Below are 57,671 nucleotides of genomic sequence, written 5' to 3'. Positions count from 1 at the left end.
GTTAACGTGAGTACGCAGAACAGCAGCTGTGGCGAGGAGCAAGTACTGCCCATAAATTTTCTGTGCACCTGATTCGAATTCTGGAACGGTGGCAGACGAAATTCCATCGCGGTCGAGTCCTCGCACTAGCATTTCGGGTTCTCGCAAGGTCAGGGGCCGGTCGTGCGCAGGTCTCCCATGACGATGGAGTCGTCCAGCACGTTGGGCCAACAGGTCAACCGGCGCGAAGTCTGAAACTAGCAGGTCGAAGTCGACGTCAAGAGACTGCTCTAACACCTGTGTGCCAACCACAAGGCGCCGGAAAGGCCGTTGAGTTTGTGCGTCAGAAGGTTGCCTGCGCCCATTTTTACCGAGGTCGTTTACAAGTTGGCGTTCAAGGCTCGATCTTTCGGCGATGGTAAGTTGCGAATGAAGCAATACGACATCTTCGCCGTATTCCTTCCTGAGCGCAGAGAACGCTTGTTGTGCCCTAGAGACGGTGTTGCATACAACTCCCACAACCCCTCCGTCCCTTAGCCGGGTGGAAAGCGCGGACTGCAAATCCTCCAATGAGTCTTCAAGAGTCGTCAGGCGTACCTCTCTGGACTTCTTTTCAGCCTCGACGGGCATACGTTTTGTGCCAGCCTGTGAGGTGACGGAAACTGATGGGAAAGTGAACGTTTCAGTCGGTTGGGGCAGTTCAACCTTTCGTTTCACCCGCTTGCCCTGCGTGGGCTTTTTCTGCTCGACTCCCTCCGTATAAGCTTTCTCAAATTCAGACTGAACCGACGACGCGAGGGTCGCAGACAACAAGATGACGCTGGTTCCGTGAGCTGCGAGCCATGTGAGGGTTTTCTCCAGGTACGAGCGGGTGTAGTGGTCATACGAGTGAACCTCGTCAATGATGACGATTTTCCCCGCAAGTCCAAAATGCCTGAGCGCGACGTACCTGCTTTGGAGCGCCAGCATGAGGACTTGATCTACCGTCGAAACAGTAAATTCAGAAAGTAGCCCTTTACGCCCGCTGAACCATTGATGGGCAATCACTTCATCATGGTCGGTCCCGTCACTAATCGCACGTGTGCGATGGATGAGCGACTCAAACTCAGGACTCAAATGCGCGTTTGAGTGCATGAGGCGAAGAGAATGTGGTGACTCTTGATCCAGCGACTCCACCCAGTGAGTAATGCGGGGCAACATTGCATTTGAGGTCACTTGGCTAGGCAAAGCGAAGGCAGTTCCACCTGCGCCCGTATGCCCCGCTGAAATTTCGGCTGCGAGTAGCGCGGCCTCAGTCTTCCCTCGCCCCATTTCGTCGCAAATGATGAATAGAGTGGGCCCCGTTTGTTCCATAGCTGCTTCAACTGCGACCTGCTGACACTCACGCAGATGAGAGCCTTGGGGCCACCCAAACCGTCGTTCAAATGGTGGCACGGCGTCGCGTTTTGCTCTCCACGGAGGTGTAAGAGCAAGCTGTTCCAAAGCATCGCTTGCGCGTGACTGGTCGGATGTGTGGCGCCCACTTTCGGTAAGTTCGAACAGTTCTTGGTTCGACGCGATCCAGTCTGCAATGCTTACGAGCCCGGCCAAAAGCATCTGGTCGGTGATGTCTAGACCGCCTTGGTTCAGAACCTGTGCAAGCGCCGAAGTTGCCTGTGTGCGTTCGAGGATGTCCTCGACGAGTTCGCTCCATGCGTGTGCCCATACGGGGCCATGACGGTCAAGGTACTGGTTAACGGTAGTTAGACGTTCACCACCTAATGGGCCGTCATGCATGGGTAGTTCGCTGGGGCGGCCATGATGAGCGCCAGCCGCCGAGGTGAGAGTGCAGATCGCTGTGTACTCAGCCTCAGGGAATATGCGGGCGAGCTCTCGTCTGAGAATGGCGTCAGAGGCCAAACTGTGTGGCGGTTTAAAGGCAGGGTTCACAAAAGGGGTGAAACTGTCGTGTGACATAGCGCGCCGAGCTTGATTCGCCAACCACTCCAGTTCGGGGACGTCCGCAATTTGATCCGTAAACGTTTTTGTCGCTTTACCGGCATCATGCGTTCCCGTGAGAAATCCGATCAGGGACGTAAGTTGTTTTTGAGTGAGTCGGTTTTTCCGGCAAAGGCGCTCACGTACTGACTCCGGAATCCAAGAAGCAGAAAGGGTCATACCTACATCTGCGCTGTCACGCAAATGCTGTGGAACCGAAAGCCAAAGAGACTCGCGCAGGTGTGCGAATGACGGGTCAGCACTATTGAAGGTCTTAGCCCAAAGCAAAAGCGCTGGACTCGTAGGGGATAGTGCCACATCTGCCTCCGGTTGCTTCGTTTCCGGGATGTTTAGAATCATCGTACACCAAACATTGATATTGGACTTCGTCAAACACTAAAGAGTTAAAAAATAATTTAGTTCGAGGTTACCGCATGACTTGAACCGGAAACGAAATGCGAACGGGCGCCTTGAAAGTAGGCGCCCGTATCCCCACAGAGGTGGGGAGTAGATCGTCTTTGGTACTTCTTCAAAAACGAAAGATGGCTCATGCCACGTGCGCGGCAAAAGAAACGCGTGGTTCCATATATTCAGTAGCCATGCTTCCCCAGCGTCTCAAACGTTCTTTGCTCAACACAAGTAGAGTTACACCCGTGAATACTTCCATGACTCAGCCACGCTCCAATGACGGAAGCCATGGCAACGAGATCTCGGCGCAGACCATCCGCGAACAAGTCGACCGGGCCCTAACCGCGGCTGCGAACAACGACGGCGTCATCCCCATCGTCACCGCAGGTGACCCCGTTTTGCGCACCACCACCGCGCGCTTTGACGGCCAGATCGACGACGCGACCCTGCTGGAACTGCTCACCGCCATGCGCACCACCATGCTCGCAGCCCCCGGCGTGGGACTCGCTGCCCCACAAATCGGCATCAGCCTCAGACTCGCCGTGTGCGAAGACCCGGGCACCACCTCGGCCGAACATGCGACAGCCCGCGAACGCACACCCCTGCCATTCACCGCACTCATCAACCCCACCTACAAGCCCGCCACCGACCAACTCGTCGCCTTCTACGAAGGGTGCCTCTCCATCCCCGGCTACCAAGCCGTCGTGGCGCGCCCGCGCACCATCGCCCTGACCGCACACGACCACGAAGGCGCCACCATCACCAAGGACATCACCGGCTGGGCCGCGCGCATCATCGCACACGAAACCGACCACCTCGACGGCATCCTCTACCTGGACAAAGCCGAAATGCGCTCCCTGGCCACCGACGAACAAGTCGCGCGCTGGTGGAACCAACCCACCACACAACAGGCAGCTGCCGCTCTGGGCTTCGAACTGCCCGCCCCACCGGCCCTGTAAACCACCAGCCCGCCAGCCCTCCACGCCGCCCCACAAACTCAAGGACACTCCATGACCACATACATTCCCGACGACGTTCCGCCGTCGCGCGCACTTGACCGCGTCCTCGACATCGCCAACGCGGGGCTGTCCGCGGTCCGCTCACATCACGTGCCCGCCAAATACCAGCCCGCGCTGCGGCTAGGCACGTCACTGGCTACAGGGCTCGTGGCAGCCGGTTACGTGCTCAACACCCGGGACATCTGCCGCACCTCCGCTGGCACCATCGCAGGTCTTGGCGCAGCCACGGCCGCCCTCACCTACGCCACCTGGGGGCTCTCCGACCGCGTTGACAAGGCTGTGGACCGGCGCCTGCGCGCGTGGGGTATCCCCGCTCCCGAGGTGGCAACCGGCCTGGCAGCGTTCATCGCCTTGCGAGCGTTTTCGGCGTGGGATGAACGGCAAGAAAGCGACTTCGAATGGATGGCGGTCGCTGGCGAGGGCTACGAACGTGACTTGCCCAGTGACCTCCGCGACTTTCTCACCGGTTTTGCGCACCCTGAACTCAACCTCACTCCGGGTGCGGCCCAGGCGCTTGCCACTCAGGTCCAGGTCTTGCGTGCGACCATCTATGTCCCGTCGGACCAGGACTTTTCAAACTTCCTCGACGACTGTTACCTTGAACTCACACTTCCAGCAGATGCAGACGTCAGCTTGATTACCCCGCGAACACACACTTACCCCGTTTACGCCCGCGCTACTTTCAACGGTGTTGAACACCGCCTGAACCTTGAGGTGCGCGAAGGCTACGCATCCGAGTTGCAGCTTGCTGAATTTGACGAAGAGTCGCCTACGCTGTCCGAGTGGATTACCGCATACCGCGCCGGCGCAGTTGAGTTCATCAGCGAGTTCGAAGAGGAGACCGCCCAGTGACCCACGATCATTACCGCACCATCACCTTGGCGAACGGGTGTTTCTGGTGCTTCGACGCCGTGGTGCGCCGCGCACGTGGCGTCATCGACGCGGTGTCCGGGTACACCGGTGGCCACGTGGACAACCCCACCTACCGCCAAGTCTGCGCTGGTACCACCGGTCACGCTGAAGCCGTCGCTGTCACCTACGACCCAGACATCATTCCCGAACACGTCATCCTTGGCATGTTCTTCACCACCCACGACCCCACCAGCCTCAACCGCCAAGGCCACGACGTGGGCACCCAGTACCGGTCCGCCATGTTCTACCAGGACCGGGACCAAAAGGAACGCTTCCAGCACGCCATCGACCAGGCCCAGCAGTTCTACGACCGCCCAATCGTGACCACACTCGAACCACTGAGCACGTTCTTCCCCGCAGACTACATGCACCAGGACTTCTATAGTCGTAACCCCAGCAACGGGTACTGCTCATTCGTCATCGACCCCAAACTGGCGCAGGCACGCCAACAGTGGGCAGACTGGATCCAATGACACAAAAGCAACCCAAAACCGCCATCCCAGCCGACATCTGGGTCATGGTCATCGCCGCGTTCATCGTGGCTATTGGTTACGGAATCATCGCGCCGGTCTTGCCGCAGTTCGCAAGCTCGTTCAACGTTGGCGAAACCGCCGCCGCGGTTGTTGTCAGCGCGTTCGCATTCTTCCGCTTAGTGTCCGCCCCAGCAGGCGGCTCCCTAGTAAACCGCCTGGGCGAACGCCCCATCTACGTCACCGGCCTGCTCATCGTGGCCGCATCAACCTACGCCGTAGCGTTCGCCCAGACCTACTGGCAACTCCTCATCTTCCGTGGCCTAGGTGGCTTGGGCTCCACCATGTTCACGGTGTCGGCCATGGCTATCATCGTGAAACTCGCCCCACCTCACGCCCGCGCCCGAGCCACCGGCCTCTACGCCACCTCATTCCTTATCGGCAACATCGCCGGGCCCATCGTGGGTGGTCTGCTTGCCGGATTTGGGCTCAAGGTTCCCTTCATCATTTATGGCACCGGACTGGTGATTGCCGCCGCCGTCGTCCACGTGAAGCTGGCAAGCTCCACCCGGGTTGCCCGCGCCGAGGTGCGCGCCACCGTATCCCCAGGCGACACCTCCCAGCGTGACACCTCCAGTGCCACCCTGGCGCCCATGCGCGTGCGTGAAGCGTGGCAGGTGCCGGCCTACCGTGCCGCCCTCCTTGGTGCCACAGTGTCCGGGTGGTCGGCCATGGGGATCCGCGTCGCGATCTACCCGCTGTTCGCCCTGAGCGTTCTCAAGGTGGGCCCCGAAGCCGCCGGGCTGGCTCTCACATTCTTCGCACTGGGCAACGCAATCGCCATCAACGCCTCGTCCCGATTCGCCGACACCTACGGCCGCGTCCCATTTGTATCCGCCGGTTTCGCTGTCATGGGAATTGCCACCCTGCTCTTAGGAGTCTGGCCCAACCTGCCCATGTTCCTTGCCTTGTCTACCGTTGCCGGTATGGGCGCAGGACTCATTATGCCCGCGCAGCAAGCCGCAATTGCCGATGTCGTCGGCAGTGAGCGCCCCTCTGGAAAAGTGCTTTCACGTTTCCAAATGGCCATGGACTTCGGCTCGATCGTGGGCCCAATCGCCACCGCTGCACTCGCCCAGAACGTGTCCTACGCGGTGGCATTCGCCGTTGCCGGCGCGTTCTGTCTACTGGCAAGTGTGGTGTGGCTGTGTACGCCCGAACCCATGAACAAGCCGTCCCGCAACAAGCGGTAGCGCAGAAATGCAGACAACCTGATGTGAAGTGTGGGGAAAACCGCACCATGTGACGCCCGCCCCAAACATAGGATTGAGCTGAAGCCCAGATCTGAAAGAGGAACTTGTGAAACATCTTGTGAGACTGAGCTTGCGAAACCGCTCGCTCATTGCGCTTGTCACTGTCGTCGCCATCATCTTTGGAACCATCGCCACGTTCAGTCTCAAGAAGGAACTTTTCCCTTCCTTTAACGTGCCGCAGGCGCTTGTGCTCAGTCAGTACCCTGGCGCCGCCCCCGAGGCGGTCGAACGGGAAGTGACGGACCCTCTGGAGTCCGCTCTGGCTGGCGTGCAGTCGGTGGACGAGGTGTCCTCGTCATCGTCCACGGGAAACAGCCAGATCACGGTCGAAACGAAGTACGGTACCTCCTCGGACGACGTCGTTCGCGAGCTCCAGCGTGCCGTTTCGCAAGTCGAAAGCGAACTTCCCGACGGCGTGACCCCCACCGTGGTCGCCGGGTCAGTTGATGACTTCCCAGTCCTCGTCATGTCCGTGTCCGGTGACGACGTTGAAAAGCTGTCGAAGGACCTCGAGGACATCGCTGTCCCAGAGATCAAGAAGATTGACGGTGTTCGCGACGCCTCCGTTTCGGGCCAAAAGCAAAAACAAGTTGAGATCCGCGTCAAGTCAAAACAGATGAAAGACAAGGGCGTTCAGCTGGATGAACTCGCCCAGATCCTCAAAACCAATGGTGTTCCGGTTTCTGCCGGTGAGCTCAAGGCATCGAACGGCGCCGCGCCCGTTGAAGTGGGAAAGCGTCTCACCAGCGTTGAAGACATTAAGAACCTCTACGTCACGGGTGAAATGAACGGCAAGCCAAAGCCCATCAAGGTCCGCGATGTCGCCGACATTGAACTCAAGGACGAACCCACCACGTCGATCTCTCGATCAAACGGTAAAGACGCTCTGACGCTTCAAGTGCTCAAGAAACCGGACGCCAACACGGTAGACGTGGCTGAAGGCGTTCAAGACGCTTTGCCTGAGCTGGAAACGAAGATCGGCAACAATGTCGAGTTCACCACGGTCTTCGACCAGTCGCCGTTCATCAACCAGTCCATCGAAGACCTGGTGCGCGAAGGTGGCCTGGGCCTGATCTTCGCCGTCCTGGTCATCCTGGTGTTCCTGCTGTCATTCCGCGCAACCGCAATTACAGCGATCTCCATTCCGCTGTCCTTGCTGGTCACCATGATCGCGATCTGGCGCACCGGCTACTCGCTGAACATGCTCACGCTGGCAGCACTGACCATGTCGATCGGTCGTGTTGTGGATGACTCGATCGTGGTCATTGAATCTATCCGCCGTCGCCAAACCTTGGGTGGTACAAAGTTCGCGAACATCTACGCCGCCGTATCCGAGGTCGCCGGCGCCATCACCTCGTCCACCCTGACCACGGTCGCGGTGTTCATTCCGCTCGCGTTCATCACAGGACAGACAGGTGAGCTGTTCCGCCCATTCGCCCTCACCACCTCGATCGCGCTCTTGTCCTCGCTGCTGGTGTCGCTCACCATCGTTCCGGTGCTGGCGTACTGGTTCCTGCGTGCGCGTGAATCTCGCGTCAAGCTCACCCGCTCGGACAAGAAGGAAATCCGTTCCCTGCGCAAGGAAAACCTCAAGCAGTGGAAGCAGGAACGCAAAGAAGGCCGCAAGCGTGCGCGCGCCGGGGGAACCGGGCCGCGCAGGGCCACCTCGGAGATGCCAATGGTTGGCAAGACCGCTGCCTCAGTGCTGGGTGAAGATGAAGGTTCCGCCGCCGAGGTCGACGAACTTGCCGGCCTCAAGTCACCTGTGACTCGCCTCCAGAAGACCTACACACCCATAGTGGGTTGGGCTACCCGTCACCCTGTTATCACGATTGTGGTCAGTGTGGTCCTGCTCGTTGGAACCTTAGCCATGACTCCGCTGCTCAAGACCGAATTCTTGGGTGACACCGGTGAAGACACCGTTCAAGCTCAGCAGACCTTTGAGCCCGGCGTTGGTCTAGAGGAAGCCGGCAAACAGGCAGAAAGAGTCGAAGAAGTGCTTTCGAAGACGCCTGGTGTGGAGTCCTACCAGTTCTCCATCGGTGACGCAGGTCTGTCGTTCGGTAGTGACGGAGGCGGACTTTCTGGAGACTACTTCATCAACCTCGAAACGGGGGCAAACACCTCGGAGGTATCTGCCGACATCCAAAAGCGCTTCGACGAACTTGACGGTGTAGGCGAACTCGAAGTCAGGTCCTCCGACGCAGGACCCGGTGGGGACTCGATCAACCTGACACTCACCTCGAACGACTCGAAAGCTCTGGAAGACGGTGTCAAGAAACTGACGGAAGAGCTTAAGGACGTCGACGGCGTGCAAACCGTCACCAACGACCTGCAAGCCGTGCAGCCGATTGTTCAGGTCACTGTCGATGCGAAGAAGGCTCAAGAAAAGGGCCTAACCGAAGCTCAAGTAGGCGAATTCGTACAGCGCGCAGTGGAAGGTCAGGACATCGGTGACCTCATCATCGACTCGTCAACACGAAGCGTGAAACTGATCGACGGATCCGCCGACACCGTCAAGAAGTTGGAAGACCTCAAGATTCCATACACGGAGCAGACGGTTCAGGCTTCTCCAGTTCCGGGAATGCCTGGAACGCCAACGACGGAAAACAAGAAGATCAAACTGTCCAAGATCGCAAAGGTCGAAGAAGTTAAAACTGCTCCAGTGATTCGCCACTCTGGTGGACTGCGATCCGCACAAGTAAGCGTCACACCTTCGGGCGATAACCTGGGTCAGGTTGTTCAAAACGTCAACCAAAAAGTCGACGAAACCGAACTGCCTAGTGGCGTCACGCAGGACACGTCTGGAGTGGGTGCCGAACAGGCCGATGCGTTCAAACAGATGGGTCTGGCCATGCTGGCCGCGATCCTGATCGTGTTCGTGATCCTGGTCGCCACGTTTAAGAGTCTGATCCAGCCACTCATCCTTCTGGTGTCGATCCCATTTGCCGCCACCGGATCAATTGGACTCCTGCTGCTGACAGACACCCCACTGGGACTGGCCTCGTTGATTGGTCTGCTCATGCTGATCGGTGTAGTAGTCACTAACGCGATCGTGCTGATCGACCTCATCAACCACTTCCGTGCCCACGGTGTGGACCTGCGTACCGCGGTTATCAACGGTGCTCGATTGAGGTACCGACCCATCATCATGACCGCAGCCGCAACGATCTTCGCGCTGATTCCGATGGCACTTGGTCTCACCGGCGGTGGAGGCGTGTTCATCTCCAAGCCACTGGCCATTGTGGTGATCGGTGGACTTGTGAGCTCAACCCTGCTGACTCTGATCCTGGTGCCCGTGCTGTACCAGCTGATCGAAGGCTTCAAGGAACGTCGACGCGAAAAGAAGATCATCAAGGAAATGGCCCGGTCCAGCGTGATCGACAAGGCCGAAGCACGTAGTGAAAGCTGACCGTTCCCGCTGGGGAACTGAACTCGCGCTGATCGCGGCTGTCTCACTGGGACAGTCCGCGATCTACGCGATTGTGCGGTTAGTCGACATCACCACCCGAGGTCCCATCTCTGACGCACAGGCCAAACTCAACACTTCGGAGTCCACCCGCCCGTTCTTTGACCTGGTGTACCAGCTACTAGGAATCGGGTTTGCGGTGGTGCCGGTGGTCTTTGCGTTGTGGCTCATGAACCGCGACCGGGACACCGCCCCATCCACCCCGTCACTGCGGGCGCGCATGGGGTGGCCCGGCAGTTCACGCGACTGGCTGGCTCAAACCCTGTGGGGTGCGGGCCTGTTTGTGGTGATCGGGGTGGGCACTCTGGGTGTCTACTTCCTGGGCCGCACCCTGGGGATCACAGCAGAGATCAAGCCCAGCAACTTAGGCGCGTACTGGTGGACCGTTCCCGTGCTCATCCTGCACGCCATCAAGAACGGGGTATTAGAAGAGGTCCTGCTTCTGGGCTACGCAACCGACCGTCTACAGAAAATGCGTGTGGGCCCTTGGGTGGCAATTATTAGCCTGGCACTGTTCCGAGGTTCCTATCACCTGTACCAGGGGATCGGACCCTTTGTGGGCAACGTGCTAATGGGCCTGCTTTTTGGATACCTGTTCTTCTTTGGCCCACGATCCACCCGCGGAACCGTGATGCCTTATGTGTGGGCGCACACGTTCATCGACGCGGTGGGCTTCATCGCACCTGGAATTCTGCAGGCTGTAGACGCGTAAAACGCCTCGCTTTAAACGGCGCTGGCCTTAAACAACAACCTCGCCCTGCGGTGTGGTGAACGTGACCGAAATGAGTCCAGGCGCAGCATTGGGAGCCGTCCAGTCGATCCCAATTTCTGGAATTGGCTTAGGGTCGTCGGTACCCAACCAGTCACGCACCCTGTCGCGGTTGCCCGCAATCTGCAAGGACTTGATCGCAACGTCGCTACTGGGTGCCTTCCAGTGCGCCGGGTGGTCAGCTGTAGGGGACAGCCAGTGAATGAAGTACGGCAACTGAGGGTCTGCCATGAGCCCCTTGACGCCGATCTGCTTCCACTCGAGTTCCGGCCCGCCCACGGCCTGACGGTTACCGTCAACAGCCTTGCGACCCAACCGATCTTCCACGCTTGCCAAGTCGTCGGTGCGGACACACCAACCCATCCAGCCACCACCCAGTTCAGACCGTGCTCGCACAGCCTGCCCGTACGGGGTTGCTAGAGCCGCTGGGTGCTCAAGAGCTTCCACCACTTCAACGTAGTGCCCACCTGTGAGCGGGAAAATGAGATTACGAGTTCCGAACCGTGGATGCACTCCACCGTCGTAAAAGGACAATCCAAGTTTCTCAGCCAAACGTTCTGCCGTTGCCTGATATCCGTCTGACTGTGCCGCAAACGAAAGATGATCCAAGTGCATGTGTGTACTGTGACACACGGCATTTGGATCATCTTGTTAGGTCACCCTAACTATGAGACTGTCTGCTGGCGCTCCGCGTGAGTGAAGCGCGAACCTTTAGCTTAGTGACCTTCGGACTTGAAGCGTTCGATCGATTCGTTCACGATGCGCTCGGCCTCTTCACGGCCAGCCCATTCGGATCCCTTGACGTACTTGCCTGGCTCCAGGTCCTTGTAGTGAACGAAGAAGTGCTCAATCGCGTCGAGCTGGAACTTCGAAATGTCCTTCACGTCAGTGATGTCTTCGAAGCGTGGGTCGTCGGCGAGAACAGCCAAAACCTTGTCGTCGCCACCAGCTTCGTCAACCATCTTGAAAACGCCAATGGGGCGAGCGTCGAGCTGGCAACCAGGGAACACCGATTCGTGGAGCAGAACCAGAACGTCAAGTGGGTCACCGTCTTCACCCAAGGTGTCTTCGAAGTACCCGTAGTCCGTGGGGTAAGCCATCGAGGTAAACAGGTAACGGTCCAGCTTGACCCGTCCGGTTTCGTGGTCCACTTCGTACTTGTTGCGCGAACCGGCAGGAATTTCGATTGTGGCCAAAAGCTCCATGAATGCTCCATTTCTGGCTAGTAGGCATGCGCGAAAACGCGCCTGAGAGGTACCTCCCTTAGCATAGAGAATAATAAGCGGAGTGTACTGGTGAAAGCACCACCCCTCACCCACAATCCCAAATGGAAGAGTATGTCCAGTCGAAAAGCCCGTCGTCACCAAGCGCGCAAGCGCAGAGCAGGTCTGATGTTCACAAGCGCCGGAGTGGTCGTCGCGCTCGCCGGTTACCTAGCCCTTGACGTGGCGGACATCGCTCCCGGTTTCCTCACCACCAAACCACCCATCGAAGTGCAAGCGCTTCCGCAACCCGGACCCGAATCGCACAGCTCGGTGGACATGCCGGCGCTTGCCGACGACGCGCCCGTACCGCATGACCTGCGTCAGCGGCTCGACCCCATCTTTGGCTCTGCAAAGGACCCCTCAAAGTTCTCCGCTGAAGTCCGTGACGCCAAAACGGGCGACACGCTCTATGACAAGGACGCCAACCGGGCCAGGACCCCTGCCTCGGTCACAAAAGTCCTCACCGCCACCGCAGCCCTGGATGCGCTGGGGCCCTCCACGCGGTTCACAACGGAAGCCCTCCTCGATGGCGACACCCTGTTCCTCAAGGGCGGGGGAGACGTCCTTCTTGGAGCCGGCGAATCCGACCCTAACTCCATCATCGGACACGCGGGGTTGGGCACTTTGGCGGAAAGCACCTCGGCGTTCTTAAAGGACCGAGGTCGCACCTCCGTGACGTTGCGCGCGGACGTCTCCCGGTATGAGGGCCCGGACTTCCGCAAGAAATGGGACCGCGCAGACATTGGCAACGGCTATATTTCTCCCGTCAAACCACTCATGGTGGACGCCGGGTTGGTGAAGCGCGCGCGGTTTTCTTCGCGCGAACAGGACCCTGTGAACCGTGCCGTCAAGGACTTTGAGAAGGCCCTCAAGGACCGCGGGATCGACGTGAAGGTGGAAAAGCCCCAAGCAGCGCCGGAGTCGGCGGAAAAGGCTGCCCAGGTGGAATCGGCCCCGGTCAGCAGCGTGATTCGGTACATGCTGTTGCACTCCGACAACGTGGTTGCCGAAAACTTGGGCATCGAAGTGGCCGTCAAGCGTGGAGACAAGCCAGGGCTTGAGGCCTCCCCGCAAGCTGTGCTCAACCAGCTCAAGGACATGAAACTCGACACCGCGTCGATCACCCTGGGTGACACGTCGGGGCTCAACTACGACAACCGAATTTCGCCCAACGAACTCACCCAGATCATCACCAGCGTTGCCCAGCGTGAAGACCTGGCCGAACTCCTCCCCAACATGCCAGTTGGGGGTCTGTCCGGAACGCTCATCAAGCGGTACAACGACCCAGAAACCGAGCCAGCGGCAGGAGTCGTCAGCGCCAAGACTGGAACGCTGGCCACCGTCACCAGCCTGTCAGGTGTGGTCACCACCAAAGACGGTCGCCTCCTCACCTTCACCATCATGGCCGACGGCCTTGAACGCGGCAGCTCCAACGAGGCGCGCAAAGTTGTAGACCGGGCTGTGACCGCACTAGCCGAATGCGGGTGTACCGGATGAACGAAAAACCTTTTCATGTGCCCACAATCGTGCGCACCGGACGTGAACTCACAGCCCCGGGCCCCATTCCAGACGCCCACACCGCACGCACTCTGGTGCAGGATCTACGCGAAGCGGCGGACACCTCGGTCGATTTGGTCCTACGCACGGTGAACCTGCCACGGGAGTGGGAGGACAGCGTCCGCAACACCGTCACCGGCGACACCGTTCTAGTGGTCGACCGCGTGGGGTGGCTCACCGCTAACGCGCAGACATTCGCCGAGCTGGGCGCCAGCCTGATGACCCCACCCAAACCGTCAATGTTTCGCATCAACCCGGTCGTGCGCGTCGGCTCCGCGCAACTGGGCACAGTGCTCGCCGTTCTTGCCGGGCGCGTGTTGGGTCAGTTCGACCCGCTGGGCTCCCACCGGCGACTCATGCTGGTGGCACCAAACGTACTGGAAGCCGAAAAGCGCCTCGAAGTCGACCCCCGCGACTTCCGCCTGTGGGTCACCTTGCACGAAACAACCCACCGCGTGCAGTTCGCCATGGCCCCGTGGCTGCGCGACTACATGATCGAGCGGGTGAGCGTCCTGGTGCGTAAGTCCACACAGGATGAAAATTGGATCGAAGCACTCAAAGGCGGATCCCTGCTCGACGCCATCACCACCCCCGATAAACGCCAAGCAGTCAACGAAATCACCGCCGTCATGAGCGTGCTCGAAGGCCACGCGGACGTCGTCATGGACTCGTGCGGGCCCTCCGTGATCCCCACCGTCGCCAGAATCCGCCGCGCATTCGACCGCAAACGCGCCACCAGCGTCAATGGGCTCAACCGCCTGCTGGGTTTCCAAAACAAACTGGAGCAATACACCACGGGTGCTGCGTTCATCCGCGGAGTCGTGAAACACCGCGGGCACGCCGGCCTGCACCCACTGTGGCAAAGCCCGGAAAACCTGCCCACCCAGGCTGAACTCGACAACCCTGAACTGTGGCTGGAGCGTATCCGTGCCTAGACGACCCAGGCTGGACCCCGCCTCGGCGAAAATCCGCAAGGCCGTCAAAGACGCACTGGAACCCGGTCACACCTACCTCATCGCGGTATCCGGGGGAGCGGACTCCATGAGCCTGGCCGCCGCGTGCGCGTTCCTGACCCGCAAGGACTACCAGTTTGTTGCGGTCACCGTCGACCACGGGCTACAGGAAGGAAGCGCCGAGGTCGCAACCCGCACGCAGCGCGCGCTCACTGACCTGGGACTCACCGCGACTGTCGAAACAGCGGAGGTGACGGCAACCTCGGACGGCCTGGAAGCCGACGCACGCACGGCCCGATACGCGGCCCTCGACCGGGCAGCCAAAGCGCACGTCACCTCGGGGATCTTGCTGGCCCACACACAAAACGACCAGGCCGAAACCGTGCTCCTGGGACTTTTGCGGGGCTCCGGCGCGCGGTCCTTGGCCGGCATGCGGCCCCGCACCGGCCCGTACATCCGTCCCCTGCTTGGCATTACCCGGGCCGAAACCGAAGCCGCCACCACCGCCCAAAACATCCCCGTGTGGAACGACCCCATGAACTCAGACCCCAGCTTCACACGCGTGAAAGTGCGCACCCAGTTGATGCCCGCGCTCGCCGAGGTCGCAGGCCCTGGCGTGTACGCCAACCTGGCGCGCACTGCCCACCTTCTGGCTATGGACTCCGACGAACTCGAATCCCAAACGGATGCCCAAGCGCACATCCGCGGCGACACACTTGTGAGCACCGCAGCTAAGTTGCCCGCCGCGTTGCGCACGCGCGTGATCCGTGACTGGCTGTGGCAATTCTCACCCAACAACGAAGCGGGCTTCCATCACGTCACCGCCATCGATGACCTTCTGACGGGAGCGCGGGCTGGGGCGGTGTCGTGCCCTCCCGCCGCCGAGGTGGTCCGCACTCGCGCCGGCGACGTGCAGTTCCGCAGGCGTGACGGGCGAGCACCCATTTACAGGTAAGCTAAAACGAGCAGCGAAAACAAGAAAGGACGCAACGTGGATCAGCGCGACCTGGGCGATGACATCGAAGAGATCCTGGTAACCGAAACACAGATCAAACACCGACTCACTGAACTCGCAGCCGACATCGACCGGGACTACGAAGGCAAAGACCTTCTGGTAGTGGGAGTCCTCAAGGGCGCTGTCATGGTGATGGCCGATCTGGCGCGCGCTTTGCACTCGCCTGTGCGCATGGACTGGATGGCTGTATCTTCCTACGGCTCCGGCACCAAGTCCTCCGGTGTTGTCCGCATTCTTAAGGACCTAGACACTGACCTGAAGGATCAGCACGTTCTGATCGTTGAAGACATTATTGACTCTGGTCTGACTCTTTCGTGGCTTCTTGCTAACTTGAAGTCCCGTGGTGCAGCGTCAGTCGAAATCTGCACCATGTTGCGCAAACCTGAAGCACTCAAGGTTGACATTGATGTGCGTTATGTAGGCTTTGACGTTCCTAACAAATTTGTTGTGGGATACGGGCTAGACTACGCCGAGAAGTATCGCAACGTGCCATTCGTCGCAACACTCGCGCCACACGTCTACAGTTAATAGACCTACACAACAGACCCACAAGTACGTACAGAGAGAATTAATGACCGACAAGAACAACGATCTGAAGCGTCGGGACCCTAGAGGATCCGACGACAAGGATTCCAATAAGTTCGGCGTGAAGAAGCTGACGCGCGGACCCATCGTTTGGATCGTGCTGGCTATTGTCATCGTTTCTATTGGAATGCTGTGGTTGTCCGGTGGTGGCTACCAGCGCATCGACACCAAACAGGGACTCGAACTGCTCAACGGCAAGACCGTGGAGCAGATCAAGGTCGTTGACGGTGATCAGCGCGTCGACATGGTGCTGACTGAAGACTACAAAGTCGACGACCGCAACTACGGTAAACGGGTTCAGTTCTTCTACGTAGAGCCTCGTGGCGATCAGGTCATCAAGGCGATCAACGACGCGGACATCAAGAAGGGCTACACCGACGAGGTTCCTAAGCGGTCGTTCCTCACCTCTCTGCTGCTCAACGTCATTCCGTTCGTCATCATCCTGGCCATCTTCTGGTTCCTGCTTTCGCAGATGTCCGGAGGTGCCAAGGGGATCATGAACTTTGGTAAGTCCAAGGCCAAGCTGGTCAACAAAGAACACCCCGATGTCACGTTTAAAGATGTCGCCGGTGTAGACGAAGCATTGGAAGAGCTCCAAGAAATTAAGGAGTTCTTGGCTGAACCCAAGAAGTTCACGGACTTGGGAGCCAAAATCCCTAAGGGTGTCATGCTCTACGGCCCTCCCGGAACCGGTAAAACACTTCTGGCCCGCGCCGTAGCCGGAGAAGCGGGCGTACCGTTCTTCTCCATTTCTGGTTCTGACTTTGTGGAAATGTACGTGGGTGTGGGTGCCTCACGTGTTCGCGACCTGTTTGAGCAGGCAAAGAACAACTCACCCGCCATCATCTTCATCGACGAAATCGACGCAGTGGGTCGTCAGCGCGGTGCCGGAATGGGTGGCGGTAACGACGAACGCGAACAGACACTCAACCAGTTGCTGGTGGAAATGGACGGTTTCGACGCCACCACCAACGTGATCCTCATTGCGGCAACCAACCGTCCGGATGTCCTGGACCCTGCTCTGCTGCGTCCTGGACGTTTTGATCGCCAGGTCAATGTGGAAGTACCCGATATGAAGGGTCGCCAACACATCCTGGGAGTCCACGCGCGCAACAAACCGCTCGCGCCTGAAGTGGATCTGGCTCAAATCGCTAAGCGCACCCCCGGTTTCTCCGGTGCTGACTTGGCGAACGTCCTCAACGAAGCTGCCCTGCTCACGGCACGTTCGGGTCGCACGCAGATCGACAACCGTATTCTGGACGAAGCGATTGACCGTGTCATCGCCGGGCCGCAGAAGCGCACCCGTTTGATGAACGACAAGGAACGTCTGGTCACCGCCTACCACGAGGGTGGTCACGCGCTTGTGGCCGCGGCCATGAATCACACCGACCCAGTCACAAAGGTCACCATCCTTCCACGTGGCCGCGCACTCGGATACACCATGGTTCTTCCAAGCGAAGACAAGTACTCCACCACGCGCAACGAACTTTTGGACCAGCTCGCGTATGCGATGGGTGGGCGCGTGGCAGAAGAAATCGTGTTCCACGACCCCACCACGGGTGCCAGCAACGACATTGAAAAAGCCACCAGCACGGCCAAGAAGATGGTCACGCAGTACGGCATGACGCAAAGCGTTGGAATGGTCAAGATCGGTGACGTGTCCTCTGAGCCGTTCGCCGGACGCGGACCAGGAGCAGAAGCCCACGCATCCGACGAAACCTACCGCCAGATCGACTTGGAGATTCGCGCGCTCGTCGACGCGGCACACGCCGACGCCTACCGCGCGCTGAATGAAAACCGCGACATTCTGGACCGTCTGGCCCACGAACTCCTCGAAAAGGAAACCCTGGACCAGGCGCAGTTGGCAGAAATTTTTGCCGAGGTGAAGAAGGCCCCCAAGCGTGATGTGTGGCTGGCGGATCCGTCGCGTCCGGTTTCCAACATTCCTCCTATCGAGGTTCCGGAACGTGTGCGCCCTGAGAACCCCGAGGTGTGGGAGGCACCCCTCGACGCTCCTGAAACCAAACCAGGGGAGTCTGGGCAACCAGGGGAATCAGAGCAACCGCCCATTGACCCGCACCCAATCCCAGGTAACCAGCCACCTCAGGCAGGCCCGGGCACACCGGAGCCGGGCGCACCTCAGCCACCGGTGGACTCGCCCCAGGAACCACCTCGGCCACCTCAGGCTGGCCCTGGCAACCAGCCCGGCGACCAGCAACCACCGTGGACTGACCGCTAATGGTGGACCAGCCGCGCATTGAGGCAGCGGTCCGCGAAATCCTGCACGCGATTGGCGAAGACCCGGGCCGCGACGGACTGCAGGAAACACCCGGGCGGGTAGCCCGCGCGTATGCGGAACTGTTTGCCGGAATCGGGCAAGACCCAGCAGAAGTGCTGTCGACTACGTTCGAAATCGGGCACGACGAAATGGTGTTGGTGCGCAACATCGAAATGTTCTCCACATGTGAACACCACTTGTTGCCGTTCCACGGGATCGCCCATGTGGGTTACATCCCCAACACCTCGGGGCGTGTGACTGGGCTTTCAAAACTGGCACGTCTGGTCGAGCTGTACGCGCGCAGGCCACAAGTCCAAGAACGGCTCACCGGCCAGATCGCCGACGCGCTCATGGAACACCTTGAACCCCGGGGTGCGATCGTGGTGATCGAAGCTGAACACCTGTGCATGTCCATGCGCGGGGTCGACAAAGCCGGTGCGTCCACAATTACGTCAGCGGTGCGCGGAAGCTTACGCAAACCCACATCGCGCGCCGAAGCAATGAGTTTGATCCGAGGCACAACATGAAAATTATGGGGATTTTGAACGTCACCCCAGACTCGTTCTCCGACGGCGGACGCTACTTTGACACCACGAGTGCGCTCGACCACGCACACCAGATGGTGCAAGACGGCGCGCACATCATCGATGTGGGAGGCGAATCGACGCGCCCGGGTTCTGCCCGGGTGGGCGAAGAAGAGGAACAGCGTCGCGTGCTTCCCGTGGTTACAGAGCTTGCCAAACAGGGGATCGCGGTCAGCGTGGACACCATGAACGCCTCCACTATGCGAGCTTGCCTCGAAGTGGGCGCGCGCTATATCAACGACGTGTCCGCGGGCCAGATGGACCCAGATATGTTGCGCCTGGCGGCCGAAACGCACAGTGAAATCATCCTCATGCACTGGCGTGGCCTGCTGTCCGACGCCGGTGCTGTGTTCCATTACGACGACGTTGTAGAAGAAGTTCGTGCTGAACTGATCCAACGCGTCGACGCTGCCGTGGATGCGGGCGTGAACCCCGGCCGCATCATCGTGGACCCGGGGCTGGGCTTTTCGAAAAACGCGCAACACAACTGGACGCTCATGTCTCACCTCGACCGGTTGGTCAGCATTGGCCCCCGGTTGCTGGTGGCAGGGTCGCGCAAGCGTTTCCTGTCCTCGCATCTGGAGGAAACCGCCGCCGAGGTGGACGAACGCAATCTGGATACTGCCACCTCGGCGTTGACCGCCCTTGCCTGCCACGCACGAGCGTGGGGCGTGCGCGTCCACGATGTGCGCACCTCGGCGGTGGTCGCAAGCGTCACCGAACGGGCCCTTCATGGGTGACGACCGGATCACTCTGACTGGGTTAAAAGCGCGCGGTTTCCACGGTGTTTTCGACTTTGAAAAGCGCGAAGGTCAGGACTTCGTTGTCGATGTGGTGCTCCACGCCGACCACGCGCAAGCGGGGGAATCGGACCGGTTAGAGGACACCATCAACTACGCGGACGTCGCGCAGATCGTGGCCGACCGCATCACGGGTGAGCCCTTTGACTTGATCGAAGCATTGGCATGGGCCATCGCTGGTGACGTGTTACGTATGGCGGATTCGGTGGAGGTCACGGTTCACAAACCGCAGGCTCCCATCGACCAGGACTTCCAGGATGTTTCGGTCACCGTGCGCAGGTCCGGCGAAGGGCGTCGGCAGCGCGAGCGTTTGCAACATGAGCGGTTGGTACGTGGCGGGCAGGCCGTGATCGGTGTGGGCGCTAACATGGGGAAGCCTGCTGAGACCGTTCAGAGTGCCATGGACGCGCTTGATCTGCACCCTCACATTACGGTGCTTCAACGCTCCTCGCTGTATAGGTCCGCACCCGTTGGTGGTGTGGAACAAGACGACTTCATCAACGCGGTGATGACGGTTGAGACCACACTTTCTGCGTATGAACTGTTAGGTGTGTGCCAAGGTGTTGAACTGGCACACGGCCGCACGCGTGACGTGCGTTGGGGGCCACGCACATTGGACCTGGACCTCATCCGGTTCACCCCGCATGCGAGCCTGGAACAGGGTGCAGGCCCAAGCGATGCGGGCGCCCAACTGACGCTTACAGACCCGGTGCTCACCCTGCCTCACCCGGAATCGGGCAATCGGGCGTTTGTGCTCACACCCTGGCATGAAATCGACCCCAGCGCGACAATAGAAGTAGACGGCACGACGCTGACGGTTCGTGAACGACTGGAAGAACTTGGCGACCAAGGGGTTGAACGAGCATGAGCCAGACCAAACCCAAAACGCTTGCGATTGCAGGTTTACTTGGGCTGGCACTTGCCTACTTGTTCAACTTCATGTGGGAATCCTACGGGCAGATGCTCCCGGGGATCCCGTGGCTGGCAATCGTGGGAATGATGATCCTTTCGGTTGTTCTTCTGATTGTTGGCCTCCCCATCAAAAAGTGGAACGAAGGCGACCGTTCACGCGTCCTCGACCCGCTTAAAGCCGCTCGCGTGGCCATTATGGCCAAAGCGGCAGCACTTGCGGGAGCCAGCCTCACCGGGTGGTACGCGGGAAGCGCGGTGTATCTGCTCACAACCGGCGGTGGTGCGCGTAGTTCTGCCGGGGCCGGAATGCTTCTGGCGGTGGCATCCGCAGCGGTTTTGATGATTGTGGGCCTTGTCGTAGAGTCATTCTGCCAACTCCCACCCGATGACCCAGAAGGAACTGAACCGGTATGAATGACCAGATCGTTCAAGTAGACAGCAAACTATTTTTTGTGTGGCTTGTGAATGGTTTGTGGTTCGTTGTCGTTGCTGTTGTGGCGTGTGTGATGGCAGCAGTTTTTCTGCCCTGGTGGGCTCCAGTCGCAGTTGGTGTTCTTGCTGTTGTCGGAATTGTCTGGTGGGTTATCGTTGCTCACCGTCAGGTGAAGAACTTGGGGTATGCAATCCGGGCAAATGACCTGCTCATCCAGCGGGGGATCATGTTCCGCAGCACCACGGTCGTGCCCTTTGGGCGCATGCAGTTTGTCGACGTTTCTTCCGGGCCGGTGAGCCGTTTCTTTGGGCTGGCAACAGTGGAACTGCACACCGCCTCGGCGTCCTCAGACGCGACCATCCCCGGGCTTCCCGCTGAAGACGCCGACCACCTGCGCGAACTTCTGGCGCAGCGCGGTGAAACTCACCTGGCTGGATTGTGAGGCCATCGGTGTCACAGGAAAACCTAGACGCACAGAGCGCCCCTGCTACAGAGGGAGACGCGCAGCCAGACCACCTCGACTGGCACCGAGTTCACCCCGCCACCCCGTTCCTCGACGTGGGACTGGGGCTGATCGCGCTCGTTGTGGCGTTCGTGTCCTTTTCGTTCAACCAAGTTCAAGACCTGATTGAACTGGTGGTCTTTGCGGTTGAACACGGAACGATCGACTTTATTGTCAAGAACCTCGCCTGGTTGCTGGTGGTTGTTCTGGTGTTTGCAGGGATCATTGCGCTCAACTGGTGGTCGTGGCGGGTTCGCGCATACGCGATTGACCACAACGCGGTGTATTCGCGTTGGGGAATCCTCAACAAGCAGCTGCGTAAAGCGCGGCTGGACCGAGTGCAGTCGATCGACATCCGACAACGGTTCATGCCACGCATCTTCGGCATGGCCGAACTCACCTTCGACGTTGCCGGTGGTGAAGGCTCGGAAGTTACCATCAAATTCCTCACGAAACGACAGGCCGAAGACCTGCGTGAAGACATGCTCGCGCAAGTCCGTGCCGCGAAAAGTGAGAAGCGTGCGCCTGTGGAATCACCGGCCGAGGTCGCCCCGACTGACCGGGCCCCTGAAGGTAACCCCGCACATAGTACGGACACCGAGGCCCCGGGAACGACCTCGGCGGACCACGAGAAAGCCCACCGCCACGGCGCACCTGCCGGAAGCCGCATCACTGCAAGTTTGAACAGTGGCATTACCGCGGTTGCGCAAGACTTAACGGAGACCGTGGACTCTGTACTCATGCCGTACCGCATCAAATCCAATGTGAGCGCCGACGGTCGGTTGCTCATGGTGCCGGCGCACCGCGTGATTCTTTCGCGCCTGGTTTCTACGACGACGCTTGCGTTGGTCCTCTGCACGTTGGCGGTCCTCGTGGCCATTGCAGTGATTGCGCTGCTTCCCAACACGTCGTTCAGCTTTGGTGGTCTAGCCGGTCTCGCCGGTCTTGTCGCAGCGTTTGCCTCAGTGGTGAAAAAAGCTTTTGCCGAATCCAACTTCGCTGTGTCGATTACCGGTGACGGTCTGGCGATCACGTCCGGACTGCTGGATACGCGCCGAAGCGTGATCCCGCTTGACCGTATCCAGGCGGTGGAGTTAAGCCAGAGTCTGCTGTGGCGACCATTCGGGTGGTGGCGTGCCACGTTCAACCTGGCCGGAACGTCTGAGGGCGACAAAGGCTCTGTTCTTTTGCCTGTGGGAACGCTCGATGAAGTAATGGTGCTTCTGGGATTGGTGCTTCCTGACCCCGGAGTTCCTGAGGACATTCACGGTGGTGACTTGATCCGTGAAGCGGCGTTGAAGAAGTCTAAAGGTGAGCCGGTGGGCCCTGCCGCGCGCATGTTCACGCACCAGCCTGCGTCGTCCAAATGGCTGGACCCGATTTCGTGGAAATCCAACGTGTTCGCTTTCACCGACACCATGCTTGTAGTGCGTAGGGGAGTGCTGGAGCGCACGGTTCAACTGGTGCCGCACGCCCGTGTGCAGTCGCTGGCGTTAGAGGAAGGGCCTCTCCAGTCTGCGCTGGGGCTCAAGTCGATCAGTATTCACTCCACCAGTGGCCCGGTTCATCCGCACATTTATCACTTCGATGGCTCCAACGGGCACGCTTTGCTGAATGACTACGCGGAACGTACCGTGCGCGCCCGTCGCGTGCTTGACGGAGTCGAAGCCTAGGAGGCCATATGGACCAGACACGCTTAGGCGTAGGCATCGTTGGAACCGGTCGCGTGGGTGCTGTGATGGGGCGCGCGTTACTCGAAGCAGGACACGCGATTGTGGGATGTACCGCCAGCTCTGAGGCGAGCCGGGACCGTGCTTCTGCCATGCTCCCCGACGTCCCCATTCTGGATGTCGAAACTGTGGTGGAGCGCAGCGAATTAGTGCTGTTCACCGTTCCAGACGACATCCTCCCTGAACTGGTATCGGGGCTGGCTAAGTTGGGGAAGTTCAACTCTGGTCAGATTGTGGCCCACTGCGCGGGCCGGTATGGGACCGAGGTGTTAGAACCTTCTGGCGCCATTCCCCTTGCGTTGCACCCGTCTTTGTCGTTTACCGGGACCAGTATTGACTTACCGCGTCTTCGCCAGGCCACGATCGCGGTAACGGCACCCAAGCCGGTTTTGCCGATTGGGCAAGCGCTCGTGGTGGAGATTGGGGCCGAGCCAGTGATTGTGGCTCCTGCGGACAGGTCGTTGTACCACGCGGCTATTTCACACGCGGCCAATCACACGGTCGTGATCCTCAGCCAGGCGTTAGAGCTGTTGACGAGTGTGGGGTTGGAGAACCCGGCTCAGGTTCTGCACTCGCTCGTCGACGCGAGTGTGAACAACACTCTGCAGTCCGGCCCTAGCGCGCTCACCGGCCCGGTCTCTCGTGGAGACATCGGAACAGTGGAAGCGCACCTGGGCGCCTTGTCCGAGTTCAGCCTTGCCCAAGAAGGCGTGGCTACCCGTGACACGTATGTGGCCATGGCGCGCGCAACTGTTGCTCGTGCTCTCACCAACGGCACGATCTCTGACGCACAAGCCACCGCTTTGCTGGATCTGTTGCAGTCCTCTAGCGCAGATCCCAAATAGGAGCTGAACATATAAACGCGGTAGCCTAAGACCATGCCTACCGATCACGAAGAACACCTCGACCCTGAACAGTTGCGCATCCGCAAAGAAAAGCGTCAGCGCATGCTCGATGCGGGTGGTGAAGCGTACCCCGTTTCTGTTGCACGCACCCACACCCTGGAAGAAATCCGCCAGGCGTATCCGCATCTGGAAGCCGGAGAAGAAACTGACGACCGGGCTGGAGTCGTTGGTCGTGTCGTGTTCTTCCGCAACACCGGAAAGCTCTGCTTTGTGACCCTGCAGTCAGGTGACGGCACCCGCTTGCAAGGAATGCTGTCACTTGCCGAGGTGGGTCAAGAGGCGCTGGACGCCTGGAAAGCCGACGTCGACTTGGGTGACCACGTTTTCCTGGAAGGGCGCGTGATTTGCTCTAAGCGCGGCGAACTGTCGATTTTTGCCTCCCGTTGGGAGATGGCAGCCAAAGCGATTCGTCCGTTGCCACCGCAGCACACTGAGTTGGGTGACGAAGGGCGCATGCGCCAGCGGTACCTGGACCTGATCATGCGTGACGATGCGCGCAAGACGGTTCACATTCGTTCGGACGTGATGAAGTCACTGCGCAAAACATTCGACGAACGCGGGTTCCTCGAAATTGAAACCCCTATGTTGCAGACAATTCCATCTGGAGCGGCGGCACGTCCGTTCTCAACGCATATGAATGCGTACGACATGGAACTGTATTTGCGTATTGCGCCTGAGCTTTTCCTCAAGCGTGCTGTTGTTGGCGGATTGGAAAAGGTTTTCGAAATTAACCGCAACTTCCGAAACGAAGGTGCTGACTCTACACACTCTCCGGAATTCGCAATGCTTGAAGCGTATGAAGCATATGGCGATTATTCGACAATCGGGGAATTAACCAAAAAGCTTGTTCAGAATGCTGCTTTAGAAGCGACTGGTTCTCTTCAAGTGACTCTGGCCGACGGAACCGAATACGACTTCGGTGGCGAGTGGGCTGCCGTCAGCATGTACGAAACACTTTCCGAAGAGTGCGGGGAAACTGTTACGCCAGAAACCACCGTCGACGAACTGCTGGCAATTGCTAAGAAGTGTGACATCGACGTGGAGGGTGTCTTCCGAGGGCACGGAAAACTCGTGGAAGAAATGTGGGAGCACTTCTACCAAGACAAGCTGTGGGAGCCTACGTTTGTCACAGACTTCCCCGTCGACACTTCGCCCTTGGTGCGTGAACACCGCGATAAGCCGGGCGTTGTTGAAAAGTGGGACCTCTACGTGCGTGGATTCGAGCTGGCCACGGGATATTCAGAGCTCGTGGACCCAGTCATCCAGCGGGAACGTTTTGAAACGCAGATGCGTAATGCCGCAAAGGGTGACGACGAAGCGATGCCTTTGGATGAAGATTTCCTCACGGCAATGGAATTCGGAATGCCTCCTACTGGCGGGATGGGTATGGGAATCGACCGACTCCTCATGGCTCTTACCGGTTTGGGAATTCGTGAAACAATTCTTTTCCCGCTTGTGAAGCCAATTGAAAATTAGTAATTCCTGAAAATAGAGACGGAAGTCTAAGCGCTAGGATAGACAGTGGAATACATTAAAGTATTGCTTCCTTCGATCGTTGTCGGATTGATTTTTTGGTACGTAATTCGAGCCATTATTCGATCGGACAGCATCGAGCGCAAACAAATGGATAAGTATTACGCTCAGCTAGCTGAATCCGAAGGAGCTTCACCGGCACGTTCAGGCTCCCACAGGGATCAGACTGACCAATCGGAAGGTGACTCACATGGCGCGCACGATGAAGGTCGTTCTCACTGACGACATTGACGGAACCCCCGCAGACGAAACCATCAAGTTCTCAATTGACGGCACTGACTATGAAATTGAACTGAACAGCGACAATGCTGCGAAGTTCAGGGAAGTGCTTGAACCATATATCTCTAAGGCGCGACGCGTAAGCGGCTCCCGCACGTCCAAGAAGAAGGCGACAAGTAGCCGTTTCGACCCAGTGAAGGTCAGGGACTGGGCCCGCGACAACGGGTTCGAGGTCTCGGAACGGGGCCGTCTGTCCAGCGAAGTGATCGAGGCATACGAGAAGTCGCTGACCAACTAGGTCACTGAGGATCCACAAAATTTCGCCATCAGCCGAACTGTTTCGGCTGATGGCGAAACTGCAAATAAAACACTGGCCCGCATGGTTACAGTCTTAGAAATCCAGAAACAGGAGGGCAAATGTTTGAACGGTTTACAGATCGTGCCCGTCGAGTCATCGTGCTGGCACAGGAAGAAGCTAAGCTTCTTAAGCACAACTACATCGGAACCGAACACATTCTTTTGGGGCTCATTCATGAAGGTGAAGGAATTGCTGCCAAAGCACTCGAAGGAATGGACATTTCCCTCGAGGGTGTACGCGAACAGGTAGTCGACATTATTGGTGAGGGTCAGCAGGCTCCTACCGGTCACATTCCTTTCACACCGCGTGCAAAAAAGGTGCTAGAGCTCAGCCTGCGTGAAGCCCTGCAGCTGGGTCACACCTACATCGGTACCGAACACATTCTTTTGGGGCTCATTCGCGAAGGCGAGGGCGTTGCCGCCCAGGTGCTTGTGAAACTGGGCGCCGACCTCGGCCGGGTGCGACAAGAGGTCATCAAACTCATTTCCGGTTACCAGGGCAAGGAACCTGCTTCTACTGGTGCGCGGGAAGAAGGAACGCCGTCTGGTTCGCTGGTGCTCGATCAGTTTGGGCGCAACCTCACCGCGGCAGCCCGGGAAGGCAAACTGGACCCGGTTATTGGTCGTGAAGAGCAGATGGAACGCGTCATGCAGGTGCTGTCGCGTAGGACCAAGAACAACCCCGTTCTCATCGGTGAACCCGGTGTAGGTAAGACGGCTGTCGTCGAAGGTCTTGCGCAGGCGATCGTGGCCGGTGACGTTCCTGAAACGCTCAATGACAAGCAGCTCTACACTTTGGACTTGGGGTCGCTCGTTGCAGGCTCCCGCTACCGCGGTGACTTTGAAGAGCGCCTCAAGAAGGTCCTCAAGGAAATCCGCACGCGCGGAGACATCGTCCTGTTCATCGACGAAATCCACACCCTGGTGGGTGCAGGTGCGGCCGAAGGCGCGATTGACGCCGCCTCGATCCTCAAGCCAATGTTGGCCCGTGGTGAACTCCAAACAATTGGTGCCACCACGTTGGATGAGTACCGTAAGAACATTGAAAAGGACGCAGCTCTGGAACGTCGTTTCCAGCCCATCCAGGTGCCTGAGCCTACGCTGGATATCGCTGTTCAGATTCTGCGTGGACTCCGCGACCAGTACGAAAACCACCACAAGGTGACCATTACCGACGGTGCGCTGGAAGCAGCGGTCAACCTCTCTGACCGCTACATCAACGACCGCTACTTGCCTGACAAGGCGATCGACCTCATTGACGAGGCTGGTGCCAAACTGCGCATCACTCGCATGAGCGAACCGCAGGAAATCAAGGATCTCAACGAGAAGATCGCAGAAGCTCGCAAGCGCAAAGAAGTTGCAATCGACAAGCAGAACTTTGAGCTCGCAGCTGATGAACGCAACACCGAAATGGAACTCACCAAGGAACGCGACAAGGCTGAAAAGGCGTGGCGTTCAGGTGCCCAGGGTGGCGGAGCGATCGTTGACGAAGAACTGATCGCTGAAGTGCTGGCTAAGGCTACCGGTATCCCTGTGTTCAAGCTGACGGAAGAAGAGTCGTCGCGACTTCTTCGCATGGAAGACGAACTGCACAAGCGCATCATTGGTCAAAACGATGCGATCAAGTCGGTATCGCGGGCAATCCGTCGTACGCGCGCTGGGCTGAAAGACCCCAAGCGTCCGTCCGGTTCGTTCATTTTCGCCGGACCTACCGGTGTGGGTAAGACCGAGCTCGCTAAGGCTCTTGCCGAGTTCCTGTTCGGTGATGAGTCCGCGCTGATCAGCCTGGACATGAGTGAGTTCTCTGAGAAGCACACTGTGTCGCGTCTGTTCGGTTCGCCTCCGGGATACGTGGGATACGAAGAAGGTGGACAGCTCACTGAAAAGGTGCGCCGTCGTCCGTTCTCGATCGTGCTGTTCGACGAGGTCGAAAAGGCTCACGCGGACATCTTCAACTCGCTACTGCAGATTTTGGAAGACGGTCGTCTAACGGACTCGCAGGGTCGTGAAGTGGACTTCAAGAACACCATCATCATCATGACCACGAACCTGGGTACCCGCGACATCAACCGGGGAACCCCCATGGGATTCCAGGCTGACAACGACACGGCCACCAGCTACGACCGCATGAAGCAGAAGGTCAACGAAGAGCTCAAGCAGCACTTCCGCCCTGAGTTCCTCAACCGTGTCGACGACACGATTGTGTTCCCGCAGCTTCAGAAGGACGAAATCGTCAAGATCGTGGACCTGTTCTTGACCCGTCTGGACACGCGTCTTGCTGACCAGGGTATGAGCATCGAGGTGTCTGACGACGCCAAGAACGCTCTTGCTGACCGTGGGTTCGACCCAGTTCTGGGTGCGCGTCCACTGCGCCGCACCATCCAGCAGGACATCGAAGATCCGCTGTCGGAAAAGATCCTGTTCAACGAGCTTCACTCGGGACAGCGCATCTACGTGGACGTGGAAGGCGAAGGGCCCCTGGCCACGTTCACCTTCCGCGGTGAAATGGACGACCGTGTGCTCACTCGTTCCAAGGACGAAAAAGACAACACGGGCGCGATCCCGGAAGCTGGTCCCGCTAACGACGCGGCCGGCAAGCCGGAAGCCACGGAAGACTCGGACGGAAAAGCCGTAGCACAGGCTAACCAAACGACCGAAGAGTAGAAGGATCTAGCATTGGTGTGTGACTTCATCTGAACCCACCAAGCTAGAACCCCACGGTGCGGGTACCGGCCAACGATGCCAGCAACTGACATCCGGTTTGCACATCAGGCCGGCCCGCACCTCGGACGTGGCCGCTATCCGGGCACTGTGCCAGCCGCTCATTGACGAACGGATCCTAGTGCCCAAGGACCACGTGAACTACTTCGAAAACATTCAAGAGTTCATGGTGGTGACAGACACAGACGGCACTCTGGCCGGCTGCGCCGCACTCCACGTGTTCTGGGAGGACCTCGCTGAGGTTAGGACAGTGGCAACCAGCGCACAGTTCCGCCGCCGAGGCGTGGGTCGCGCGCTCATTGAAAGTCTCCTTCAGCGCGCAAAAGACCTGGGCGTGGACCGTGTGTTTTGTTTAACATTCGAACGCGATTTCTTTGCATCCCTGGGGTTTGAGCAGATCACGGGAACCCCGGTGTCCCCTGAAGTGTTCGCTGAACTGTTACGTTCACAGGACGAAGGCACGGCCGAATTCCTGGACTTGGCCCGGGTAAAGCCCAACACGTTGGGCAACTACCGAATGATGATTTCACTGGGGCAAACTGAGAACACCTGAGTCTCGGGTGGCAAGTCCGTCGCTCACCAGGTCATCGATGAGCCGGGCAATCCGGTCATGCGTCCCCAAAGCCCGCACGCGCGTCAGGGACGAACCCACCGGTTCGGGAAGCTCTGTGATGACGGTGTCCTCAAAATCAGCGGCAGGAGCCGTAAAGTAATCTTCCCGCAGTGGACACCCTTGCACGGTGGATTCCTTGAGCGTTGCCATGATGGCACCGCGTAATTGCCGGTCAGTGCCGTGCCATGCTTGGGTTTTGGGTCGGGTGTCGCTTTTTGGCCGTCCGGCTTCGAGCCACGCGCAGTGCTGGGCCAGCGGGCACTCGTCACACTTAGGGTTGCGGGACGTACACACCAAGGCTCCCAACTCCATGGCTGCGGCGTTGAACTCAACGTGGTGGTCCTCAGGAACGAACTGCCTGGCCCACGCATGCTCTTTCTTGCTCAACGCAGGCTTGGGGTGGTCAACACCGGCGAACACCCGCGACAACACACGCCGCACGTTCACGTCGAGCACGATCGTCCGCTGACCAAACGCAAACGACGCAACCGCAGCAGCCGTGTATGGGCCCACACCTGGTAGGGCCAACAAACCCTCTTCAGTGCGCGGAACTTCGCCGTCCCCAATCGCCCGGGCACACTCCTGCAAACGCAACGCCCGCCTGGGGTAACCTAACGAACCCCACGCAACTAACACCTCGGCGGTGGGGGCGTCAGCCAACGCGCGGGGCGTGGGCCAGCGTTCCATCCATTCCCGCCACACCGGTTCCACCCGGCTCATGGGGGTCTGGTGAGACATGATCTCAGAGATAAGCACCGCCCAGGCCGAGGTGTCCGCGGCTCTCCAGGGGAGGGGTCGCTGTGCGCTGGCGAACCAGTGGGTGAGTGCGCGAGCGACTTTATGGTGTGTCAAGGTTTAACATCTCCGGCTGGCGGTTTAGGCTTCAAGTGATGTCTCAGAATAACAACTCTCGCCCTGGTCGACTGCCCGCGTCTGTGTACCGCAGGCGGCGCATTACTGTGCTCGGGTTGGCGGTTGTTGTTCTGGCCCTGTTTACCGTGGGTATTGTGCTGTTGGCGCAGGGGCTCACAAAGAACACGGCCGGGCCGGGGGAGCCTCAGGCACAGACCCAGTCCGGTGAAGAGCAGGGCCAAGGTGGGCAGCAAGGTGAGTCGGATGGCTCGGGTGAGTCAGGGGAGTCTGGCGAATCCGGAGGGTCTGGTGAGCAGCCTGCTGGACCGGGGCCCGATGAGTCTTCAGGCAAGTGCCCCACGGAAGCTGTCGAGATCTCTGCCAAGACCGACAAGCCCAGCTATAAACCCAATTCGGTGATCAAGCTGGAGCTGGGCGTGACGAATAAGCACAATGCGTCGTGCGCAATCGACGTGGGGCCCCAGAAGCAGACGTTCACCGTGAAAAAGGACAAGGACACCGTGTGGAGTTCCGCGTTCTGTGTGAGCGGTCAGCAAAAGGACCAGACCCAGGTGTTTGTGTCCGGTGCCAACAAGAAATCGGTTCTGCCGTGGGACATGATCCCCACGGACGACAAATGCAACCGCACAAAAGACACGCTGGACCCCGGCGAATACACGCTGGTGACCAAACTGGGCGATATCGAGAGCCAGCCGGCTAAGTTCGTGGTCGAAAAGCCGGAAGAGAAGAAGCCCGAGGGTGAGGACAAGCCTGCAGGTGAGAAAAAACCTGAGGGCGAGAAAAAGACTCAGGGCAACTGAGCCCCGCCACGAAACGTGGCGCGAAACGGCGCAAAGCGAGCGAAACTACGCAATATAATGCGCCGTATTGCTCGTTTAGCGCTGTCTGGTCCGGCTCACCTACCGCTTCAGCGTCAACTCAATCGCTTGAGCCAGGTTGCTCACTTCCTTCACCCGAATACCTTTAGGTAAAGTCGCATCGGCCAGCGATCCACTAGCAACCACGGCAGTATCAATCCCCATTCGCGCGGCTTCTGCCAGCCGTTGCCCTACGTTGGGCACGCGCCTGATTTCGCCGGACAGGCTCAACTCGCCAATCGCCACCAAACGTGAATACTGAGGTTTGTCCGCCGCGGCCGACGCCAACGCCAAAGCCACTGCCAGGTCAGCTGCCGGTTCCTGAATCTTCGCCCCACCAACAGTCGACACAAACACGTCAGACCGCGCCAGGTTCATGCTCTTCGAAGCAACCGCAATGAGCATGGCTACCCGGTTGAAATCCATGCCGCTCACGGTCCTCCGTGGATTCCCACCGGCAGCCTCCATAGTGAGGGCCTGGACCTCGATGACCAAAGGCCGTTTACCGTCCAGCGTCACCGTCAAACACGTGCCCGGCGCGTTAGTTTGCGACCGGGACAGGAACAACCCAGAAGGGTCGGATTCGCTGGTGATCCCTTCGTCCGTCATCGCGAAGCACCCCACTTCATCAGTTGGGCCAAAGCGGTTCTTGATCGCCCGCAACATGCGTAGGCGCGTGTGCTTATCGCCTTCGAACGAACACACCACATCGACCAAGTGCTCCAACAGCCGAGGCCCCGCGACCGTCCCGTCTTTGGTGATGTGCCCCACCAGGACGGTGGGCAAGTTGCGCGCTTTCGCGGCCCGGATCACCGCGGACGCAACTTCACGCACCTGCGTGACTCCACCGGGTACGCCTTCCACACGGTCGGATGCCAGGGTCTGCACGGAATCCACGATGAGCAGTTCCGGGTCTTCCACCTCGATGAGCCCCAAGACCGCCGCCAAATCAGTTTCGTTTGCCAAAAGCAGATTGTCTGACAGCGCCCCTGTGCGTTCAGCGCGCAGACGTACCTGACCCTGCGATTCCTCGCCAGTGACGTACAGAACGCGCCGGCCCGCATTCGCCGCTTTCGCGGACACGTCCAGTAACAACGTGGACTTACCCACCCCAGGTTCGCCGGCCAGCAGGATCACAGCACCTGGCACCAGCCCGCCTCCCAGCACGCGGTCAAGTTCGCTGACCCCTGTTGAGGTTGCCGAGGCGGTGGTTGCGTCCACCTGTGTGACCGGGGTGGCACGTTTGCCAGAAAAAGTGGCTTGGGTTTTGACGGACACACCTGGGCCGGCGTTTTCTTCAAGGGTTCCCCACGACTGGCACTTGGGGCACTTGCCCATCCACTTGGGGGTTGAAGATCCGCATTCGCTACACGTGTACGCCATAGATCTATGATCCCACGACACCTACACTGGGGACTATGTACTTCATTGTTGTGAAATATGACGTCAAACCAGAATCCGTCGACCAGTGGCCTGAAATCGTTCGCGAGTTCACTGAGGCCACTCGCGCTGAAGAAGGAAACCTGTTCTTCGAATGGTCCAAGAGCCTGGGAAACGACAACCAGTACGTACTGGTTGAAGGGTTCACCGACGAAGGCGCTGAACCTCACGTCACCAGTGACCACTTTGCCAAAGGCCTCGAAGCTATGCGCCCACACCTGGTTTCGACCCCGCAGATCATTTCCCGGCAGGTCGATGGCAACGGCTTCGAAGATATGGGCGAACTGAAGATCTAACTCAAAATAAAATTCCAATGCCCGGTGACCACGGCCGCGGTGATGCATGTAGCCGCCAGCACAGCGGCACACCCCATCGCAACCCAGTCACCGACACCCAGGCTTACACGCCGGGTCCACGTGCGACCCTTGGTGCCAAACGCACGCCCCTCCATCGCCATGGCTAACCGCACTGCTCGCCGAATCGCCTCGGTGAGCAGTGCGAACGCGATAGGGAAGAAATCGCGAAGGCCTCCAAAGAAACCTCCGTGGGAAACACCTCGGGCACGGCGGGCAAACCGGATCGTCTCCAACTGTTCTGACAACAGCCCCGCCAACCGCGCGGCCCCCAAGGCCCCCAAAACGAAACGTTCAGGCATCTTCAACAGCTGAACCAGAGAATCAGCCAGCTCAGTCGAATCGATCGAAAACGCTAAAACAACACACGGCAGAGACATCGCAAGTGAGCGCAAAAACAGCGCAAACCCCACCTCGACTGACCTGCTCGTCACCTCATACGGCCCAAAGTTAAACAGGACCGGGCCAGCCCCTTCCGCCAACAGAACAGTCGCCCACCCTGTTGCAAACGCCGCCAGCGGAATGAACCACAAGTGGGTAAACAACCGCTTCACCGGAAACCCAGTCAGCGGGAAAAACACAATCACAAAAACCATCATGAGTGACGCGCTGACCACGTCAATCGATAGGACAACCCCCACCGTAATCAGCAACATAATGGCGATCTTGGTGAGCGGGTTAGTGCGCGTGAGCGGAGTTGAACGAACCTCAAATCCCATACTCGTCAGCCCCTACTGCGTGAATAAAATCCGGGTCGTGCGTGACCGTCAGCAGCGCCGCCCCGTTATCAACCGCTTCGTTGAGTAAGCTGGCCAGCTCGCGCCAGCTGTGCGCATCTTGCCCAAACGTGGGCTCGTCCACAATGAGGACGGGCGCGGCCAGCATGCACGCGACACTCAACCGCCGCTTCTCGCCACCGCTGAGTGTCGACGGGTGCGCTAATGCCACATGGTCAAGCCGCAACCGCTCCAACACCGAGTCCGGGTCCACCCCGCCCAACACCAACTCGTCACGCACCGTGCGAGTGACGAACTGATGCTCAGGAGTCTGAAACACCTTCCCAATCCTGCGCGCCAACGCCCGCGCTTTCCACTTATGCGGGCTGGCGCTGCGCACGGGGAACTCCGGGGCCCACGCTTGCAGTTCCGGGCTGGCGGTGACCTGCCCAGACCGAGGTCGTAAAAGCCCCGCCGCTGTCAGTGCCGCCGTGGATTTTCCGGCACCGTTGGCACCCGTCATCGCCAACGCTTGACCTTGTGCCAGGGAGAACGCCACGTGGTTAACGTCTTCGTGACGACCCACGGTGGCGTCGACTTCTAGCAACTGCGGGCCAGTGGCTTCGCGAAGTTCGCGACGCTTAGGCCGCAGGTGACTGAGCCACAAACCGGCGTCTTCTAACTCTTGCCGATGCGTCTCCATGATCTGATGCGGTGGACCATCGGCAATCACCCCGGTGGGGGAGAGGACCACCATGCGGTCTACATGGTCTGCCCACAGATCCAAACGGTGCTCAACAACCAGCAGCGTCGCACCGGTCTCATCCGCAGACCGGATCACAGCATCCCGCAACCCAGGAGCCGACTGAGGGTCAATGTTTGCCGTGGGCTCATCCAACAAAATGATCGACGGACGCATCGCCAGAACACCAGCGAGAGCCACCCGCTGTTTCTGCCCACCAGACAACTTCGCCGTGGGCCAATCCTGCGGAAACGGCAACCCCACGGTGTCTAGAGCCCACTGCACGCGGTCAGCGATCTCCTCGACTGGAACACGCAGGTTCTCAGCGCCAAACGCAATGTCAGGGCCAATCCGGGACAACACCGCCTGCGAATCGGGATCCTGCAGAACCAAGCCAGTACGACCTCGGGTAGGGTCCGGAGCCGAGCCGTCAATGAGCAACTGCCCAAACTGAGTTCCCGACTCGCTGGGCAGAACACCGGCCACAGCGTGCAAGAACGTAGACTTGCCGGCCCCGGACGCACCCGCAATCAGGACCCGCTCGCCAGCCTCAATCTCCACCGAAATCCCGGTGAGGGCGGCACGTTTACGGCCGGCGTGCTTCCACCCAAAATCGGTTGCGCTGAGGTGACTCACACCTCGCGCCCGGTGTTGCCAGACGCAAACGCGTTAAGCGCTCCAGCTGATGCGAGCATGCGCGTGAGCAACCACGGGATCACCCCAGCCAAAACTGCTGATGACAGCACGGCAAGACCGGTGTAAGCAACCCGGAAGCCTAGCGACCATTCCGCAAGGTAGATGATCGATTCGTGAACACCCATGAACAGTCCCGCGAGCATGGCAGCCAGAATGCTCACGGGGAGCGTGAACTTGCGGTACCTGAACGCGGCAAAAACGAGCTCTGCGCCGAGCCCCTGTAGGAACCCGGAGAACACCGCAACCACACCAAAGTGGGAGCCTAAAACAGCCTCGAAAATCGCGGCCAGCAGCTCACAGAACAGCGCGGCACCAGGCTTGCGGATGATCATTGCGGCCAGCGGGCCCGCGAGCACCCACACGCCACCAAACAGCGCCACAGCAGGCGGGAAAGTCGTGGCAAACAGCAACTCAAAGCCACTCCACAGAGCTGCCCACAAGGCAAACAAAAGCCCAACCGCAACCGCGATTACGGCGCACACAACAATGTCGACAACCCGCCACGAGTAGGTGTGAGTCTTTTCAGTCGCTGTCGTCGATGACATGTATCCTCCCAGGATTTAGGAGGGGTAAAGAGAATCTCGACTCCCTTCGGCGGTCCTAACCGCATCAGGTTCGAGGGTCTGCATAAGCACTCTCAGCGCCCCTTATGGCGCTCCCCTGTCGCGGATCACACATTACACATAAACGGAGTATGAATAAACTTCTGGGAAGAAACTGCCCGAGGTGTTCCCCGGCTTTCTAAGGCAGGATCCCCAGGTGCGCAAGGGCTGCCTTGACGATGTGGTGCTGGCCGTGGCACATGTCGGCGATGATGTCGTCGCGCAGAAGTTCTTGAGGGGTGAACCAGTCGAAGCTCAACGCGTCTTGGCGGGGAGTGCATTCGCCTCGCACCTGCAGGATGTAGCACAGGGCCACTGCGTGCTGGCGAGGGTCATAGTAGTTGCTCACGCCTTGAGTGGGGAAGTATTCGGCCACATGGAACGGGGTAAGCGAGGTGGGAAAAACCGGTAGCGCAAGAGGGCCCAGGTCCTGTTCGCAGTGCCGGGCGAGTGCGCTGCGCAGAGTTTCGTGGAAGCGGACACGACCACCGACGATTTCGCGGCCCAGGGTCTGGTCTGGAAGGGTGCGCAGGAGCAGACCAATCCGTTCAACCTCGCCACTGTCACTCACTTGAACGGGTACTCCGTGTACATATGTGAGCGGGAGCTTGCGCCTGAGGCGGTTGAGCTCTTCAGGTTCGAGCCAGTTTTCGTCATAGTCCAAAGCGGTGCGCGTCATACCGGCAATTTTTGCACAAATTTCGCTCACAGCGTACAAGCGTTTCACCGCGAAAACATCACGTGACTGCGCACAGGTCACCTGCGGTGCACCGAAAGGTCGAACGCAGTTAACCCAAAACGGTCACTATATGGGCCGTTGTCAGTTGTTGTAGCTAGACGCCTGCCCAGAGGAGCTTTCGAATGAAGATCAAGTCGCTTGCCACCACGCTCGGACTCGTTGCATTGCTGTCATCCGGGGGTCTGAGTCCCGCCCTGGGGACGGGCGCCGAGGCGACGAAAAAGGCCGACATCTACAACCTCGGCATGCAGGTGGGTGACCGCAACACCGACCGCGCCTTCACGTGGTACACCAAGAAGATCGGCGAACAGAGCGTCAAGATCGCTCCCGTCAAGGAAATGGTGGGTGGCAAACTTCCGGAAGGCGCTCGCACGGTCAAAGAAGAAAAATCGGGAGTGTCAATTGACCGCGCTCGCCTCTACCACCAGGCGCACGTCATGGGGCTGAAAGCGAACACCCGGTACGCATACCAGGTTGGGTCCGACAAAAACGGATGGTCGGACGTCTACACGTTCTCGACCCCAAAGTCTTTCGCCACTGACAACGGTGAATTCCTAGCGGTAGGCGACCCACAGATCGGCTCCGGCAACGGAAAGCCCAACGATGCAGAAGGCTGGAACCGGACAGTCACCTCGGCCGCTAAGGCACACCCGAACGCACGCTTCCTCTTGAGCCTCGGCGACCAGATCGACACCGGCACGGGCAAACAGTACGACGCGTTCTTCGCGCCAGACGTCATGCGCACACTCCCGCACATGACAATCAAGGGCAACCACGAAATGCTCAACCCCGTCAGCCACATCCAACACTTCCGCCAGCCAAACCAGAAAGGCACTGGCGACTATTGGTACAAGGACGCTGGGGTGCTGTTTATCGTCCTGGACAGCAACAACCCCAACTGGAAGAAACACGGCCAGTTCATCAAGGACGTCAAAGCCGACCAGGGGCGTGACGCAAACTGGACGGTCGTCGCCTTCCACCACGCGCCATACTCGTCCGGCCCGCACCGCGACGACGCTGACGTGAAACTGTTGCGCGAAAAGCTTCCAAAATATATCGCCGAGGCCGATGTCGACCTCGTGATGAATGGCCACGACCACGTGTACACCCGTAGCTACCTGACAAACGGAGACGGTGCCAAAGTCGCAGGCGCGAAGGGTGGTAGCAAGCAGGTCAAGAAGAAGGGCGAGGCGATCTACATGACCGCAACCTCATCGAGCGGTTCTAAGTTCTACAGCAACAAGGATGACGCCGACTGGGCTGCTGTGGCCAAAGGCAACAATGTGCCCGGCTACGTGGGTGTGAAGGCACAACGTTGCTCGTTGCGCGTGACTGCGTACGAGGTTTCAACGACAGGCAAGCGGGGAACGCTCGACACCTTTACCCTGACTGACCGGTCAAACCGCGGCTGCAAGTAGGCCGACAAATTCGACGACAAATCCGACCTGCATTTGGGAAACGCCGACCGCGTCGTTTATCTTGATGTCGAGATACTTGTGAAGTGCCTCACTGATGTTCGGGTCACAACCAGGGGCCCGGTGCTATGACGCTTCTCATAGGTAATAGAGTGGTAGACACCACATACGAATGCGGACCAACCCGCGCGAAGGAGACCTCGCATGATCAATCACGAAGTTCGTACGTACAAGTCCTCAGAGAACCTGCCACGTGAAGAGCAGCTGGCCTACAAAATCGCCCAGGTTGCTGCTGACCCGGTAGAAGTTGACGCCGATGTCACTGACATGGTGATCAACCGCGTTATCGACAACGCCGCTGTTGCCGCCGCATCCGTGTTCCGTTCGGCCCCTAAGCACGCACGCGAACAGTCCTTGGCCCACAAGCTGGAGCCAGGCTCCACCGTATTCGGTGTTTCCAACGACACCCACATCTCACCTGAATGGGCGGCATGGGCAAACGGTGTCGCCGTTCGTGAACTCGACTTCCACGACACCTTCCTGGCAAAGGAATACTCCCACCCAGGTGACAACATCCCAGCGATTCTGGCTGTTGCACAGCACAAGGGAATCGGCGGAAAGGACCTGGTCAACGGTATTGCTACCGGATACGAAATCCAGGTCGACCTGGTAAAGGGCATCTGCCTGCACGAGCACAAGATCGACCACGTCGCTCACTTGGGCCCATCCGCAGCTGCCGGAATCGGTGCGCTTCTCCACCTCCCAACCGACGTCATCTACCAGGCCGTAGGCCAGGCTCTGCACGTCACCACGGCAACCCGCCAGTCACGTAAGGGTGAAATTTCGTCCTGGAAGGCCCACGCTCCAGCATTCGCAGGCAAGATGGCCGTTGAAGCTGTCGACCGCGCTATGCGTGGCGAAGGCGCTCCAAGCCCCATCTACGAAGGTGAAGACGGCGTTATCGCATGGATCCTTTCCGGTCCTGAAGCCCGCTACACCGTTCCACTGCCAGGCGAAGGCGAATCGAAGCGCGCGATCCTGGACACCTACACCAAGGAACACTCCGCGGAATACCAGGCTCAGGCGCTCATCGACTTGGCTCGCAAGATGGGTCGCGAAATCGATGACCTGTCGCAGATCGAAAAGATCACCATCCACACCTCACACCACACGCACAACGTGATTGGTACCGGTGCGAACGACCCACAGAAGATGGATCCAAAGGCGTCGCGTGAAACGCTCGACCACTCGATCATGTACATCTTTGCGGTCGCTATGGAAGACCAGGGCTGGCACCACGAAAAGTCCTACGCACCTGAGCGTGCAGGACGCCCAGAAACCGTTGAACTGTGGCACAAGATCGAAACCCGCGAAGACCCAGAGTGGACCCGTCGCTACCACTCCACCGACCCCAACGAACTGGCATTCGGTGGTCGCGTGGAAATCGTGTTCAAGGACGGCTCCACCAAGGTCGACGAAATCGCTGTTGCCGACGCTCACCCCAACGGTGCTCGTCCATTCGTACGCGAAAACTACGTACAGAAGTTCCGCACGCTTGCAGAAGGCATCGTTTCGGAAGCAGAACAGAACCGTTTCATCGAACTCGCCGAAAACCTGCCAAACTTGAGCGCCGACGAAGTTCGCCAGCTCAACTTCGTAGTTGACGGTGCAGACGAAATCACATCGAAGGGTATTTTCTAATGCTAGGTGCACAGACTCCCGCTCACGTTCGTCGTGAGAAGTTCCGGGAGCTGCTGGCCGGCGACAAGCTGGTCCAGTTCCCCGGCGCAATCAACCCCATCAACGCGCAGCTCATTGAGCAGGCTGGCTTCGAGGGCGTCTACATTTCCGGTGGCGCGTTCTCGGCAGCCCAGGGGCTGCCTGACATTGGTCTGACTACCCTGACCGAGGTCGTCGACCACGGCCGTAACATCTCGCGGGTGACGAACCTGCCCACCTTCATCGACGCTGACACCGGATGGGGCGAAGCGATGAACGTCGCTCGTACTGTTCAGGAATTTGAAGACGCCGGTGTTGCAGGGATGCACCTGGAGGACCAGGTCAACCCCAAGCGCTGTGGCCACTTGGACGGGAAGGAAGTCGTTTCCACCGCCGAGATGGTCAAGCGTATCTCGGCTGCGGTCAAGGGTCGTCGCGACTCGAACTTCGTCATCTGTGCGCGCACCGACTCGCGTGCCAAGGAAGGTCTGGACGCGGCAATTGACCGTGCGAAGGCGTACGCCGACGCAGGTGCCGACCTCATCTTCCCGGAAGCGATGAGCGACCTCGGCGAGTTTGAAGCCATGGCAAACGCCCTGGACGTTCCGATCCTTGCGAACATGACCGAATTCGGGAAGAGCGAACTGTTCACTACCGAACAGCTCGCAAACGCTGGTGTGAAGCTGGTGATCTACCCGGTGACCACGCTGCGTATCGCTATGGGAGCCATCAAACGTGGCCTCGAAGTGATCCGCCGCGAAGGAACACAGGAGTCGTTGGTCGAGGGAATGCAGACACGCGCCGACCTCTACGACACGATCGACTACGCTTCCTACAACGAATTTGACGCTGCCGTATTCAACTTTTCACAGGAGAACCACTCATGACCGAAGACATTAAGAAGGGGCTCGCCGGCGTTGTCGTCGACAGCACCGCTGTATCGAAAGTCGTTCAGGAAACCAACTCGCTGACCTACCGTGGTTACCCGGTTCAGGAACTCGCAGCGAACTGCTCGTTTGAAGAAGTCGCCTACCTGATCTGGAACGGCGAACTTCCTAACGCCCAGCAGCTCGAAGAGTTCGTTGCCCGCGAACGCGGTCAGCGTGCAATCGACCAGGAACTCGTCGACATCATCCTGGCTCTGCCCAAGGACACCCACCCCATGCACGTTGTGCAGACAGCCGTGTCATACCTGGGTGCCGTTGACGAACAGGCCGAAGACAACTCGCCAGAAGCCAACCAGGCAAAGGCAGAGCGCCTGTACGCTCAGCTGCCCACCATCGTGGCAATCGACCACCGCCGTCGCCACGGCCTGGACCCGGTCGCACCTACCAGCGACCTGAGCTACGCGGCTAACTTCTTCAAGATGGTGTTTGACGAAGTCCCAGCCGACGAAGTCGTGCGCTGCTTCGACATTTCGATGATCCTGTACGCAGAGCACTCCTTCAACGCATCCACCTTCACCGCTCGCGTGATCGCTTCCACCACCTCGGACCTGCACTCTGCAGTTGCCGGCGCGGTGGGCGCCCTCAAGGGACCCCTGCACGGTGGTGCCAACGAAGCGGTTATGGCCATGCTCGAAGAAGTTGGAACCGCCGACAAGGCATCCGCATGGATCGACAACGCGCTTGCCAACAAAGAAAAGATCATGGGATTCGGACACCGTGTCTACAAGAACGGTGACTCGCGCGTTCCCACCATGCGCGCAGCGTTCGAAGACATGGTTAAGGTCAAGGGCGCAAACGACCTTCTGGACCTGTACAACACATTCGAAGAGGACTTCGTGGGCCGCAAGGGTATTTACCCCAACCTCGACTACCCATCGGGTCCTGCGTACCACCTCATGGGCTTCGACACTCCACAGTTCACGCCTATCTTCGTGATGAGCCGTATCACCGGTTGGACCGCACACATCATGGAGCAGCACGCCAACAACGCGCTGATCCGCCCGCTGAGTGCATACCACGGTGAAGCTCAGCGCGAGGTTCCAGCAGAGCGCTAAAACCCTAAACGCAACGAGGCGGAGATCTACCTAGGTCTCCGCCTCGTCGCGTAAGAGCTACTTCCACATCCCTGGCCACAGTCGGCCCCTGTCCGAGGAGACACCATGACGCACGATGTTCCGCTCGTCCCTGGTTTTGAGTACAGCGTCGAAAACGGAATCGCTGTTCTGACGATTTCGCGTGTTGAAAAGCGCAATGCCCTGTCGCGGGAAATGTGGAAGGCTCTGCCCGGAATTGCGAAAGCAATCGACACCGACCCAGATGTCGACGTGCTCATCATCACGGGCGCGGGCGGGCACTTTTCGGCAGGGTCGGACATCAAAGACCTCAACGTGCCGCTGGAAGAGTTCTGGCAGACCAACTCCCAAGCAGAAGAAGCCATTGCCAGCATGGACATTCCCACGATCGCTGCGATCGAAGGCAACTGCGTGGGGGGCGGAACTGAGATCGCGGCTGCGTGCGATGTGCGCATTGCAAAGCCGGGCTCAATTTATGGTGTGACGGCGGCGCGCCTGGGCCTTGTGTATCCGCCGGGGCCCACCAAGCGCCTCGCGGAAATCATTGGGACGTCGTGGGCCCGCTACATTCTTTTGTCAGCTGAGATCGTCGATTTCGATCAGATGAACCAGCTGGGATTCTTCCACCAGGTTGCGGAAGATCCGTTGGCTGCCGCGCGGAAACGCGCCGAGGTGATTGCCAGTAGGTCTGCCCTGTCGCAGACGGGTGCCAAGCGGATTCTGCGCGGTGACACGTTCGATGCACAAGGTTGGGTGAGGGATGCGTACGCAGAAGAAATTGTGCGCGGCCAAGAGGCGTTCTTTGAACGTCGCTCGCCTGAGTTCGCGATCAACCGAACCGACTGGCCCACGGACTAGATCACATCGGGGCCCGAACAAGACCACTACACGACTCGGGGTAAACTTTCGCATATGCGTTTAGCCGTCCTAGACATCGGATCCAACAGCATCCACCTCCTCGTTGTTGACGCAGGGGTAGGTGCACCGCCACTTCCCGCTACTTCCCACAAAGAAGTACTGCGCCTTGCAGAACACTTAAAAGAAGATGGGTCGATCACCACGTATGCGCGTGAACGTCTCATGCAGTTCTGTAAAGAAGCAATCGAGATCGCAGAAGAACAAGGTGCCGAACAGATCCTGGCGTTTGCCACCTCGGCCCTGCGGGACGCACCCAACGGCGAAGCCACCATCGAAAAGATCTACAAGGAAACCGGGCTCACACTCAACGTCATGAGCGGTGAGGACGAAGCCCGCGTGACATTCCTGGCGGCCCGTCGCTGGTTCGGATGGTCAGCTGGAAAACTGCTTTTGTTGGACATTGGTGGCGGATCATTAGAGATGGCAGCCGGCCAAGACGAATATCCAGATGCGGCGGTGTCCGTCCCCTTGGGTGCTGGGCGCATGTACTCCGAATTCCTCAACGGGGGAGAGGTCACAACCCCCGACCAGATTGCGGCCCTTCGCCGTCACGCCCGCCAACTCGTTGGTCGGCACGCCGGACTCATCAACCGGGTAGGCAAACCAGACAACGTCGTGGGATCGTCCAAGACCTTTAGGTCCCTGGCCCGTCTGGGCGGAGCAGCCCCCAGCGGAAGCGGAATTTACGTACCGCGCCAGCTTCACCGCAAGGATCTCCCAGGCATCATTGAACAGCTGGCCAGCCGCAACGCTGCCCAACGCGCCGAACTCCCAGGGGTTTCCGAATCGCGTTCCGGCCAAGTGCTCGCGGGTGCAGTGCTCGCAGAAACCGCATTCACGGTTTTCAACATCGATACGATGCTCATTTCGCCGTGGGCTCTGCGTGAAGGAATCATCATGCGTAAGCTCGACCTGCTCGACTCCTCAGAGACGCTGTCGCGCCCCGCAGTGGCACTCCCACGATAAACATGCCTGATCGCAAGGCGTTTACACGCAAGAACTCGGCTAAGAAGAGTTCTGTGCGCCACCGCGAACACTTCGCACAGAACCCCGTGTACGAACACGGGGTCACACACGTATCAACCGAGCGGATCAGGGTCGCCTTATCCACGTCCTCGGTCTACCCCATGGATGTGCCCACGTGCTTCAACATGGCACACGAACTGGGGTACGACGGGGTAGAAATCATGATCACCCACAACCGCACAACCCAGAACCCGCAATCAATCCACAGCGAAATGCGGCGCACGGGCCTGCCGGTTGTGTCATTTCACGCACCCACATTGCTGTTTCTACCCGGCGTGCTGGATAAAGACCACTGGACGAAACTGCGCAAGACCTGCGACCTTGCGCTGGAATGTGGGGCAGAATCCGTTGTTCTTCACCCGCCATTTAGGTGGCAAGGCGACTACGCAAAAGGATTCGTAGACGGCGTGCGTGAATTGGTGAAAGAAACCGGGCTGAAAATCGCTGTGGAGAACATGTACCCGTGGCGCGCGGGTCTGCGCGAAGTCCTGGTGTACTACCCGGACTGGAACCCGCTTGACGAAGACTACGACCACATGACCTTCGACTTTTCCCACGCATCAACCGCAGGCATGAACGCGCTTGAAACCGTCGCTGACATTCAGGACAAGCTCGCGATCGTCCACCTCACCGACGGATCCGGCTCTCTGCGTGACGAACACCTGGTGCCTGGGCGAGGCAAAATGCCGGTAGCAGAGACTCTGCAGTACTTAGCCAAACACAACTGGTCCGGCGACGTTGTTGTCGAAGTGAACACACGGCTTGTCGCCAAAAGATCAACGCGCACCGCTATGCTCAAGGAGTCCCTCGAATTCGCCCGAAAACACTTAGGGCTCAACGAAGCAACGTAAGGAGCTAAAGCGTGCGTATTGCCTTTGTCGGAACCGGATCCATGGGATCAGCTCTTCTGGAAGGCGTACAAGCCTCCACTGATGCGCAGATCGTCGCAACGTGCGCATCTGCCGCCTCAGCAACCCGCCTTCACGAACGGCTCGGGATCGACACGCTGGCAGTTGAAACGACCTCGGACGCTAACCTCCAAGCCATTCGCGGCGCCCAATTCGTATTCGTGGGCGTGAAACCGTGGATGCTAGCGCAGACGCTGAAAGAAATCGCACCTCACCTGGAACCGCAGGCAGTGGTGATCTCCATGGCGGCAGGGTTCTCGCTTGCAGACATGGCCAAGCACGTGCCCAACAACCCCGTTGTGCGCATCATGCCCAACACGCCCTCGCAAGTGGGCCGAGGTGTCATTGCGCTGTCCGCGGGTCAGGGAGTGAGCGATGAGCAGGTGCAGACGCTCACCGAACTGCTCACCGGCGCCGGGCTGGTGTTCCCGCTTGAAGAAGAACAGATCGGGGCGATGACCGCGATATCTGGTTCTGGTGTTGCCTACTTCTTCCTGCTGGCCGAATCGCTTGCGAAAACTGGCGTGGAATTGGGCTTGGACGCAGAAACCGCAAACCGCATGGTTGCCCAAACCGCACTGGGAGCCGGGTTGCTGTTGGACCGCACGCCTGAACCCGCTGATCTGCGCAAGGCCGTGACCAGCAAGGGCGGGACCACTCATGCGGCAATCGAAACCTTCCGCGCGCACAACTTCGACGACATCGTGTTCAAGGCCGGAACAGCGGCCATTGAACGTGGAAAAGAAATGGAAAGAGAGAACGCTGAATGAGCAAGGACGCCCAGGTTCAGCGACTTGGAGTAGCTGGCGCTGTATGTTTGCTAGGTTTTGCGCTCTACGCCACCCTGTCAGTCATGATGTGGCGGGGCTTCATCAGCCCGTCGTGGGACTTGGGCATCTTTACGCAACTGGCCGATCAGTACGCGCATTTCCGTGCCCCTGTGGTGAATATTAAGGGCGACGGGTACAACCTTTTGGGTGACCACTTCCATCCCATCCTGATCTTGCTTGGTCCCATTTTTCGGATCTTCCCGTCAGGGCTCACGCTGCTGATCATCCAGTCAGCCCTGTTCGCGCTTTCGGCATGGCCACTCACGCGCTTAGCTCTTGAGCGATTTGGCATGACCGGTGGCTCGCTCTTGGGGGCTTCGTACATTCTGTCCTGGGGTTTCATTAACGCAGTGTGGTCCCAGTTCCACGAAATCGCATTCGCAGTGCCACTAATCGCGTTTGGACTGGTGTGGTGGATGCGCGACAAACGCATCCACGCAGCTGTCGCGATTGGTCTTTTGGTGTTCGTGAAAGAAGACCTGGGCCTGATGGTTCTGATGTTCGGGCTTGCTGTTCTGTTGAAAGACCGCAAGGACTGGCAGTGGGCAACCGGCTTCGCTACGTGGGGAATCCTATGGTTCGTGCTCACGGTGAAGGTCATTCTTCCCGCACTCAACCCAATGGGACAGTACGACTACACCGACAACGTCTCCGTTGCTGAAACCCTCACACAGTCGGTCGACACCAAGTTCGCCGTTGTGTGTGTACTGGTTCTGGCAGCCGGTGTGATTGGGCTGAAGAGCCCCTTCATGCTCATGATGCTTCCAACTCTGGCGTGGCGCTTTGTTGGAAACGTCGAGTACTACTGGGGCTTCGACTTCCACTACTCCGCCGTCCTCATTCCAATTGCCGTGGCGTCGATGATTGACGTCGCTCCTCGCCGGTTCTTCAAACTGGCACCAGCGGTTGCGCTGGTGACTGCGTGCGCAATGCTCGCCCAGTCGCAGATCAACCTGTTGTGGAAATACGACCGCTACGCATCACCAAGCGCGCAAAGCGCAATCGAGGCTGCCTCGGAATACGACACGGTGGCCACCGACATTTACTTGCTCGCATACACGGTTCCGCGCACCAACACGTACTGGTTCGGAACCATTGGAGACGTTCAACCCGACGCGGTACTCTTTAACACCACCAAAACCGACTACTCACCGGAATCGTGGGCGCAAAGCAAGTACGGTGGCGTGTGGAACATCGTGTTCGACGACGGGACGTACAAGGTGGCCGCGCGCCAAGAGTGAGGCTAAGGGGACAGTCTTAGGTTTACGGGCGGTCGGCAAACCGGGCCAGGAGCTCTACGTGGCCCGCCACGATGAGCACATCGTGCGGTCCAATGCGACTCGACGGTTCTGCATACGTAAAGTCACGCCCCGGTCCCTTGACACCCACAACGGTGACACCGTACTTCTGGCGAATATCGGACTCTTCCAGGGTGAAGTCCTGTACCTCTTTAGGTGGACGCATTTTCACTACCGCGAACTGACCGTCGTCGAATTCGATGAAGTCAAGCATGCGCGAAGACACGAGGTGGGCCACGCGCGCTCCAGCTTCTGACTCTGGGTACAGAACGTGTTCAGCACCGATGCGCTTGAGGATTCTTCCGTGCGCCAACGAAATAGCTTTTGCCCAGATCTGCTCAACACCCAAGTCCACCAAATTAGCCGTGGTGAGAACGCTCGCCTCAATGGACGTTCCGATCCCCACAACCGCGGTGTTGAAATCCTGGGCACCCACCTGACGCAGAGCTTCAATGTTGGTGGAATCTGCCTCAACAACGTGGGTGAGCTTACCCATCCACTCGCTGACGACCTCGGGGTTGCGTTCCACCGCCATCACCTGCCGGCCCAGCTTCATGAGATTGGACGCGGTCGAAGCGCCAAAGCGACCCAGCCCGATGACCAGGACGGAACTGTTGTCACGGGAGTCTTGTTTAGCCAATGATCGGCCTCTCTTCTGGGTACCTGAACAAGCGCTTTGTGGATCGGCTGGACACTGCCGCAGCAAGGGTAATCGTCCCTAAGCGACCCAATAACATTAGCGAACTGAGAATGTAGAGGCCAGAGTCTGGGGCCGTGCTGGTGATCCCCATGGACAGTCCCACGGTGCCAAACGCAGAGATCACTTCGAACAACACCCGGTCAAGCGACTCGTGGGTGACCTGGAGCAGCGCAATCGTGCCAACAAGAACCAGGGCCAGACCTGCGAAGACCACCGAAATCGCGACTCGGACCACATTGTGTCCGATCCTGCGACCAAAAGAAGTGACATCGTCATAACCGCGTGCTTCAGCCCACGCCGCCATGACCAACACAGCTAGCGTCGTCACCTTGACGCCACCCGCGGTTGACGAGGACCCTCCACCAATGAACATGAGGATGTCCGTGACCAAGTGGCTCGCTGGGCTCAGAAGCGCCATATCGATCGTGTTGAACCCGCCCGATCGGGTCATCACCGACATGAACAACGTTTCCCAGAAAGTGGCCCCGAACCCCTTGTTTCCAAGTGTGTCGGGGTTGTTGAATTCCAGCCCAAAGAAAAGGAAGAAGCCCACGGCCACCAAGATCGCCGAGGTGGTGAGGGTGAGTTTTGTGTGCAGGTCCCACGAACGCGGCTTGTTCCACAGAATGGTTGCTACCAGGATGACCGGGAAGCCCAAGGAGCCCACGAATACCGAAAGCATGAGTGTGAATAGGATCCACGGATCGTCGGCGTAGTAGGCCATGCCACCCGGGTGGATTGCAAAACCTGCGTTATTGAACGACGAAACAGAATAGAAGATTGAATACCACACGGCGGTGCCCACTTCCTCTCCTCGCATGAGGAAGCGCGGAAAAAGCATCGCAAAGATGACGCTTTCAACGGTCAGCGCCGCGATCACAACCGCGCGGAGAAGCGACCCCACCTGTCCCAGCGAGCCCGCGTTAGTTGCTTGCATCGCAATGAGACGTTGGCGAACTCCAAGGCCCTTGGAAACGACCATCCCAAGGACCGAGGCCAAAGTGAGGATGCCCAAGCCACCCAATTGAACCGCCACAACGATCGTGACCAGTCCAAACCCAGTCCAGTAGTCCTGAAAGTCCACCGGAGTTAATCCCGTGACACACACTGCTGACACAGTGACCGTGAGTGACCGTGCAAAAGATATGTCGTTTGGGTTCTGATGCGCGATGGGCAACAGAAGCAAAACAGTAAAGAGCGCGACAACTGCCAAGAACGAAAAGATCGCCAAACGCGCCGGCGACGCTTCGGCAACCCGGTCAATGAAGTCGCGCGTGCGTCGCCCCGGCGAAAATATAACTTGGGCGAAGGTTCGCTTGGGAGAACTCACGAATGACAGCATAGTGGGATCGGCGCACTGAAGGGCTAGAGTGGTGACATGAGCCACGATGTTTTTGTTGTCTGGGACGAATCAGTGACCGAATACAACTTTGGTCCCTCCCACCCTATGCATCCGTTGCGCTTAGATTTGACCGCCAAGCTGGCAACGGATCTCAATATTTTTGACCACCCCCGCGTCCACCTCGGCGCAATTCCTCAGGTTGACGACGTCGCACTGAAGAAACTGCACTCTGCCGACTTCATTGAGGCAGTGAAAGACGCCGGACGTACCAGTGAACTTTCGAAAGAGATCATTGAGGCCTACGGGGTGGGTACGGAAGACGTTCCACGGTTCGACGGAATCCACGAAGCCTCCGGTCGCCTTTACATGGGGTCGATCGCAGCCGCTCAAGCCGTCATCAAGGGCTCATATGTGCGGGCCGTGAACTTCTGTGGCGGAATGCACCACGCGATGCCCGGCAAAGCCGCAGGATTCTGCGTGTACAACGACGTGGCTGCCGCGGTCCAAGAGTTCCTCGACAACGGGTACGAACGCGTTGCCTACATTGACCTCGACGCTCACCACGGAGACGGGGTCGAACACTTCTTCTGGGACGACCCGCGGGTACTCACCGTTTCCCTCCACGAAAACGGTCGGTTCCTGTTCCCCGGGACCGGTTTCGCCGCCGACATCGGAGGCCTCCAAGCAGCCGCGAGTGCCATGAACGTGGCGCTCCCACCTCGGACGTCCGACTCAGACTGGTTGCGCGCACTCGACGCCACCGTCCCGCACGTACTCCGGGAATTCAAACCGCAAGTGATCGTGTCGCAACACGGGTGTGACGGGCACAGACTGGACCCTCTCACGCACCTGCGCCTCTCCGTTGACGCGATGCGCCGAGGTGCCGAATGGGTGCGTGACCTCGCCGACGAACTGTGCGACGGAAAGTGGGTAGCAACCGGCGGCGGTGGGTACGCCATCATCGACGTTGTGCCACGAACTTGGTCACAGATCGTTGCGATAGCCGCCGGAATCGACCTGGAGCCCGGCACGGAAATCCCGCAACGGTGGCGCGACTACGTCATGACACTCACCGGCAGGGAAGCCCCCGTTCGCATGACGGATGGTGGCACCAACGACTACCAACCGTGGACGCAAGGCTACGATCCGGAAGCGGACATCGACCGCGCTGTCATTGCCACGCGCAAAGCGATCTTCCCGTTCTACGGCCTGGACCCGTACTACGACTGACCGCGTTATTTTGACCACACTCGTTTGAGATGGATACCCGCCTACCGATACACTAACGTGGTTATGTTCAGCTCGTGGGCACCTAAAGTTCACGAGAAGTTGCCGAGTATTGAGGTACCTTATGGGTTCAGTCATTAAGAAGCGTCGCAAGCGGATGTCGAAGAAGAAGCACCGCAAGCTTCTGCGTAAGACGCGTCACCAGCGTCGCAACAAGAAGTAATCTACGTGTCACAAATCCCCGTCGATGAAGCGTCGGCGGGGTTTCGTGCGTAAACGAAACCATGTCGGGAAACACAGTGACGTTTGTGGACCGCGCAGGTTGTCACCTGTGCGACGAAGCAAAAACAACAGTCACTCACGTCATCGACCAAGTGGCCCAAGAGACGGGGCACACATGGACGCTCAATGTGGTCGACGTTGATAGCGACAGCGAATTGCTGGAACGCTACGACTGGGAAGTTCCGGTCGTGCTGGTCAACGGTCGGCAACACAGCTTTCACCGAGTAGATGCGCGTCGGTTGAAGGCCTCGCTCATTCGCGCATCCAACACAAACTAAAGCTAGCCAGATTTAGTCCGCACAAGATCTAGTCCACACAACATATCCGCACAACCTAGTTGCGTTTGAGGGGTTCTCAGTGTCGTTGCTCGTCCTAGGTGTTTCACACCGCACCGCTCCTATGAGCGTGCTCGATGCGTTCGCCTTTGACGCGCCCGCAGTCGAGCAATTGCGCTCGCGGGTCTGTGCAGGCGAATACGTCATGGGTGTAGTTGTGCTGGCGACGTGCAACCGAGTCGAAATCATCGCCGATGTCTCCGGCTTCCACGGCGGGCTCGCCGATCTGGGTTCCGCCTTGGTCGACATGACGTCTTTCGACTGGAAAGAGCTGGCCGGTCACCTGTTCGTGCGCTACGAAACGGAAGCGTATGAACACCTGTTTGAACTCACCACGGGCCTGGACTCAATGGCGATTGGTGAGGCGCAAATCCTGGGCCAAGTGCGGACTGCACTCAACGAAGCCCGCACTGCTGGCACCTTGACTGGTGATCTGGAACGCGCGGTCAGTCGAGCGTTAGAAATCGGAAAGCGAGCCCACACCGAAACCGCACTCGACACCGTCTCAAACTCGCTTTTGGACACTGCTCTCTTTGCCGCCCGTGAACACCTGGGCGAAATCAGTGGAGCCCGCGCACTCGTCGTGGGTGCCGGTGCCATGTCAGGACTGGCCGTCGCCACGTTGGTGCGCTCAGGAGTCTCATCACTCACGGTCATCAATCGGACATCAGAGCGTGCCCTTCGCCTGATCGAACACGCCGAAGAGCTCGCACAACAACTGGGCACGTACCTCACCACCTCGTTCACCGAGCTGTCAGAAGGCTCACTCGTCGACGAAATCCGCCACTCCAACCTGATCGTCAGCGTAACGGGTGCGCGCGGAACCGTGATCAACACCGACACCGTGGTGAAAGCCATGAGCTCCACCCCGGAACCGCACAAGCGTGCGTTCATCGACCTCGCAATGCCCTTCGACATTGAGCACAGCGTTGCCGACATTCCGCACGTGAGCCTCATGGGGCTGGAACAACTGTCCATGGAATTCGCACAGAGCAACCTAGCCGCGGACTCCCGTGCGGTCGACGCGCTGGCACAAGTGCGCGCACTCATCCGCCAAGCCATGAACCAGGTCGCAGCAGATAAAGCGGCGTCCAAGATCAACCCCACCGTGGTTGCCCTGCGCAAACGCGCCAGCCAAATCATCGATGCTGAATACACCCGCCTGGTGAACAAACTGGGGGATGACGTCAGCGAAGACGTGCAAGCCGAAATTCGTAAATCCCTCAACCGCACAGTCGACAAGATCCTGCACAACCCCACCGTCCGGGTGAAGGAACTCGCGCTCACCGAAACCAGTACGGACTACGCGGCTGCGCTGTCCACGCTTTTCGACCTCACCGCAGCACCTGAAACCTCAGAGCTCCCAATCGTCAAAGCCAAGAACCACAGCACCAACCAAAGCAAGGCCAAGAACAACACGGCGAAGAGCAGCCCAGCCAAATCCACCACAACCGACGGAACCACACCAGTTGGCGACCACACGCTCGACGTGGTGGAGCCAGAAGGATGGACACGAACGGTCCGGCTGGGAACTCGCCGATCGAACCTGGCGCGCTCGCAGTCAGTGGGAGTCGCTCACGACATTGCCGCACACACCGGGTGGCGCGTGGAAATCGTCGAGGTCGTCACAGAAGGCGACGTCAACATGACCCCGTTGGCCAACATGGGCGGAACGGGCGTGTTCGTGTCTGCAGTGCGGCAGGCCCTGCTGTCAGGCAAAATCGACATCGCCGTCCACTCACTCAAAGACCTTCCCACCGCGCAGGCGCCGGGAATTACCTTGGCGGCTGTACCACCTCGGGTAGACCCGTCCGACGTCCTTGTGGCCCGCGACGGACTCACCTTCGACCAGCTTCCCCAGGGCGCGATCGTGGGAACCGGTTCGCCGCGCCGTGCCGCGCAAATGCGTGCAGTCCGCCCGGATCTGGACATTCGTGGTGTGCGCGGAAATGTGGGCACCCGCATCAAGTACGTCACTGACGGCCGCATCGACGCCGTCGTTCTGGCCGCCGCCGGTATGCGCCGGTTGGGGCGCCTAGCCGAGGTGACCGAGACCTTGGCGACCGACCTTATGTTGCCAGCCCCGGGGCAGGGGGCGCTGGCGATCGAGTGCCGCGCAGAAAACGCGGACCGCGACCCGTTCGACGCGAAACTGCGGTCAGGGCTGTTGGCAATCCACGACGAAACCACGTACCGCGCGGTCGTCGCTGAACGCGCCATTTTGTCGCGTGCGCAGGCCGGATGTTCAGCTCCGATTGGTGCGCTTGCGAACGTGACTGAACGGTCCATTGAACTGTCTGCCGTGATGGCCGACGATGCTGGTAAGCTGGCGCGAATTACCCGGTCAGTGGCTAACACGGGTGTCAACGCCGCGATCGACGTGGGAACCCAGATCGCCGATGAACTTCTCGACACCTTGGGCGTTGTTCCAGATACGTTGACCGGTGCGAATGCTCCGAAAGCTCAACTTGAGGTAAAACCATGAGTGCTTCAACGGTGTTTCCACTGATCCCGCAAAAACCGCTGGTTGTTTTTATGGGAACCGGGCCGGGTGACCCCGGACTGCTACCTGTGCGTTCCGCCGACATTCTGGCCAGCGCGCAGGTCGTTGTGTATGACCCGGCTTTTCACACTGACATTGTCGACACGTACGCGCCTTCTCAGACCGCGCGGGTTGAAGAGACGTCGTTGGGTCAAACGGCGTCCACACGTGGTCGGAAGATGGGTGAACTGGCCAAAGAGCATGGCCTGGTTGTGCGGTTGTACGCGGGTGACGGCGTTCTGTTTTCGGCTCTGAACTCTGAAGGTGTTGCCGTGCGTCGCACGGGCACCGGTATCGAGGTGGTCCCCGGGGTTGGCCTGTCGGCCGCCGTGGCATCGTTTACGGGAACCCCAATCACCACCAACCGCGTGCGGTCCCTGCGGTTTGTCGAAGCCGGAGAAATGACCCACACGGATGTGTCCAAGCACCGCAACACTGCCCACGTTTTGTCTGGTGACAGCGAAAACACGGTCGCTGCGATCCGGTCGCTCCTCAACGACGGGTGGGACCCGGCCACACGCGTGCTCGCAGTTGTGCGGGTGTCCCGCGTGCGTCAGGTGTCCGTGGACACCACTTTGGGTGCTTTGGAACAGCGTCTGGAGAACGAGCCCGTTCCACAGGAAACGATTGTCACGATCCTGGGCGCGGGAATTGAGGACCGCGGCCCGCTTTCGTGGTTTGAAACGAAGCCCCTGTTCGGATGGAACGTGCTGATTCCGCGCACCCGTGAGCAGGGTGAGATCACCGCCCAGGTGCTCCATGAGTACGGCGCGGAGTCCGAGGTCGTTCCCACGATCGCTATCCAACCACCTCGGACGCCGGGGCAGATGGAGCGCGCGATGCGCGGGCTTGTCGACGGGGACTACCAGTGGGTTGGGTTCACGTCGATCAACGCGGTGCGCGCCGTGCGGGTCCTGTTGGGTGACCTGGGGCTGGACGTGCGCTCCTTAGCTGGCGTGCGCGTTGCCGCTGTGGGGGCGCAGACCGCGGCTGCCTTGCGGGAGTGGGGGATTGAGCCGGAGCTCGTTGCTACGACCGAAGAGTCCGCGCGCGGGCTGGCCGCTGACTGGCCGGTGTTTGACGACGTAGAAGGTTTCAACCGTGTGTTGTTGCCGCGGGCGGATATTGCGACCGAGGTGTTGGTCAACGGCCTGCAGGAAAAGGGTTGGAAGGTCGACGATGTGACGGCCTACCGGACCGTCCGTGCCGCCCCGCCACCGGCTCCTACCCGTGAGGCGATTAAGCGTGGCGATTTCGACGCTGTTCTGTTTACGTCGTCATCGACCGTGCGCAACCTTGTGGGTATCGCAGGTAAGCCACCGGCAACCACGGTCGTCGCCTGTATTGGACCGGCCACTGCGCAAACTGCGGAGTCTCACGGGCTGGTCGTCGACATTGTTTCTCAGGAAGCTAACGTCAAATCTTTAATTGAGGACCTCGCTGAATATGCGCGCGATCTGCGGGATCGTGCGGAAGCTCAAGGCGAGCCCGCTCTTCGGCCCTCGGAGCGTCGCCGTACCAGGAGAAAGTCATAATGTTCCGTCCACGTCGTCTTCGTAGCACGCCAGCAGTACGCAGGCTTGTACAAGAGAACAGGCTTCATGCTGCTGACTTGATTGAAACGCTCTTCGTCAAGGAGTCGTTGACCGAGCCGGCTCCATTGACGTCCATGCCAGGGGTTGTGCAGCACACGCTCGATTCACTTGTGGAAGCGTCACGCAACGCCGTTGACGCGGGCGTGGGTGGCATCATGCTGTTTGGGATTCCGAGCCACCGTGATGAAACGGGTTCTCAGGCGTTGGCTGAAGACGGGATTCTGAACCGTGCAATCCGTGCGGTCGTGGAGGCCGTGGGTGACCAGACGGTGGTCATGGCGGATCTGTGCCTGGACGAGTTCACGTCACACGGCCACTGTGGTGTTCTCACGGACACGGGTGAAGTGGACAACGACGCCACGGTTGAGCTGTATGCCCAGATGGCAGTGGCCCAGGCGCGTGCGGGCGTTCACGTGATTGGCCTGTCCGGCATGATGGACGGTCAGGTGGCGCGAGTGCGCGAAGCGCTTGACGAAGCTGGTTTCATCAACACAATTATTATGGCGTACGCCGCTAAGTACGCTTCGGCGTTCTACGGGCCATTCCGGGAAGCAGTTGACTCGCAGCTGAAGGGTGACCGCCGTACATATCAGCAGAACCCGGCTAACGGTCGCGAAGCTCTCACGGAGGTCGCGTTGGACGTCGACGAAGGCGCCGATATCGTCATGGTGAAACCTGGCATGCCGTACTTGGACGTGCTCGCTGAAGTGAGTGACGCAGTGACCGTTCCCGTGTGGGCGTACCAGGTCTCTGGTGAGTACGCGATGATCGAGTTCGCGGCCGCCGCGGGAGCGATCGACCGCGACGCCGCAATCATGGAAAGCCTGACTGCGTTTAAGCGCGCAGGAGCCGACGCGATTTTGACCTACTGGGCGACCGAGGTTGCTTCCCGGTTGAATGGCCAATCATGACGGCCGCTCAGAGTCCAGTAAATTCTGACGCAAACACTGTCCAATGGCTTGACGATTCTGAGCAACTCGCATGGCGCCACATGGTTGAGTCGTGGCGCTTGATGATGGCTGTTTTGGATAAGGACTTGCGCGTCGCGTACGGGATCGGGATTCCGGAGTACGAGGTGTTGGTCCGCTTGTCGGAATCCGAGGACTGGTCGTGTCGCATGTCGGAGTTGGCGTACGAGATCGGTATGTCGCGTTCTCGCCTGACCCACATTGTTGCCAGGATGGAAAAGCGGGGTCTGGTAGAGCGGGAGTCCGCAGTGGGTGACGGCCGAGGTGTCCGTTGCTGTATGACGGACGCCGGCTGGGAACTGTTACAGGAGGCCGCTCCCACACATGTCACGGGTGTGCGAGAAAATTTTGTTGATGTGTTGGACCCGGTTGAGCTTAAAGCGCTGGGCGAAATGTACGAGAAGGTTCACACACACCTTCGCGAGTTAGCCTAGATACGAGGAGGATTTTTCATGTCCCACGTAACTTCTGAGTCGGAACGTCTATTTGCCCGAGCCCAGTCTGTTATTCCTGGCGGAGTGAATTCCCCGGTTCGTGCGTTTAAAGCAGTAGGGGGAACGCCACGCTTCATCCGTAGCGCTAAAGGCGCGCTGTTGTACGACGCAGACGGCAACGAGTACGTCGACCTCATTGGTTCGTGGGGCCCCATGATCCTGGGACACTCGCACCCGCAGGTTCTCGACGCGGTTCACGCGGCTGCTGACCAGGGTTTCTCTTTTGGTACCCCGTCTGAAAACGAAGTCGCGCTGGCAGAAGAAATCGTTGCTCGCGTAGACCCGGTTGAGCAGGTGCGCTTGGTGTCGTCAGGAACCGAAGCGACCATGAGCGCGATCCGTTTGGCCCGCGGTTTCACTGGACGGTCACGCGTGGTGAAGTTCGCTGGTTGCTACCACGGGCACGTCGACGCTCTTTTGGTTGCGGCCGGTTCAGGTGTCGCTACCTTTGGTCTGCCCGACACTCCTGGCGTGGTCGCCGGGGAAGCGTCAGAGACCTTGGTTGTTCCGTACAACGACGCGCAAGCGCTCACGGAAGTGTTCGAGAAGTACGGCGACTCGATCGCATGCGTCATCACGGAGGCCTGCCCCGGAAACATGGGTATTGTGCCACCTCGGGACGGCTTCACCCAGCTCATTCGCAAACTCACACGGGAACACGGTGCCCTCATGATCTCGGACGAGGTCATGACAGGTTTCCGCGTGTCTGAGGCCGGATGGTACGGCTATGAATCTGGTCTAGGTGAGGGTTACCCGGACGGACCTGCCGATCTGTTCACGTTCGGAAAGGTTATGGGTGGCGGTTTCCCCACGGCTGCTTTCGGTGGACGCGCCGATGTCATGGCACACCTCGCCCCAGCCGGTCCCGTGTATCAAGCGGGAACCTTGTCTGGGAACCCTGTTGCAACGGCCGCAGGTTTGACCACGTTGAAGCTGACCAAGGAACTCGATGTGTACAGTCACATCGAATCGGTTGCCGACCAGTTGCGCGCAGCAGTGACCCAGGAGCTGACACGGGCCGGTGTGCCTCATACGGTGCAGAGCGCGAACTCCATGTTCTCGGTGTTCTTTACCGACCGCCCCGTGATCAACTACGCTGACGCTCAGTCACAGAACAGTGACGCGTATGCGGCGTTCTTCCACGCGATGCTCGACCAGGGTGTGCACTTGCCACCAAGTGCGTATGAAGTGTGGTTCTTGTCGTTGGCACACACTCCCGAGGTCGTTGACCGGATTGTGTCCGCGTTGCCTGCCGCTGCACGTGCCGCCGCTCAAGCGAAAGGCTGAAAATGATTATCCGTGTTCACCTGAATCGACACGGCGAAGTCCACAACCCTGAAGGTATTTTGTACGGTCGCCTTCCCGGTTTTGGATTGTCTGAAGTTGGCCGTCTCATGGCTCAACGCGTCGCTGAGCACTACACCGGGCCGGATTTTATGGTCCGGGACCTGGTGCGTTCCCCGCTTTTGCGGACTAAGGAGACCATCGCTCCGCTTGCTAATGCGGTGAACATCGAACCTCTGGTTGACGAGCGGGTCATTGAAGCGGAAAACCAGTTCGAAGGCACCAAAGTGGACCGCCATTCGCTCATGCAACCGCAGAACTTGCAACGCTTGTACAACCCGCTTAAACCGTCGTGGGGTGAACCGTATGTCAATCAGGTGCGCCGAATGCGAGCGGCTGTCGCCAGTGTGCACCGCCGTTTAGAGGACATCGCGCGAAGCGAGAAGCTTGAGGTGGTTGACGGCGTGATCGT

The 57,671-nt window shown here is 59.0% G+C and carries 53 protein-coding genes and 1 riboswitch (2 of these 54 cut by a window edge); of the genes, 42 read left to right on the top strand and 11 right to left on the bottom strand.

Annotated features, from left to right (window positions below; translation table 11 throughout):
- A protein-coding gene (gene cas3 / locus MHX53_RS04685) for a CRISPR-associated helicase Cas3' (RefSeq protein ID WP_239271417.1) crosses the window boundary here: on the bottom strand, positions 1-2,316 show its 5' portion. It extends 723 nt beyond the left edge of the window; the window shows 2,316 of its 3,039 coding nt (coding positions 1-2,316); it begins with the start codon at positions 2,314-2,316; its stop codon lies off the left edge, out of view.
- A gap of 293 nt (positions 2,317-2,609) precedes the next feature.
- Between cas3 and MHX53_RS04680 the strand changes: the two genes are divergently transcribed.
- The 6 genes from MHX53_RS04680 to MHX53_RS04655 all read left to right on the top strand — a co-directional run bounded on the left by MHX53_RS04680 (position 2,610) and on the right by MHX53_RS04655 (position 10,259).
- Positions 2,610-3,323, top strand: a complete 714-nt coding sequence (locus MHX53_RS04680; RefSeq protein WP_204515453.1) for a peptide deformylase — start codon at positions 2,610-2,612, stop codon at positions 3,321-3,323.
- A gap of 51 nt (positions 3,324-3,374) precedes the next feature.
- Entirely contained in the window at positions 3,375-4,235 is an 861-nt protein-coding gene (locus tag MHX53_RS04675) for a hypothetical protein (RefSeq protein WP_204515454.1), read from the top strand.
- Positions 4,232-4,768 carry a peptide-methionine (S)-S-oxide reductase MsrA gene (gene msrA, locus MHX53_RS04670; RefSeq protein WP_204515455.1) on the top strand — a complete coding sequence of 179 codons (537 nt, stop codon included), beginning with the start codon at positions 4,232-4,234 and terminating at the stop codon, positions 4,766-4,768. Before MHX53_RS04675 ends, msrA begins: the two co-directional genes overlap by 4 nt.
- Positions 4,765-6,018 carry an MFS transporter gene (locus MHX53_RS04665; protein WP_204515456.1) on the top strand — a complete coding sequence of 418 codons (1,254 nt, stop codon included), beginning with the start codon at positions 4,765-4,767 and terminating at the stop codon, positions 6,016-6,018. Before msrA ends, MHX53_RS04665 begins: the two co-directional genes overlap by 4 nt.
- Positions 6,019-6,124: 106 nt before the next feature.
- Positions 6,125-9,490 carry an efflux RND transporter permease subunit gene (locus MHX53_RS04660; RefSeq protein ID WP_239271416.1) on the top strand — a complete coding sequence of 1,122 codons (3,366 nt, stop codon included), beginning with the start codon at positions 6,125-6,127 and terminating at the stop codon, positions 9,488-9,490.
- A complete protein-coding gene (locus MHX53_RS04655) occupies positions 9,480-10,259 on the top strand; it encodes a CPBP family intramembrane glutamic endopeptidase (RefSeq protein WP_239271415.1) in 780 nt (259 codons plus the stop codon). The genes MHX53_RS04660 and MHX53_RS04655 overlap by 11 nt, the downstream gene beginning before the upstream one ends.
- A 27-nt stretch (positions 10,260-10,286) precedes the next feature.
- On the opposite strand, the gene MHX53_RS04650 is transcribed toward MHX53_RS04655, so the two are convergent.
- Entirely contained in the window at positions 10,287-10,931 is a 645-nt protein-coding gene (locus tag MHX53_RS04650; protein ID WP_239271414.1) for a VOC family protein, read from the bottom strand.
- A 101-nt stretch (positions 10,932-11,032) separates the two neighbouring features.
- Positions 11,033-11,521 carry an inorganic diphosphatase gene (locus tag MHX53_RS04645; protein WP_102238451.1) on the bottom strand — a complete coding sequence of 163 codons (489 nt, stop codon included), beginning with the start codon at positions 11,519-11,521 and terminating at the stop codon, positions 11,033-11,035.
- A gap of 132 nt (positions 11,522-11,653) precedes the next feature.
- Between MHX53_RS04645 and dacB the strand changes: the two genes are divergently transcribed.
- From dacB to MHX53_RS04565, 16 genes are all read left to right on the top strand, one after another.
- A complete protein-coding gene (gene dacB / locus MHX53_RS04640; protein WP_239271413.1) occupies positions 11,654-13,078 on the top strand; it encodes a D-alanyl-D-alanine carboxypeptidase/D-alanyl-D-alanine-endopeptidase in 1,425 nt (474 codons plus the stop codon).
- Complete coding sequence (locus MHX53_RS04635; protein WP_180965312.1) at positions 13,075-14,073, top strand: zinc-dependent metalloprotease; 999 nt, start codon at positions 13,075-13,077, stop codon at positions 14,071-14,073. Before dacB ends, MHX53_RS04635 begins: the two co-directional genes overlap by 4 nt.
- The gene (gene tilS / locus MHX53_RS04630; RefSeq protein ID WP_239271412.1) at positions 14,066-15,046 is read left to right on the top strand and encodes a tRNA lysidine(34) synthetase TilS; all 981 of its coding nucleotides are present in this window, start codon (positions 14,066-14,068) and stop codon (positions 15,044-15,046) included. Before MHX53_RS04635 ends, tilS begins: the two co-directional genes overlap by 8 nt.
- A 36-nt stretch (positions 15,047-15,082) precedes the next feature.
- Complete coding sequence (gene hpt, locus MHX53_RS04625) at positions 15,083-15,634, top strand: hypoxanthine phosphoribosyltransferase (RefSeq protein WP_204515463.1); 552 nt, start codon at positions 15,083-15,085, stop codon at positions 15,632-15,634.
- Positions 15,635-15,677: 43 nt separating this feature from the next.
- Entirely contained in the window at positions 15,678-17,930 is a 2,253-nt protein-coding gene (ftsH, locus tag MHX53_RS04620) for an ATP-dependent zinc metalloprotease FtsH (protein WP_239271411.1), read from the top strand.
- A complete protein-coding gene (gene folE / locus MHX53_RS04615) occupies positions 17,930-18,496 on the top strand; it encodes a GTP cyclohydrolase I FolE (RefSeq protein WP_102238456.1) in 567 nt (188 codons plus the stop codon). The genes ftsH and folE overlap by 1 nt, the downstream gene beginning before the upstream one ends.
- 5 nt (positions 18,497-18,501) lie before the next feature.
- A complete protein-coding gene (folP, locus tag MHX53_RS04610; RefSeq protein ID WP_239271410.1) occupies positions 18,502-19,293 on the top strand; it encodes a dihydropteroate synthase in 792 nt (263 codons plus the stop codon).
- Positions 19,286-20,221 (top strand): 2-amino-4-hydroxy-6-hydroxymethyldihydropteridine diphosphokinase, encoded by a 936-nt coding sequence (gene folK / locus MHX53_RS04605; protein WP_239271409.1) that lies wholly within the window; start codon positions 19,286-19,288, stop codon positions 20,219-20,221. The genes folP and folK overlap by 8 nt, the downstream gene beginning before the upstream one ends.
- A complete protein-coding gene (locus tag MHX53_RS04600; protein WP_239271408.1) occupies positions 20,218-20,679 on the top strand; it encodes a DUF3180 domain-containing protein in 462 nt (153 codons plus the stop codon). The genes folK and MHX53_RS04600 overlap by 4 nt, the downstream gene beginning before the upstream one ends.
- On the top strand, positions 20,676-21,140 hold the full coding sequence (locus tag MHX53_RS04595) for a PH domain-containing protein (protein WP_239271407.1): 465 nt from the start codon (positions 20,676-20,678) through the stop codon (positions 21,138-21,140). The genes MHX53_RS04600 and MHX53_RS04595 overlap by 4 nt, the downstream gene beginning before the upstream one ends.
- An 8-nt stretch (positions 21,141-21,148) precedes the next feature.
- Positions 21,149-22,873 (top strand): PH domain-containing protein, encoded by a 1,725-nt coding sequence (locus MHX53_RS04590; RefSeq protein ID WP_239271406.1) that lies wholly within the window; start codon positions 21,149-21,151, stop codon positions 22,871-22,873.
- A gap of 8 nt (positions 22,874-22,881) precedes the next feature.
- Entirely contained in the window at positions 22,882-23,775 is an 894-nt protein-coding gene (locus MHX53_RS04585) for a DUF2520 domain-containing protein (RefSeq protein WP_239271405.1), read from the top strand.
- A 33-nt stretch (positions 23,776-23,808) separates the two neighbouring features.
- Complete coding sequence (gene lysS, locus MHX53_RS04580) at positions 23,809-25,311, top strand: lysine--tRNA ligase (RefSeq protein ID WP_239271404.1); 1,503 nt, start codon at positions 23,809-23,811, stop codon at positions 25,309-25,311.
- Between the two features lie 247 nt (positions 25,312-25,558).
- Positions 25,559-25,885: an Lsr2 family protein gene (locus tag MHX53_RS04575; protein ID WP_239271403.1), complete on the top strand. Its 327-nt coding sequence runs from the start codon at positions 25,559-25,561 to the stop codon at positions 25,883-25,885.
- A 119-nt stretch (positions 25,886-26,004) separates the two neighbouring features.
- On the top strand, positions 26,005-28,608 hold the full coding sequence (locus MHX53_RS04570) for an ATP-dependent Clp protease ATP-binding subunit (RefSeq protein WP_239271402.1): 2,604 nt from the start codon (positions 26,005-26,007) through the stop codon (positions 28,606-28,608).
- 85 nt (positions 28,609-28,693) lie between these two features.
- Positions 28,694-29,218 carry an amino-acid N-acetyltransferase gene (locus MHX53_RS04565; protein ID WP_239271431.1) on the top strand — a complete coding sequence of 175 codons (525 nt, stop codon included), beginning with the start codon at positions 28,694-28,696 and terminating at the stop codon, positions 29,216-29,218.
- Here the strand turns inward: MHX53_RS04565 and MHX53_RS04560 are convergent.
- A complete protein-coding gene (locus MHX53_RS04560) occupies positions 29,192-30,130 on the bottom strand; it encodes an A/G-specific adenine glycosylase (protein WP_239271401.1) in 939 nt (312 codons plus the stop codon). The genes MHX53_RS04565 and MHX53_RS04560 overlap by 27 nt on opposite strands.
- A 38-nt stretch (positions 30,131-30,168) precedes the next feature.
- Here MHX53_RS04560 and MHX53_RS04555 point away from each other — a divergent pair, with 38 nt between their 5' ends.
- Positions 30,169-30,951, top strand: coding sequence for a hypothetical protein (locus MHX53_RS04555; protein WP_239271400.1), 783 nt, complete (start codon positions 30,169-30,171; stop codon positions 30,949-30,951).
- A gap of 99 nt (positions 30,952-31,050) precedes the next feature.
- On the opposite strand, the gene radA is transcribed toward MHX53_RS04555, so the two are convergent.
- Positions 31,051-32,391, bottom strand: a complete 1,341-nt coding sequence (radA, locus tag MHX53_RS04550; protein ID WP_239271399.1) for a DNA repair protein RadA — start codon at positions 32,389-32,391, stop codon at positions 31,051-31,053.
- 35 nt (positions 32,392-32,426) lie between these two features.
- Between radA and MHX53_RS04545 the strand changes: the two genes are divergently transcribed.
- On the top strand, positions 32,427-32,744 hold the full coding sequence (locus tag MHX53_RS04545) for a putative quinol monooxygenase (RefSeq protein ID WP_239271398.1): 318 nt from the start codon (positions 32,427-32,429) through the stop codon (positions 32,742-32,744).
- Here MHX53_RS04545 and MHX53_RS04540 read toward each other — a convergent pair.
- The 4 genes from MHX53_RS04540 to MHX53_RS04525 all read right to left on the bottom strand — a co-directional run bounded on the left by MHX53_RS04540 (position 32,741) and on the right by MHX53_RS04525 (position 36,236).
- Positions 32,741-33,520 carry an energy-coupling factor transporter transmembrane component T gene (locus MHX53_RS04540; protein WP_239271397.1) on the bottom strand — a complete coding sequence of 260 codons (780 nt, stop codon included), beginning with the start codon at positions 33,518-33,520 and terminating at the stop codon, positions 32,741-32,743. The two genes, MHX53_RS04545 and MHX53_RS04540, sit on opposite strands and share 4 nt — an antisense overlap.
- Positions 33,510-34,895, bottom strand: a complete 1,386-nt coding sequence (locus MHX53_RS04535; RefSeq protein WP_239271396.1) for an ATP-binding cassette domain-containing protein — start codon at positions 34,893-34,895, stop codon at positions 33,510-33,512. Before MHX53_RS04535 ends, MHX53_RS04540 begins: the two co-directional genes overlap by 11 nt.
- Entirely contained in the window at positions 34,892-35,500 is a 609-nt protein-coding gene (locus MHX53_RS04530; protein ID WP_239271395.1) for an ECF transporter S component, read from the bottom strand. The genes MHX53_RS04535 and MHX53_RS04530 overlap by 4 nt, the downstream gene beginning before the upstream one ends.
- Before the next feature lie 24 nt (positions 35,501-35,524).
- A riboswitch (TPP riboswitch) is annotated at positions 35,525-35,627 on the bottom strand.
- 69 nt (positions 35,628-35,696) lie between these two features.
- The gene (locus tag MHX53_RS04525) at positions 35,697-36,236 is read right to left on the bottom strand and encodes a DUF4916 domain-containing protein (protein WP_102238829.1); all 540 of its coding nucleotides are present in this window, start codon (positions 36,234-36,236) and stop codon (positions 35,697-35,699) included.
- 182 nt (positions 36,237-36,418) lie between these two features.
- Between MHX53_RS04525 and MHX53_RS04520 the strand changes: the two genes are divergently transcribed.
- The 9 genes from MHX53_RS04520 to MHX53_RS04480 all read left to right on the top strand — a co-directional run bounded on the left by MHX53_RS04520 (position 36,419) and on the right by MHX53_RS04480 (position 46,373).
- Complete coding sequence (locus MHX53_RS04520; protein WP_239271394.1) at positions 36,419-37,714, top strand: metallophosphoesterase family protein; 1,296 nt, start codon at positions 36,419-36,421, stop codon at positions 37,712-37,714.
- A 201-nt stretch (positions 37,715-37,915) separates the two neighbouring features.
- On the top strand, positions 37,916-39,412 hold the full coding sequence (locus MHX53_RS04515) for an MmgE/PrpD family protein (protein WP_239271393.1): 1,497 nt from the start codon (positions 37,916-37,918) through the stop codon (positions 39,410-39,412).
- Positions 39,412-40,317 carry a methylisocitrate lyase gene (gene prpB, locus MHX53_RS04510; RefSeq protein WP_239271392.1) on the top strand — a complete coding sequence of 302 codons (906 nt, stop codon included), beginning with the start codon at positions 39,412-39,414 and terminating at the stop codon, positions 40,315-40,317. The genes MHX53_RS04515 and prpB overlap by 1 nt, the downstream gene beginning before the upstream one ends.
- Positions 40,314-41,432, top strand: coding sequence for a bifunctional 2-methylcitrate synthase/citrate synthase (locus MHX53_RS04505; protein ID WP_102238478.1), 1,119 nt, complete (start codon positions 40,314-40,316; stop codon positions 41,430-41,432). Before prpB ends, MHX53_RS04505 begins: the two co-directional genes overlap by 4 nt.
- 105 nt (positions 41,433-41,537) lie before the next feature.
- Positions 41,538-42,308, top strand: coding sequence for an enoyl-CoA hydratase/isomerase family protein (locus tag MHX53_RS04500; protein WP_239271391.1), 771 nt, complete (start codon positions 41,538-41,540; stop codon positions 42,306-42,308).
- 54 nt (positions 42,309-42,362) lie between these two features.
- Positions 42,363-43,334, top strand: a complete 972-nt coding sequence (locus MHX53_RS04495; RefSeq protein WP_239271390.1) for a Ppx/GppA phosphatase family protein — start codon at positions 42,363-42,365, stop codon at positions 43,332-43,334.
- A gap of 2 nt (positions 43,335-43,336) precedes the next feature.
- On the top strand, positions 43,337-44,245 hold the full coding sequence (locus MHX53_RS04490) for a sugar phosphate isomerase/epimerase family protein (RefSeq protein WP_239271389.1): 909 nt from the start codon (positions 43,337-43,339) through the stop codon (positions 44,243-44,245).
- An 11-nt stretch (positions 44,246-44,256) separates the two neighbouring features.
- On the top strand, positions 44,257-45,072 hold the full coding sequence (gene proC / locus MHX53_RS04485) for a pyrroline-5-carboxylate reductase (RefSeq protein WP_239271388.1): 816 nt from the start codon (positions 44,257-44,259) through the stop codon (positions 45,070-45,072).
- The gene (locus MHX53_RS04480) at positions 45,069-46,373 is read left to right on the top strand and encodes a DUF2079 domain-containing protein (protein WP_239271387.1); all 1,305 of its coding nucleotides are present in this window, start codon (positions 45,069-45,071) and stop codon (positions 46,371-46,373) included. Before proC ends, MHX53_RS04480 begins: the two co-directional genes overlap by 4 nt.
- Before the next feature lie 22 nt (positions 46,374-46,395).
- Here the strand turns inward: MHX53_RS04480 and MHX53_RS04475 are convergent, their stop codons facing one another.
- Together MHX53_RS04475 and MHX53_RS04470 are read right to left on the bottom strand one after the other, a co-directional pair.
- Entirely contained in the window at positions 46,396-47,070 is a 675-nt protein-coding gene (locus MHX53_RS04475) for a TrkA family potassium uptake protein (RefSeq protein ID WP_239271386.1), read from the bottom strand.
- Positions 47,063-48,460, bottom strand: a complete 1,398-nt coding sequence (locus MHX53_RS04470; RefSeq protein WP_343212352.1) for a potassium transporter TrkG — start codon at positions 48,458-48,460, stop codon at positions 47,063-47,065. Before MHX53_RS04470 ends, MHX53_RS04475 begins: the two co-directional genes overlap by 8 nt.
- A 48-nt stretch (positions 48,461-48,508) precedes the next feature.
- Here MHX53_RS04470 and MHX53_RS04465 point away from each other — a divergent pair, with 48 nt between their 5' ends.
- From MHX53_RS04465 to MHX53_RS04425, 9 genes are all read left to right on the top strand, one after another.
- Positions 48,509-49,702, top strand: a complete 1,194-nt coding sequence (locus tag MHX53_RS04465) for an acetoin utilization protein AcuC (protein ID WP_204515487.1) — start codon at positions 48,509-48,511, stop codon at positions 49,700-49,702.
- A gap of 121 nt (positions 49,703-49,823) precedes the next feature.
- Entirely contained in the window at positions 49,824-49,922 is a 99-nt protein-coding gene (locus MHX53_RS04460; protein WP_005504750.1) for an AURKAIP1/COX24 domain-containing protein, read from the top strand.
- A gap of 61 nt (positions 49,923-49,983) precedes the next feature.
- Positions 49,984-50,259, top strand: a complete 276-nt coding sequence (locus MHX53_RS04455) for a glutaredoxin family protein (protein WP_204515488.1) — start codon at positions 49,984-49,986, stop codon at positions 50,257-50,259.
- A 79-nt stretch (positions 50,260-50,338) separates the two neighbouring features.
- Complete coding sequence (hemC, locus tag MHX53_RS04450; RefSeq protein ID WP_204515489.1) at positions 50,339-52,801, top strand: hydroxymethylbilane synthase; 2,463 nt, start codon at positions 50,339-50,341, stop codon at positions 52,799-52,801.
- Positions 52,798-54,393, top strand: coding sequence for a uroporphyrinogen-III synthase (locus tag MHX53_RS04445; protein WP_204515490.1), 1,596 nt, complete (start codon positions 52,798-52,800; stop codon positions 54,391-54,393). The genes hemC and MHX53_RS04445 overlap by 4 nt, the downstream gene beginning before the upstream one ends.
- On the top strand, positions 54,393-55,364 hold the full coding sequence (gene hemB / locus MHX53_RS04440) for a porphobilinogen synthase (protein WP_204515491.1): 972 nt from the start codon (positions 54,393-54,395) through the stop codon (positions 55,362-55,364). Before MHX53_RS04445 ends, hemB begins: the two co-directional genes overlap by 1 nt.
- Positions 55,361-55,855, top strand: coding sequence for a MarR family transcriptional regulator (locus MHX53_RS04435; RefSeq protein ID WP_204515492.1), 495 nt, complete (start codon positions 55,361-55,363; stop codon positions 55,853-55,855). The genes hemB and MHX53_RS04435 overlap by 4 nt, the downstream gene beginning before the upstream one ends.
- An 18-nt stretch (positions 55,856-55,873) precedes the next feature.
- On the top strand, positions 55,874-57,202 hold the full coding sequence (hemL, locus tag MHX53_RS04430) for a glutamate-1-semialdehyde 2,1-aminomutase (RefSeq protein ID WP_204515493.1): 1,329 nt from the start codon (positions 55,874-55,876) through the stop codon (positions 57,200-57,202).
- A gap of 2 nt (positions 57,203-57,204) precedes the next feature.
- Positions 57,205-57,671, top strand: the 5' portion of a protein-coding gene (locus MHX53_RS04425; protein WP_204515494.1) for a histidine phosphatase family protein. The gene runs 193 nt beyond the window's last position; 467 of the gene's 660 nt are visible here — the first part of the coding sequence; its start codon is at positions 57,205-57,207; its stop codon lies beyond the right edge, outside the window.

Source organism: Brevibacterium sp. ACRRH (assembly GCF_022346365.1).
Taxonomy (GTDB): domain Bacteria; phylum Actinomycetota; class Actinomycetes; order Actinomycetales; family Brevibacteriaceae; genus Brevibacterium; species Brevibacterium paucivorans.
Note: the sequence above shows the minus strand (reverse complement) of the source record. Positions and strands in the feature narration are given on the sequence as shown.

Excerpts from the sequence above, each read along its gene's own strand:
- MHX53_RS04500 (WP_239271391.1), top strand. The coding sequence starts at position 41,538 with ATGACGCACGATGTTCCGCTCGTCCCTGGTTTTGAGTACAGCGTCGAA.
- MHX53_RS04645 (WP_102238451.1), bottom strand. The coding sequence starts at position 11,521 with ATGGAGCTTTTGGCCACAATCGAAATTCCTGCCGGTTCGCGCAACAAG.
- MHX53_RS04525 (WP_102238829.1), bottom strand. The coding sequence starts at position 36,236 with ATGACGCGCACCGCTTTGGACTATGACGAAAACTGGCTCGAACCTGAA.
- prpB (WP_239271392.1), top strand. The coding sequence starts at position 39,412 with ATGCTAGGTGCACAGACTCCCGCTCACGTTCGTCGTGAGAAGTTCCGG.
- MHX53_RS04635 (WP_180965312.1), top strand. The coding sequence starts at position 13,075 with ATGAACGAAAAACCTTTTCATGTGCCCACAATCGTGCGCACCGGACGT.
- MHX53_RS04650 (WP_239271414.1), bottom strand. The coding sequence starts at position 10,931 with ATGCACTTGGATCATCTTTCGTTTGCGGCACAGTCAGACGGATATCAG.
- hemL (WP_204515493.1), top strand. The coding sequence starts at position 55,874 with ATGTCCCACGTAACTTCTGAGTCGGAACGTCTATTTGCCCGAGCCCAG.
- MHX53_RS04520 (WP_239271394.1), top strand. The coding sequence starts at position 36,419 with ATGAAGATCAAGTCGCTTGCCACCACGCTCGGACTCGTTGCATTGCTG.
- lysS (WP_239271404.1), top strand. The coding sequence starts at position 23,809 with ATGCCTACCGATCACGAAGAACACCTCGACCCTGAACAGTTGCGCATC.
- MHX53_RS04435 (WP_204515492.1), top strand. The coding sequence starts at position 55,361 with ATGACGGCCGCTCAGAGTCCAGTAAATTCTGACGCAAACACTGTCCAA.
- radA (WP_239271399.1), bottom strand. The coding sequence starts at position 32,391 with ATGGCGTACACGTGTAGCGAATGCGGATCTTCAACCCCCAAGTGGATG.
- MHX53_RS04575 (WP_239271403.1), top strand. The coding sequence starts at position 25,559 with ATGGCGCGCACGATGAAGGTCGTTCTCACTGACGACATTGACGGAACC.
- MHX53_RS04445 (WP_204515490.1), top strand. The coding sequence starts at position 52,798 with ATGAGTGCTTCAACGGTGTTTCCACTGATCCCGCAAAAACCGCTGGTT.
- MHX53_RS04540 (WP_239271397.1), bottom strand. The coding sequence starts at position 33,520 with ATGGGATTTGAGGTTCGTTCAACTCCGCTCACGCGCACTAACCCGCTC.
- folK (WP_239271409.1), top strand. The coding sequence starts at position 19,286 with ATGGGTGACGACCGGATCACTCTGACTGGGTTAAAAGCGCGCGGTTTC.
- MHX53_RS04455 (WP_204515488.1), top strand. The coding sequence starts at position 49,984 with ATGTCGGGAAACACAGTGACGTTTGTGGACCGCGCAGGTTGTCACCTG.
- MHX53_RS04515 (WP_239271393.1), top strand. The coding sequence starts at position 37,916 with ATGATCAATCACGAAGTTCGTACGTACAAGTCCTCAGAGAACCTGCCA.
- MHX53_RS04505 (WP_102238478.1), top strand. The coding sequence starts at position 40,314 with ATGACCGAAGACATTAAGAAGGGGCTCGCCGGCGTTGTCGTCGACAGC.
- MHX53_RS04530 (WP_239271395.1), bottom strand. The coding sequence starts at position 35,500 with ATGTCATCGACGACAGCGACTGAAAAGACTCACACCTACTCGTGGCGG.
- MHX53_RS04465 (WP_204515487.1), top strand. The coding sequence starts at position 48,509 with ATGAGCCACGATGTTTTTGTTGTCTGGGACGAATCAGTGACCGAATAC.
- MHX53_RS04480 (WP_239271387.1), top strand. The coding sequence starts at position 45,069 with ATGAGCAAGGACGCCCAGGTTCAGCGACTTGGAGTAGCTGGCGCTGTA.
- MHX53_RS04460 (WP_005504750.1), top strand. The coding sequence starts at position 49,824 with ATGGGTTCAGTCATTAAGAAGCGTCGCAAGCGGATGTCGAAGAAGAAG.
- hemB (WP_204515491.1), top strand. The coding sequence starts at position 54,393 with ATGTTCCGTCCACGTCGTCTTCGTAGCACGCCAGCAGTACGCAGGCTT.
- MHX53_RS04585 (WP_239271405.1), top strand. The coding sequence starts at position 22,882 with ATGGACCAGACACGCTTAGGCGTAGGCATCGTTGGAACCGGTCGCGTG.
- MHX53_RS04595 (WP_239271407.1), top strand. The coding sequence starts at position 20,676 with ATGAATGACCAGATCGTTCAAGTAGACAGCAAACTATTTTTTGTGTGG.
- MHX53_RS04675 (WP_204515454.1), top strand. The coding sequence starts at position 3,375 with ATGACCACATACATTCCCGACGACGTTCCGCCGTCGCGCGCACTTGAC.
- MHX53_RS04490 (WP_239271389.1), top strand. The coding sequence starts at position 43,337 with ATGCCTGATCGCAAGGCGTTTACACGCAAGAACTCGGCTAAGAAGAGT.
- MHX53_RS04495 (WP_239271390.1), top strand. The coding sequence starts at position 42,363 with ATGCGTTTAGCCGTCCTAGACATCGGATCCAACAGCATCCACCTCCTC.
- MHX53_RS04545 (WP_239271398.1), top strand. The coding sequence starts at position 32,427 with ATGTACTTCATTGTTGTGAAATATGACGTCAAACCAGAATCCGTCGAC.
- folE (WP_102238456.1), top strand. The coding sequence starts at position 17,930 with ATGGTGGACCAGCCGCGCATTGAGGCAGCGGTCCGCGAAATCCTGCAC.
- dacB (WP_239271413.1), top strand. The coding sequence starts at position 11,654 with ATGTCCAGTCGAAAAGCCCGTCGTCACCAAGCGCGCAAGCGCAGAGCA.
- MHX53_RS04555 (WP_239271400.1), top strand. The coding sequence starts at position 30,169 with ATGTCTCAGAATAACAACTCTCGCCCTGGTCGACTGCCCGCGTCTGTG.
- MHX53_RS04600 (WP_239271408.1), top strand. The coding sequence starts at position 20,218 with ATGAGCCAGACCAAACCCAAAACGCTTGCGATTGCAGGTTTACTTGGG.
- folP (WP_239271410.1), top strand. The coding sequence starts at position 18,502 with ATGGGGATTTTGAACGTCACCCCAGACTCGTTCTCCGACGGCGGACGC.
- ftsH (WP_239271411.1), top strand. The coding sequence starts at position 15,678 with ATGACCGACAAGAACAACGATCTGAAGCGTCGGGACCCTAGAGGATCC.
- MHX53_RS04665 (WP_204515456.1), top strand. The coding sequence starts at position 4,765 with ATGACACAAAAGCAACCCAAAACCGCCATCCCAGCCGACATCTGGGTC.
- MHX53_RS04570 (WP_239271402.1), top strand. The coding sequence starts at position 26,005 with ATGTTTGAACGGTTTACAGATCGTGCCCGTCGAGTCATCGTGCTGGCA.